51 protein-coding genes and 1 pseudogene (1 of these 52 running past the window's edge) are annotated in these 57,671 nt (G+C 37.3%); 32 read left to right on the forward strand and 20 right to left on the reverse strand.

Features of this window, described 5'->3' with window-relative positions; all coding sequences use genetic code 11:
* Positions 1-52: 52 nt before the first annotated feature.
* Positions 53-1,186 (reverse strand): branched-chain amino acid ABC transporter permease, encoded by a 1,134-nt coding sequence (locus VB713_RS20510; RefSeq protein WP_323313355.1) that lies wholly within the window; start codon positions 1,184-1,186, stop codon positions 53-55.
* Positions 1,187-1,341: 155 nt separating this feature from the next.
* Between VB713_RS20510 and VB713_RS20515 the strand changes: the two genes are divergently transcribed.
* Positions 1,342-1,539, forward strand: coding sequence for a hypothetical protein (locus VB713_RS20515; protein WP_323313356.1), 198 nt, complete (start codon positions 1,342-1,344; stop codon positions 1,537-1,539).
* Positions 1,540-1,680: 141 nt separating this feature from the next.
* Complete coding sequence (locus VB713_RS20520; RefSeq protein WP_323313357.1) at positions 1,681-1,941, forward strand: cytotoxic translational repressor of toxin-antitoxin stability system; 261 nt, start codon at positions 1,681-1,683, stop codon at positions 1,939-1,941.
* A 333-nt stretch (positions 1,942-2,274) separates the two neighbouring features.
* Here VB713_RS20520 and VB713_RS20525 read toward each other — a convergent pair whose 3' ends face one another.
* The gene (locus tag VB713_RS20525) at positions 2,275-4,503 is read right to left on the reverse strand and encodes a PAS domain-containing protein (RefSeq protein ID WP_323313358.1); all 2,229 of its coding nucleotides are present in this window, start codon (positions 4,501-4,503) and stop codon (positions 2,275-2,277) included.
* 222 nt (positions 4,504-4,725) lie between these two features.
* Here VB713_RS20525 and VB713_RS20530 point away from each other — a divergent pair, with 222 nt between their 5' ends.
* Positions 4,726-6,312 (forward strand): glucose-6-phosphate isomerase, encoded by a 1,587-nt coding sequence (locus VB713_RS20530; protein ID WP_323313359.1) that lies wholly within the window; start codon positions 4,726-4,728, stop codon positions 6,310-6,312.
* A gap of 270 nt (positions 6,313-6,582) precedes the next feature.
* Here the strand turns inward: VB713_RS20530 and VB713_RS20535 are convergent, their stop codons facing one another.
* Entirely contained in the window at positions 6,583-7,299 is a 717-nt protein-coding gene (locus tag VB713_RS20535; protein ID WP_323313407.1) for a cyclase family protein, read from the reverse strand.
* 215 nt (positions 7,300-7,514) lie between these two features.
* A complete protein-coding gene (locus VB713_RS20540) occupies positions 7,515-8,492 on the reverse strand; it encodes a Rieske 2Fe-2S domain-containing protein (RefSeq protein ID WP_323313360.1) in 978 nt (325 codons plus the stop codon).
* A gap of 292 nt (positions 8,493-8,784) precedes the next feature.
* Here VB713_RS20540 and VB713_RS20545 point away from each other — a divergent pair, with 292 nt between their 5' ends.
* From VB713_RS20545 to VB713_RS20565, 5 genes are all read left to right on the forward strand, one after another.
* Entirely contained in the window at positions 8,785-9,456 is a 672-nt protein-coding gene (locus tag VB713_RS20545; RefSeq protein WP_323313361.1) for a TetR/AcrR family transcriptional regulator, read from the forward strand.
* A gap of 599 nt (positions 9,457-10,055) precedes the next feature.
* Positions 10,056-12,614 carry a dynamin family protein gene (locus tag VB713_RS20550; protein ID WP_323313362.1) on the forward strand — a complete coding sequence of 853 codons (2,559 nt, stop codon included), beginning with the start codon at positions 10,056-10,058 and terminating at the stop codon, positions 12,612-12,614.
* Entirely contained in the window at positions 12,601-12,870 is a 270-nt protein-coding gene (locus VB713_RS20555) for a hypothetical protein (protein WP_323313363.1), read from the forward strand. Before VB713_RS20550 ends, VB713_RS20555 begins: the two co-directional genes overlap by 14 nt.
* A gap of 6 nt (positions 12,871-12,876) precedes the next feature.
* A complete protein-coding gene (locus tag VB713_RS20560; RefSeq protein ID WP_323313364.1) occupies positions 12,877-16,278 on the forward strand; it encodes a molecular chaperone in 3,402 nt (1,133 codons plus the stop codon).
* A 97-nt stretch (positions 16,279-16,375) separates the two neighbouring features.
* Positions 16,376-17,464 (forward strand): hypothetical protein, encoded by a 1,089-nt coding sequence (locus VB713_RS20565; RefSeq protein ID WP_323313408.1) that lies wholly within the window; start codon positions 16,376-16,378, stop codon positions 17,462-17,464.
* An 80-nt stretch (positions 17,465-17,544) separates the two neighbouring features.
* Here the strand turns inward: VB713_RS20565 and VB713_RS20570 are convergent, their stop codons facing one another.
* On the reverse strand, positions 17,545-18,255 hold the full coding sequence (locus VB713_RS20570) for a cytochrome b/b6 domain-containing protein (RefSeq protein WP_323313365.1): 711 nt from the start codon (positions 18,253-18,255) through the stop codon (positions 17,545-17,547).
* A 164-nt stretch (positions 18,256-18,419) separates the two neighbouring features.
* Here VB713_RS20570 and VB713_RS20575 point away from each other — a divergent pair, with 164 nt between their 5' ends.
* The 5 genes from VB713_RS20575 to dacB all read left to right on the forward strand — a co-directional run bounded on the left by VB713_RS20575 (position 18,420) and on the right by dacB (position 25,488).
* The gene (locus VB713_RS20575) at positions 18,420-19,241 is read left to right on the forward strand and encodes a DNA adenine methylase (RefSeq protein ID WP_323313366.1); all 822 of its coding nucleotides are present in this window, start codon (positions 18,420-18,422) and stop codon (positions 19,239-19,241) included.
* Between the two features lie 365 nt (positions 19,242-19,606).
* Positions 19,607-20,284 carry a hypothetical protein gene (locus VB713_RS20580; protein WP_323313367.1) on the forward strand — a complete coding sequence of 226 codons (678 nt, stop codon included), beginning with the start codon at positions 19,607-19,609 and terminating at the stop codon, positions 20,282-20,284.
* 23 nt (positions 20,285-20,307) lie between these two features.
* Positions 20,308-22,158: a hypothetical protein gene (locus VB713_RS20585; protein WP_323313368.1), complete on the forward strand. Its 1,851-nt coding sequence runs from the start codon at positions 20,308-20,310 to the stop codon at positions 22,156-22,158.
* Between the two features lies 1 nt (position 22,159).
* Positions 22,160-23,635, forward strand: coding sequence for a DUF1802 family protein (locus VB713_RS20590; RefSeq protein WP_323313369.1), 1,476 nt, complete (start codon positions 22,160-22,162; stop codon positions 23,633-23,635).
* Between the two features lie 272 nt (positions 23,636-23,907).
* Positions 23,908-25,488, forward strand: a complete 1,581-nt coding sequence (dacB, locus tag VB713_RS20595) for a D-alanyl-D-alanine carboxypeptidase/D-alanyl-D-alanine-endopeptidase (protein WP_323313370.1) — start codon at positions 23,908-23,910, stop codon at positions 25,486-25,488.
* A gap of 121 nt (positions 25,489-25,609) precedes the next feature.
* On the opposite strand, the gene VB713_RS20600 is transcribed toward dacB, so the two are convergent.
* From VB713_RS20600 to VB713_RS20635, 8 genes are read right to left on the reverse strand one after another with little or no spacing between them, the layout of a single operon-like run.
* On the reverse strand, positions 25,610-26,272 hold the full coding sequence (locus VB713_RS20600; RefSeq protein ID WP_323313371.1) for a Na(+)/H(+) antiporter subunit B: 663 nt from the start codon (positions 26,270-26,272) through the stop codon (positions 25,610-25,612).
* Positions 26,269-26,835 (reverse strand): DUF4040 domain-containing protein, encoded by a 567-nt coding sequence (locus tag VB713_RS20605; protein WP_323313372.1) that lies wholly within the window; start codon positions 26,833-26,835, stop codon positions 26,269-26,271. The genes VB713_RS20600 and VB713_RS20605 overlap by 4 nt, the downstream gene beginning before the upstream one ends.
* Positions 26,828-27,106 (reverse strand): monovalent cation/H(+) antiporter subunit G, encoded by a 279-nt coding sequence (locus VB713_RS20610; RefSeq protein WP_323313373.1) that lies wholly within the window; start codon positions 27,104-27,106, stop codon positions 26,828-26,830. The genes VB713_RS20605 and VB713_RS20610 overlap by 8 nt, the downstream gene beginning before the upstream one ends.
* The gene (locus tag VB713_RS20615) at positions 27,103-27,360 is read right to left on the reverse strand and encodes a hypothetical protein (RefSeq protein ID WP_323313374.1); all 258 of its coding nucleotides are present in this window, start codon (positions 27,358-27,360) and stop codon (positions 27,103-27,105) included. The genes VB713_RS20610 and VB713_RS20615 overlap by 4 nt, the downstream gene beginning before the upstream one ends.
* A 2-nt stretch (positions 27,361-27,362) precedes the next feature.
* Positions 27,363-27,743: a cation:proton antiporter gene (locus VB713_RS20620; RefSeq protein ID WP_323313375.1), complete on the reverse strand. Its 381-nt coding sequence runs from the start codon at positions 27,741-27,743 to the stop codon at positions 27,363-27,365.
* Positions 27,740-29,173, reverse strand: a complete 1,434-nt coding sequence (locus VB713_RS20625; RefSeq protein ID WP_323313376.1) for a cation:proton antiporter — start codon at positions 29,171-29,173, stop codon at positions 27,740-27,742. Before VB713_RS20625 ends, VB713_RS20620 begins: the two co-directional genes overlap by 4 nt.
* Complete coding sequence (locus VB713_RS20630) at positions 29,170-29,505, reverse strand: cation:proton antiporter subunit C (RefSeq protein WP_323313377.1); 336 nt, start codon at positions 29,503-29,505, stop codon at positions 29,170-29,172. The genes VB713_RS20625 and VB713_RS20630 overlap by 4 nt, the downstream gene beginning before the upstream one ends.
* A gap of 13 nt (positions 29,506-29,518) precedes the next feature.
* On the reverse strand, positions 29,519-29,647 hold the full coding sequence (locus VB713_RS20635; protein WP_323313378.1) for a hypothetical protein: 129 nt from the start codon (positions 29,645-29,647) through the stop codon (positions 29,519-29,521).
* Between the two features lie 49 nt (positions 29,648-29,696).
* Between VB713_RS20635 and VB713_RS20640 the strand changes: the two genes are divergently transcribed.
* From VB713_RS20640 to VB713_RS20650, 3 genes are read left to right on the forward strand one after another with little or no spacing between them, the layout of a single operon-like run.
* Positions 29,697-30,824 (forward strand): ATP-binding protein, encoded by a 1,128-nt coding sequence (locus VB713_RS20640; protein WP_323313379.1) that lies wholly within the window; start codon positions 29,697-29,699, stop codon positions 30,822-30,824.
* Positions 30,825-30,833: 9 nt separating this feature from the next.
* Positions 30,834-32,333, forward strand: coding sequence for an ABC transporter permease subunit (locus VB713_RS20645; RefSeq protein ID WP_323313380.1), 1,500 nt, complete (start codon positions 30,834-30,836; stop codon positions 32,331-32,333).
* A gap of 37 nt (positions 32,334-32,370) precedes the next feature.
* Positions 32,371-33,312, forward strand: a complete 942-nt coding sequence (locus VB713_RS20650) for a GNAT family N-acetyltransferase (protein ID WP_323313381.1) — start codon at positions 32,371-32,373, stop codon at positions 33,310-33,312.
* Between the two features lie 100 nt (positions 33,313-33,412).
* On the opposite strand, the gene VB713_RS20655 is transcribed toward VB713_RS20650, so the two are convergent.
* A complete protein-coding gene (locus VB713_RS20655; protein ID WP_323313382.1) occupies positions 33,413-33,808 on the reverse strand; it encodes a 6-carboxytetrahydropterin synthase in 396 nt (131 codons plus the stop codon).
* 455 nt (positions 33,809-34,263) lie between these two features.
* Here VB713_RS20655 and VB713_RS20660 point away from each other — a divergent pair, with 455 nt between their 5' ends.
* The 4 genes from VB713_RS20660 (at position 34,264) to VB713_RS20675 (ending at position 39,556) form a co-directional block, all read left to right on the forward strand.
* Complete coding sequence (locus VB713_RS20660) at positions 34,264-34,779, forward strand: fatty acid hydroxylase (RefSeq protein WP_323313383.1); 516 nt, start codon at positions 34,264-34,266, stop codon at positions 34,777-34,779.
* Positions 34,780-35,729: 950 nt separating this feature from the next.
* Positions 35,730-38,411: an EAL domain-containing protein gene (locus VB713_RS20665; RefSeq protein ID WP_323313384.1), complete on the forward strand. Its 2,682-nt coding sequence runs from the start codon at positions 35,730-35,732 to the stop codon at positions 38,409-38,411.
* 125 nt (positions 38,412-38,536) lie between these two features.
* On the forward strand, positions 38,537-38,719 hold the full coding sequence (locus tag VB713_RS20670; protein ID WP_323313385.1) for a hypothetical protein: 183 nt from the start codon (positions 38,537-38,539) through the stop codon (positions 38,717-38,719).
* Positions 38,720-39,133: 414 nt separating this feature from the next.
* The gene (locus tag VB713_RS20675; RefSeq protein ID WP_323313386.1) at positions 39,134-39,556 is read left to right on the forward strand and encodes a hypothetical protein; all 423 of its coding nucleotides are present in this window, start codon (positions 39,134-39,136) and stop codon (positions 39,554-39,556) included.
* 242 nt (positions 39,557-39,798) lie between these two features.
* Here VB713_RS20675 and VB713_RS20680 read toward each other — a convergent pair whose 3' ends face one another.
* The gene (locus tag VB713_RS20680; RefSeq protein WP_323313387.1) at positions 39,799-40,722 is read right to left on the reverse strand and encodes a 1-aminocyclopropane-1-carboxylate deaminase/D-cysteine desulfhydrase; all 924 of its coding nucleotides are present in this window, start codon (positions 40,720-40,722) and stop codon (positions 39,799-39,801) included.
* An 80-nt stretch (positions 40,723-40,802) separates the two neighbouring features.
* Between VB713_RS20680 and VB713_RS20685 the strand changes: the two genes are divergently transcribed.
* Entirely contained in the window at positions 40,803-41,366 is a 564-nt protein-coding gene (locus VB713_RS20685) for a pyridoxamine 5'-phosphate oxidase family protein (protein ID WP_323313388.1), read from the forward strand.
* A 20-nt stretch (positions 41,367-41,386) separates the two neighbouring features.
* Here the strand turns inward: VB713_RS20685 and VB713_RS20690 are convergent.
* Positions 41,387-41,521: pseudogene (locus VB713_RS20690) on the reverse strand (DUF1499 domain-containing protein); the annotation flags it as partial.
* 321 nt (positions 41,522-41,842) lie between these two features.
* Here VB713_RS20690 and VB713_RS20695 point away from each other — a divergent pair.
* From VB713_RS20695 to rnhA, 6 genes are all read left to right on the forward strand, one after another.
* Positions 41,843-42,268: a GNAT family N-acetyltransferase gene (locus tag VB713_RS20695; protein WP_323313409.1), complete on the forward strand. Its 426-nt coding sequence runs from the start codon at positions 41,843-41,845 to the stop codon at positions 42,266-42,268.
* A gap of 4 nt (positions 42,269-42,272) precedes the next feature.
* Positions 42,273-42,737 (forward strand): cupin domain-containing protein, encoded by a 465-nt coding sequence (locus VB713_RS20700; RefSeq protein WP_323313389.1) that lies wholly within the window; start codon positions 42,273-42,275, stop codon positions 42,735-42,737.
* 38 nt (positions 42,738-42,775) lie between these two features.
* A complete protein-coding gene (locus VB713_RS20705) occupies positions 42,776-43,768 on the forward strand; it encodes an alpha/beta hydrolase (RefSeq protein WP_323313390.1) in 993 nt (330 codons plus the stop codon).
* Between the two features lie 74 nt (positions 43,769-43,842).
* Positions 43,843-44,073, forward strand: a complete 231-nt coding sequence (locus VB713_RS20710) for a hypothetical protein (protein ID WP_323313391.1) — start codon at positions 43,843-43,845, stop codon at positions 44,071-44,073.
* Positions 44,055-44,345 carry a hypothetical protein gene (locus VB713_RS20715; protein ID WP_323313392.1) on the forward strand — a complete coding sequence of 97 codons (291 nt, stop codon included), beginning with the start codon at positions 44,055-44,057 and terminating at the stop codon, positions 44,343-44,345. Before VB713_RS20710 ends, VB713_RS20715 begins: the two co-directional genes overlap by 19 nt.
* Before the next feature lie 185 nt (positions 44,346-44,530).
* Positions 44,531-45,439, forward strand: a complete 909-nt coding sequence (gene rnhA, locus VB713_RS20720) for a ribonuclease HI (protein WP_323313393.1) — start codon at positions 44,531-44,533, stop codon at positions 45,437-45,439.
* A gap of 259 nt (positions 45,440-45,698) precedes the next feature.
* On the opposite strand, the gene VB713_RS20725 is transcribed toward rnhA, so the two are convergent.
* The 4 genes from VB713_RS20725 to cruF all read right to left on the reverse strand — a co-directional run bounded on the left by VB713_RS20725 (position 45,699) and on the right by cruF (position 53,148).
* Positions 45,699-47,528, reverse strand: coding sequence for an EAL domain-containing protein (locus tag VB713_RS20725; protein ID WP_323313394.1), 1,830 nt, complete (start codon positions 47,526-47,528; stop codon positions 45,699-45,701).
* 1 nt (position 47,529) lies between these two features.
* Positions 47,530-50,526, reverse strand: coding sequence for a PAS domain S-box protein (locus VB713_RS20730; RefSeq protein ID WP_323313395.1), 2,997 nt, complete (start codon positions 50,524-50,526; stop codon positions 47,530-47,532).
* A gap of 283 nt (positions 50,527-50,809) precedes the next feature.
* Entirely contained in the window at positions 50,810-51,976 is a 1,167-nt protein-coding gene (gene cruG, locus VB713_RS20735) for a 2'-O-glycosyltransferase CruG (RefSeq protein ID WP_323313410.1), read from the reverse strand.
* A gap of 269 nt (positions 51,977-52,245) precedes the next feature.
* Positions 52,246-53,148 carry a gamma-carotene 1'-hydroxylase CruF gene (gene cruF / locus VB713_RS20740; protein ID WP_323313396.1) on the reverse strand — a complete coding sequence of 301 codons (903 nt, stop codon included), beginning with the start codon at positions 53,146-53,148 and terminating at the stop codon, positions 52,246-52,248.
* A 324-nt stretch (positions 53,149-53,472) separates the two neighbouring features.
* Here cruF and VB713_RS20745 point away from each other — a divergent pair, with 324 nt between their 5' ends.
* The 5 genes from VB713_RS20745 to rlmB all read left to right on the forward strand — a co-directional run.
* Positions 53,473-53,904, forward strand: coding sequence for a hypothetical protein (locus VB713_RS20745; RefSeq protein WP_323313397.1), 432 nt, complete (start codon positions 53,473-53,475; stop codon positions 53,902-53,904).
* A gap of 144 nt (positions 53,905-54,048) precedes the next feature.
* Positions 54,049-55,206 carry a glutamine-hydrolyzing carbamoyl-phosphate synthase small subunit gene (gene carA, locus VB713_RS20750; protein ID WP_323313398.1) on the forward strand — a complete coding sequence of 386 codons (1,158 nt, stop codon included), beginning with the start codon at positions 54,049-54,051 and terminating at the stop codon, positions 55,204-55,206.
* Positions 55,207-55,371: 165 nt separating this feature from the next.
* On the forward strand, positions 55,372-55,740 hold the full coding sequence (locus tag VB713_RS20755; protein WP_323313411.1) for an STAS domain-containing protein: 369 nt from the start codon (positions 55,372-55,374) through the stop codon (positions 55,738-55,740).
* 596 nt (positions 55,741-56,336) lie between these two features.
* On the forward strand, positions 56,337-56,819 hold the full coding sequence (locus VB713_RS20760) for a Mini-ribonuclease 3 (protein WP_323313399.1): 483 nt from the start codon (positions 56,337-56,339) through the stop codon (positions 56,817-56,819).
* A 92-nt stretch (positions 56,820-56,911) separates the two neighbouring features.
* Positions 56,912-57,671, forward strand: partial view of a 23S rRNA (guanosine(2251)-2'-O)-methyltransferase RlmB gene (rlmB, locus tag VB713_RS20765; protein WP_323313400.1) — the 5' portion only. It continues 230 nt past the right edge of the window; only the first 760 of its 990 coding nucleotides appear in the window; it begins with the start codon at positions 56,912-56,914; the stop codon falls past the right edge of the window.

The raw sequence follows: 57,671 nt of genomic DNA on the forward strand, positions 1-57,671 counted from the left end.
CAATTACCAATTACCAATTACCAATTACCAATTACCAATTACCAATTACCAATTATTTACCAAGAGTCAGTTCTTCCTTTTTTCCTAAGATACCTTGAGGCCGCCAAATCATTAGTACCATCAGAATTAGACCAATGAACATAACCCGAAAAGCGCCAATACGTTCTACATCTAAAGGGACGATTTTGGGTAAAAATTCCCGCGTCAGGGCATCATAAGCAAAATAAATCACTGCACCTAAGATTGTGCCGATATTATTTCCAGAACCGCCTAAAATCACCATAATCCAAGCATCAAAGGTGAGTTGGGGTTGGAAGTTATCAGGATAAATGGCGCTAAGTTGCCAAGCGAAGAAAGCACCGGCTACACCTGCGATCGCACCACCGAGCATTAAAGATTGGAGTTTATACCAAAAAACGTTTTTACCAAGTGCTTTGGGAATCTCCTCATCTTCACGGATAGCTTTGAGAATTCTACCCCAAGGCGATCGCACTAAAAACTCTAACCGCCAAAATACAAACGCCAATACCGACAACGCTAACAACATCAAACCCGCTTTGGGGTTGTAGTCATATAGTCCAATTACACCAGAAATGTAAATCGCTAATGTCAACACTCCTAATATCGTACCCACTCCCAAACGCGAAGCAAATTCTTGTTTACTGCTATTATTTTTAGCCACATTACCAGTCCGCGATATTCTGGCAGATTTTACCCAACGCCACAACGAAAAGAAAGTCACAATTGCCAAAAAAGTCAGCACACCAATCATCAGTAATCGCAAAAATAAATTTGGTGTTGCATCCAATGGTATAGTATAAGTCTGCACACCAAAAGCCCCAGATACCCAGGCATCACCTACCGGTAACTCCTGGTTATTTACCACCAAACGAATCAACTCCCCCGTGCCAATAGTGACAATAGACAAATAATCAGCCCGTAACCGCAAAGTTGCAAAACCAATTACCAAACCCAACAAAGCGGCAACAATCGCCCCCACTATAGCTGAAAATAGTAGAGGGACACCCTTTAAACTTAGCAAAACGGTGGTGTATGCTCCCAAGGTCATAAAAGCGATATGACCAAAGTTAATTAACCCCGTAAAGCCCCACTGCAAATTCAGTCCTAGTGCGAACAGTGCAAAGGTAGCCGTAGAAATAGCCAGAAAAATCAGATATTCAATCATAATTTAGTCATTGGTCATTGGTTGTTGGTCGTTATTTTGCCCCACCTCCCATTCCTTGATGCAGGTGGAATAGATTGTAGTGTACCTTGGGTATTGTCAAGATTAACTGGAAATATTGCTGTTTTTCGTTAGGGTGTATTTGAGCAATTAACATTATGAACTTACTACGAATTAGAACGCATCATCTCATTGAGCAATTAGCAGATGAAGATCTGCAAAATGCTTGGGAATTTCTCCAAGCCTTGCATTTTGATTGTTATATGCTTAAATCTATAGAACAGGTTAAGCCATCACAGCATCCGTGGGACATACTAACCCATGAAGAGGCCATACGACTATTGATGTTCCTCTAAGTCAAATTTGATGAAAGAGTCAATACAATCTGCCGGTTACATAAAATTTCTTTTGTAGCTTGCTTCCCTGAAAGGGTATTCTGACTCCTGACTCCTGTATTCTGTTTGATAAAAGTTAGCAAACAAAAATTTGGTGAGCAAGTGAATCTGGAAGTGCGCTATGCTAGGTCTTTTTTAGTAGACCTCAAAAGTTTAGAACCTGTAGCCTATGTACGGGTGTATGATTTTGTCTTTGTTGAGTGTGCTACTCAAAAATGGCAATTGCATGGACTCCCAGAATTGAGAAAGCTTGATGATAATGGAGTTTTTTATCGCTTCACTATAGATAGTTATCTTATAGGCATAGAAATTAGGGGTGAAATAGTCAAATTTTTGCGTGTCATCCCTATGCCAGATGTGTAGGGAAGAATTCAGGAGTCAGGAGTTCAGGAGTTCAGGAGTTCAGGAGTTCAGGAGTTCAGGAGTAAAACCCTTTTATAGCGAAATTTTTATCATTTTATTAATTAAACATTAACCAGCTATCCAAAATTATACGAATTACGAATTATTTTAATGTCCTGAGTAACTTAAGTAGGGCTTGCTGTTCACGGAGCATATAAACCAAAAACCTATCACTTGACTAGATTCAAGACTATCTTCTTCTTCCTTCTTCCTCCTGACTCCTGACTCCTGACTCCTGACTCCTGCCTCCTGACTCCTGACTCCTGATTCCTAGCCCTAAGTATGTTTGAAAATTTATCTGATTTTAGTTGGAATTTGAATTATAAACTGAGTCCCCTTTCCTTCAGCAGAAAAGCATTCTAGCAAGCCCTTGTGTTTTTCTGTGATGATTTTATAGCTAATTGAAAGTCCTAATCCAGTTCCTTTACCCACAGATTTAGTTGTGTAAAAAGGATCAAATACACGGTGTCTAACCGATTCGGGTATTCCCATTCCATTATCGGCAATGATAATTTTGATTCGATTTTGACTAGTCATTTTTGTAGAAATTGTAATGCAACTGGGTTCGTTTGCAACTTGTTGATTATGGCAATTACTATTTTTTTGTTCTATAGCATCAATAGCATTACTAATGATATTCATAAACACCTGATTCAATTGCCCAGCATAGCATTCTACCAAAGGTAAATTGCCATAATTTTTAATCAATTGAATTTTTGGACGTTCGGCTGTTGCTTTCATGCGGTTGTGTAGAATAGTAATGCTACTATCAATTCCTTCATGCAGATTTACATTCTTAACTTCGGATTCATCTAAGCGTGAGAAGTTGCGTAGAGAAAGAACAATTTCCCGAATCCGTTTAGTACCTATTAGCATAGATTGCAGAACTTTTGTAATATCTTCAGTCAAAAATTCTAGATCAATTGCTTCGATTTCTGTCTGAATTTCTAGTGATGGTTCGGGATAGTTTTGTTGATATAGATTTAGCAGACGTAATAAATCTTGGGTATATTCCTCAAGATGACTTAGATTACCGTGAATAAAGTTAACGGGATTGTTAATTTCGTGAGCTACACCTGCTACCATTTGCCCCAAACTAGACATTTTTTCGCTCTGAATCATTTGCAGTTGGGATTGTTGCAGTTCTATTAAAGCTTGCTCTAGTTGATTTGTCTTCTGTTTTAATGCTGCATCTGCTTGTTTGCGTTCAGTGATATCCCGCGAGATGCCTACAGTTTGAGTTACAGATCCTTCGGTATCAAAAATTGCGTTTTTAATGGTGCTAAAAGTATGAACTACTCCATCATAGCGAGTAATTTTCTCTTCTATAATGAGGGTTTCGCCTGTATTGAAAACATAAGCATCATCTTGAATATATTGCTGTGTATAATCGGGATTATTAAATGGAGCATCTATAATTACCTGGAGTTGTTCTAAGGTCATGCCGTAGTAATCACGAAAGGCTTTGTTAGCATAGACAATGTGTGATTCTGCACCTTTACAAAGCACAAAATCTGGCATAGAATCGAGGATTTGTTGATAGAGATTTTTTGTTTCTAGTAATTCTTTCTCTGCGTGTTTACGGGCTGTTATTTCCAGGCTAGTGCCAATAATCCGATAAATTTCACCTTGGGCATTTTTCAAAGGAGATAGTGTTGTCAAAAACCATTGTATTTCTTGTCCAAAGTGGACAGATTCTTCGTAGGAGATGGAAGTTTTTGCTTTGATACACTGTCGATAGTTCTGTTCAAAATCGATATTGCTGAATTCTCCAAATGCTTCAGCTAGAGTTTTTCCCTGGATTTGTTCAGTGGTTAAGCCGGTAATTTGTTCGATTAATGGATTGAAACTAAAGAGGCGAAATTCACCTGTTTCTGTAACATCTACGACAAAAATACCCACTTTTGTTTGTGTATAAATGCTTTGCAAAAAGTCTTCTCGTTGACGCAACTGTTCTTCTACCTGTTTGCGTTCTGTGACGTTCCGGCAAACAATGACACCCCCTTTAATTTCACCATTGTCATCTTTGATGGGTCTGCCACTAATATTTGTCCAGATTCCCTCCGGTGCTTGCTGATGTCGGCTAAACACTTCAACATTGTCAAAAATTTCGCCTTTTAAGCTGCGTACTAGGGGAATTTCTGCTGTTGGAAATGGGGTAATCTGATCTGGAAGAAAGAGTCCATAATGCTGTGACCATTCCTCTGGTTGGGTATCTGTAGCACCGCTACCATACATTTGTGCAGCCGCTGAGTTAAAGATGAGAAATTTTCCGTTTGTATCGGTGACGATAACTCCATCGCTCATGCTGTTGAGAATTAATTCTAGTAGATTGGTTGTGTCTGGGAGTTCTGTTTCAATAAGTTGATTTTCGCTGGCTGGGTTTTGATTTGACTCAGACTTTCGTAAATGTGCTAATTCCTGTTCTAATTGAGCGACTCGTTGCTGTAAGGTGGTTATTTCTTGTTTTAAAGCATTTACTTCATCTTTGGGCATTTCAGGAGTTTGAGAAAACTGAGTCATATCAAATCCAATAGCGTTTGCATGATTGAACAATCACTTTAGACACTGAGACCAATAATAAAAATTATAAGTCAGACATAAATAATGACGGTAAAATTCCCGTGATGCTGAAAAACTCAGTCTTTCCCTTGCCGACTGTAAACTGTATAAGACAAAGCAGGGATCGCCAGAACCATACATTAAACTGGAGTTTGACAACAATATAGTTGAGATTTCCCTCTTATGGATGCTAAGGCACTTTGGCAACGATACCAAGATTGGTTATATTACCACGAGGGATTAGGACTGTATCTAGATATTAGCCGGATGCGGTTCGATGATGCCTTTGTGAAATCGTTGCAGCCGAAGTTTGATAAAGCTTTTGCTGATATGGTAGAACTGGAAAAAGGTGCGATCGCAAATCCAGATGAAAACCGCATGGTAGGACATTACTGGTTGCGGAATCCAGATTTAGCACCGACACCAGAACTGACACAAGAAATAGTCCAAACCTTAGAACAAATCGAAGCTTTTGCAGACCAGATACACACTGGCGCGATTCATCCCCCCAACGAACGCAGTTTCACAGATATTATTTCCATCGGTATTGGTGGTTCAGCCTTGGGTCCCCAATTTGTCGCTGAAGCCCTTTCCCCTGATTCTCCCCCACTAAATATTCACTTTATCGACAATTCCGATCCTGCCGGAATCGATCGCACACTCACCCAACTAAAAGATCACCTTTCCAGCACTCTGGTATTGGTAATTTCCAAATCTGGGGGAACTCCTGAACCCCGCAACGGCATGATAGAGGTGAAAAAAGCCTATACTGCCCAAAATTTAGATTTTTCTAAATATGCGATCGCTGTTACCGGCATAGATAGCAACCTAGATAAAGTCGCAAAATCAGAAAATTGGTTAGCTCGATTCACCATGTATGATTGGGTGGGTGGACGTACCTCAGAAATGTCCGCTGTAGGGCTAGTACCTGCCGCATTACAGGGCATTGATGTCCGTGCCATGCTAGATGGGGCAAAAGAAATGGATGATGCCACCCGCGTCGCCGATCTCAAGAATAACCCAGCCGCTTTATTAGCGATCGCTTGGTATTTCTCAGGAAATGGCAAAGGTGAAAAAGATATGGTTGTCCTCCCTTACAAAGACAGCTTGTTGCTATTTAGCCGCTATTTGCAACAACTGGTAATGGAATCCTTGGGTAAAGAAAAAGACTTAGATGGCAAAACTGTACACCAAGGTATCGCCGTTTATGGTAACAAAGGTTCAACCGACCAACACGCCTATGTACAGCAATTGCGTGAAGGTGTACCCAATTTCTTTGCAACCTTTATTGAAGTTTTAGAAGATCGTCAAGGAAAATCCACAGAAGTTGATCCTGGTGTAACATCTGGTGATTATCTCTCTGGTTTCTTATTAGGAACACGTCAAGCACTGTATGAGAATCACCGCGATTCCATTACAGTCAGCATTCCTCAAGTTAATGCTCGCACAGTTGGCGCGTTAATTGCATTGTATGAACGGGCTGTAGGTTTATATGCCAGTTTAGTAAATATCAATGCTTATCACCAACCAGGTGTAGAAGCTGGTAAAAAAGCCGCCGCTGTCATTCTCGATTTACAAAAACGAGTTTTGGAAGTTTTGGCAAAAGAGAAGAAAGCACTTTCTATTACTGAAGTCGCTGATAAAGCCGGCGTTGGTGATGAAGTTGAAGCAATTTACAAAATTCTCCGTCATTTACACGCTAATAATCGCGGTGTAGTGTTAACTGGTGATTTAGCTAAACCAGGAAGTTTAACTGTTTCTCTCGGTTAATAATATTCCCTAATATTCCCTGCGTTCATTAGATCCTCGATTTCTTTAGGAAGTCGAGGATCTTGTTTTTTATATATACTAAAAACGGGTTAAAAGTGTCATTCTGAACGAAGTGAAGAATCTCCGAGATACTTCGCTGCACTACGTTACGCTCAGTATGACATAAGTCCAGATTTCACCAGTTGGTAGTATAATTTGGATGAACATATCTGGTGTAATCACCGCAGGTAAATTGAATAATGCGATCGCTTTTGTTTACAAAGATGCTTTTCAAAATAACGCCATTACCGCAGCGGGTGAACCGGAACCACCCCGCAGTCTGAGAATACCAATTATCAAAGTAGTACCTTGGGGTGGCAGTTGATCTAAATTCGTGAGATTTTCTAAAACAATCCGTGATTTTGCTAAGACCAGACGATTAATAGTAAAATTAGTATCCTGCCCTGAATCTACGCCGTGTGTATCAATTCCCACACCAGCAATTTGCCTTTCAGTGATTAAAAACTCCGTTGCATCACTCCCAAACCCTGGAAAGTGCATATTTCCTGAGGCATCTTGATTCAAAAATGCGTTTTTATTCAGCCATTTAGCTTGCCAGCCTGTATACAGTAGCACGATATTATCCGCACCAATAGTTCCAAATTCTGCTTCCCAAGTCAGGATATCTGCAATAGTTAGGAGATAGTCAGGATTAATTGTGGCTTGTTTACAAATATCTATCACCACCGCAGGTGCTACTAACGACTGGGCAGAATATTGGTCAACGCCAATACCATTTCCGTGAAAACTACTAGGGGCATTGATATGAGTAGCACTATGTTCCCCTAAGGAAAAACGCCGTAAATAATAGCCATCATCTTGCAATTCTGCAACAGTAGTAAATGTCACAACCGGATCACCAGGCCATTGCGGTATACCTGTGTCAATCAAATGACTCAGGTGGATAACACGGGAATAGGAGATACAGCTTGGCTTCTGGGGGTGTATGGTAGCATTCCTCTATATATTGCAGCTAAATTTTAGCATAAAGAATCCCCCAATTCCTGTACATTCAAGGTCAGTTGGGGGTTTCCAATGTTGCAGCAAAGAGTGATATTAATACAAGTGAACAGCTAAAAAGTTAATTTTTGATAAACAAGAGATTAAGCCCAGGTAAAAAAGCATTATTGAAAAACAAATCTTACTCTCTGCGAGAGAACAATTCAGACATCTTCAATCATGGAGAAATTTTCAAAATTCCTTTTTACCCAATCCATACCGATTTCGTTATCTAATTTTATATGTTGAGGAATATTTGGATATAGTTTACCCAAAATATCAACATCTTGCTCAACTATTACTTCTGCTAATCGGACAAAGTTATTTTTAATTAAATTAGCAATGGGATGTTTAGCCTGACTATAAACTAAAACATAGGTGCGTGTCTGTGTTTCTGATTCGGGAATGAAAAAATGAATTTGTTTAACACTAGCCACAGGACTTTCGCCATGTACGACTAGAAAACAAGGAAAGAAATTTTCTAAATGGGCATTAATTATGTTAGGAATAGCTATCAATGCGGGATTTTTGATTAAGTCATTAAATTTAGTCTGTTTTCTAATTAAATCAAAGTAAGCATGGGAGTGATATTCATTGTCAATAAATTCTTTAAATTCTACTTTGTCGATTTCAAATAATGGTCGATGTGTACCATTTTGATGATCGTAGTCGTGCATATTTAGCAGCATTGTCAATAAATCAGTTTTGACGCTGAAGTTTTTTGTATGCCCAATAAATTCATATTCTTCAGCAAAGTCTTTTAAAATTGTGGGGATAGAAATTTTTGGTTCATATCCACCATAAGTCCAAATAAAATCACCTTGAATAATTAACTCTAATGGTTGAAGTAAGGATTTTGTTTGTTTATTACTATTTGGTAAAACTGTACAACCATTGCTGTCAAATTCTAAAGCATGAAACGGACAAACTACTGTGCTACTACCATCTGCTTTTGTTACGCACCAACCTTCGGAAAGCATTGCACCTAAATGGGGACAGGCGTTAGGTAAGCAATTAATTTTACTTGCTTTATCTTGCCAAAGTACGTAATCTTTTCCATAAAGAGAGATTTTAAATGGCTGATTTGGTTTCAGCATGGAGCGATGAGCTAATAACCAAGGTGCGCCTTGTAACATGGTCATAAAAGCCTCTTATTTAATTAACTAATTTTTTAATTAGTTTAATGTATGCGTAAGATTGCTGTCAACCATGATTTATGTTGTTATGTATTTAATACCAATTTTATGTGAGGTTGCACATAATTCTGAAATCCATTGATTGATCTGTCTTTATCCGCGTTTATCTGCGTACATCCGCGTTAAATTATTCTATGCAGCTTCATATTAATCTGCTATAAGGTGCGTCAGATGTCGAAAATCTGTTGATTATTGCTGAATTATCGAGTCTGACGCACCCTACACAACTATTGTTACTATGTACAAGCAAAGTACGGATTGTAATAGTGTGGTTAAGTTGGTGAGGAATCAGGGAGGTGCTAAATCGGTGCGGGATGCGGAGGTGACACAACAGCAAATTCTGGATGCAGCGGAGATAGAGTTTGCTAGGGATGGGTTAAAGGGGGCGCGGTTGAGTGCGATCGCACATCGTGCGAAAATTACAACAGCAATGATTCATTATTACTTTGAGAATAAAGAAGGTTTGTATAAGGCTGTTTTACAGCGTCCGATTAATGAGTTAGAGTCAATGGTCGGTCAAATAAACCTTGACCATTTACATCCAGAAGCAGCACTAGAACAAATTATCCGCAGTGCGATCGCTTACGAAGCCGCTTATCCCCATCGGCAAATGCTGTGGTTTCAAGAAGCGAGTCAAAATCAAGGTTTGTATTTTAAGCAAGTTAACCCTGGGAGTTTGTACACACCACTACTGCAAGTTTTAGAACAGGGAATCAAGGAAGAGTGTTTCCGTCCTGTAGATCCATTTTTAACCTTGACGCACATTATTAGCGTCTGTATTTTCTATTTTACTGTCCAGGAAAACTGGAAACATTTAACACCAGAGATAGATCGTCTGAGTCCAGAAATGATAGAAAAACACACAGAAAGTGCGATCGCTTTAATTTTAGGTGGTTTAGTGGTTAAGTAGGGGACTGTCAGAATCAGGATGTCCAGGATTAAAGGATGAACAGGATGAAAACTGGGATTTTATCAATGGAAAATTGATAGATAGAGGAAGGAAATTTTTAAGAAATTATAAGTAAGGTTGAAAATCCAGGTCAGATAAGTTACACTAACAGAAGTGGTAAAAGTTTTTCGACACCACTCGCCTGAACCTTCAAAACTGCATGATTTCGTTGACTGGTGTCGATTGCTTACGGGATAAGCGTTTTCAGTTCCACAATACCTTACTTATTGATAATTTTTTGGCAATTATTGAGAATAAAAAAAGTGATGTCGAAATGTGGGTCTAATGACTCCTAGCCCTAACGGAAAGACTTTTATGTCTAACGGCACGCTACGCGAACAGCAAGCCCTATATAAAATCCCTGTTTTCATCCTGTAAATCCTGAAATCCTGGACATCCTGATTCAGACAGTTTCCCTAACTAGCAACTTACCTCCTACCCCTGCTGTCTCTCTCTGTCAACTGTCAACTGTCACCTGTTACTCGTTGCATCAAAAGTGGAGTTTTACCTTTTTTGTGCTATAACCCACACAGAAAATGAACTCAGGCAGAAACGACTCTATGGAACCAGATAAACTGGCCAGGTTTAAAGAGTACGGTGAATTTATCCTTCGTAAAATCGACTCTGTACCCCAACGTCCTTCCCAACAAGAAGATTGGATTCCTACTAGCCTCGATGATTGTCTCATGGGTCTGCGAGAGGCTGCACAGAAGACTGTAGAACTGGCTGCTTCACCCGTAAAAATCGGCATAATGGGTGAATTCAGTAGCGGTAAAAGTTTGCTGCTGGGTAGTTTAATCGGTTATGCAGACGCTTTACCAGTCAGCGAAAACCCGACAACTGGAAACGTCACCGCTATTCATATTAAACCCCAAGATGGTTTTAACACAACTCAAGTTAGTGAATATACTGTAGAATATTTATCTAATGAAGGGGTGAATGAATGCCTACACTTCATGTTAAGCGAGGCAAATCGACGCGCTACAGCAGCCGGACTCCCACCGTTACAAGTTTCTAAAATCAAGACAGGGAAAGATATTTCTGGTTGGTGCGAAGAAGCTTGGAAGAGTTCAACTAATTTAGAATTACGCTATCTGTTGAGGGAATTAGTATTATTTTTGCGGGCTTATCAAGCCTATGGTGAGGCATTATGTGGTAGCCATTATCACATTGATGCAGTTACAGCCCATGAAGGGTTACAACTCACAGAAATGCCAATGGCTATCCAAACTCTCAAATTTGAGGATATACCATCAGCACACGTTCGCTTACCCAGTGCGCCCCAACGGTTACAAACGCAATTATTACAAAATAGCTTTCCCTTAATTCGGCGTGTTGATATTGAAGTAAAAATATCACGGGAAATTTGGGATGTCAGTGGGGCTGAAGAGTTTGTACTATTAGATTTTCCCGGTTTGGGTGCAGCTAACTCCGGTGCTAGGGACACCTTTTTATCTCTGCGAGAACTGGCACAGGTGCAGACAATCCTAGTATTGCTCAATGGTAAATCACCGGGGAGCGATCGCGCCAACAAAATTTTTACCATGATGCAGCAGCAACGACCAGGACAAGATTTAAAAGACTTAATTCTCGTCGGTGTCGGTCGCTTTGACCAATTACCTTTAGACAGTGAAGGTGGCGAAAGAATACTCGATTTTTTAATCGAAGATCACCCCAATTCACAACCTTTACACACAGATATAGTATTCCAAAAACTGAAAGTTTTACAAACCATTATTGATGGTGCAGATGCATTTACCACCCAAAAAGACCGCATCATTTTATTATCACCACTATTAGGTTTAGCTGAATTAGCAAAACGTTCAACCACAGTTAAAGCAGGTTCAGACGAATTTCTCGCTAATTTAGATTATCCAGACTACTTAGATCGTTCTAAACGACTACAACAAAAATGGGGTAAATTAAGCGAACGGTTATTAACAACAGAACCTCGTAATCCACTAGGTAGACAGTTAAGTTATTTCGCCCAAGATGGAGGTATTAGTAAACTGCGAGAATTGATTCAAAATCATGTTACTACTCATGGTTTAAAGCAATTATATGAAGATACTCGCAGGGCTGCTGATCTTGTCCGCCAACAACAAGAACAACTCAAAGATATCATCGCCGAAATTCACGAACAAGGCATACCCACAGAAGATAGTCCAGCTTTAGTTGAATTGCGTTTAGGAATTGAAAGCTTAGATAAAACCTACAGAAGCTTTCACAAAGATTTAGGAAAAGAACCACTCAAAGATCGGCGAGGAATTGTTGTTAGCGATGTCATCAAAGACGAACTAACTTTTAGAATCTTGAATTGGAGTCAATGGACTTTATTATTTAATAAAGCTCATCATGGCACAATTGCCTTAGCAGAATCAAAAGGTGCAGCCGGAAAATTATTTGACAGAGGAAATAGAGTTAATAATTCCTTACCTACCAAGAGTGATGACTTTTATCCAGAATTTGAAAAAACAGTTAAAGAACTAGAAAACTTTGCCCGCGAAAGAATCCGTCAAGCAGTAGTAGACCTGTTGAATAAATTAGCTCATCAATTAGTCCTAGAAAGAGAAAAATTACAATCAATTATCAACCCAGAAATGGAACAAATAATTGAAGAAAAATTTGGATTAGAAGCAGCCGATTTATTTTACAAACTCCTCTTAGGATGTGATCCCAATCAATGGAAAGAAGCTATTATCGTAGAAATCAGCAATCAAGATAAAGCCATATCTCCAGAAACTATCTTTCCCCTAGCGCGACAGGATGAAAAACACAACATTGGGCAAATATTTGATTGGTCCCCAGAGAAAAACCAAAACCCATCTCGTTCTGCTAATCATCAACTTTTTGTCCTGCGTCTGCGAGATGAAATTACCGCTAGTGCCAGTCTTCATCTTGTACAGTATGTCAGCGAAGTGAATCAACAAGTTAATTCAGAATTAGAAGGCATCTTAGACCAAATTATTCCTAGTTTACAAAACCTATCTAAAAAAGAAGAACTCCTCAGATATATAGCCGCCGGAGACTCACCCCCAGAATTAGCAATTCCCACCTGGTTACAGATTCTCGCTGATATTGCCACAATTAATGAAAATGTAGCCTATGAATATCTGTAAAACTTTATGGCATGGGATTAATTACCAATTACCTATCTTCTTCTCCTTCTTCTTCTCCTTCTTCCTTCTTCCCTTCGCGTCCTATACCTACGGTACACTTCGTGAACGCGGTTCATTTAACCCGTATTTTTCGGCAGCAAAGGAGTACCAATCACCAATCACCAATTACCAATCACCAATTACCAATTACCAATTACCAATTACCAATCACCAATTACCAATTACCAATCACCAATTACCAATTACCAATCACTAATTAATTATGCCTGTGGAAATTAGCCTTCCACCTCGTTTTCAACTACGAATCAAAGAAAATCAAAAATTGGATTTACCTGCCATTCAAATTATCGCTACCAACAGCAATATTCCTCATATTTCTAGCATTACCTGTACCGTTAGAGGAAGTCCCACAGAATTAGCAGAACAAATCCAAAAAACCTACAAACACTTTGATTCTGCCACACCACAAAAAATCTCTAACTTATGTCAACTAGGTCAATATTCTTATGTGTTAGAGAAACCTCTAACCCAAACAGTAAACTGTACCTTACAGGTTATTGTTGAATATTTTGATTCTGATACTACAGGAAACCCTATATTATCCATACGCAAAAATATAAGTGCTTCCTGTAACCTTTGGTTTTCTCCAGATTTTGAAACAACAGTAACAGATAAACCCATGAACCCTCTTGAATTAGACACATATTTAAATAAATTGAGTCAACAATTAAGTGAAAAACTCAATGAGAAATCACAAAAAAGATTTCCCGGCTGGTTCGCTTTAGACTTTGGTACTTCTAACTCCACAGTTACACTGTTTGACCCTATTGAAGTACCAATTGCAGAAATTTTACCCAGAGAACAAGAATTAAGATTACGCCAACGTTTAACAGAGTGGTTAAATTCTCCCGCTGCTTCTGCTTTACCTGATATCGGTGCGAGTGAATGGGAAAAATTTATTTCTAATATTAGTAAAAACTTGGAAATTGAACCAGAACAATTAAGCGAAATTTTTGAAGGTGATAATAAGGAACTCTTTTTAGAAGCCATTCGCCAAATTGAATTATGTTTAGGAAATAGTGATAGATTCCGCCGTGCTGTTAGCAAAAAACTTTATCAGATATATCATGAAGTTTTCCGCGTCCCAACATTAGAATCACAAAATTTGATTCCTGTAGTCTTAGATATAGACAGAAGAGATACAGAAATTCCCAGCGAAATGGAAATATCGCAAATAGAACCCTTAAAATTGCAAATGGGTAGGGAAGCAAGAGACAATAGAAAAAAAGCCATAGCCCAAGGTACAATTAGTTCCGTTAAAGACATTATCAGTAGATTTCACCACTCACCTAAACGCTACTTTGGTCAAAATCGAACTTTCCCAGTTATCTTAAATGGTGAAGAACAAAATATCCAAGTTAACCAATTAATTCAAGCAGCTTGGGCGCATTTAATTGACTTAACTGAAGATTATCGTCAACGGGCTAAAAGGAGATTTTCTGAAGGAGATTTATTAACAGCAGTTGTCACCTATCCCACAGTAGCACCCCCAGTAGTGCGGAAAGAAGTTAAAGCATTAGTTCATGAACTAGGAATTGATGATGTCCAAACTGCTTATGATGAAGCGGTATCTGTAGCTATATTCTTTTTATGGCGAGAATTTGGCGGAAATCTCAATTTAGGAATTGAATCTTTTAAAACTCGTTGTCGCCAAGACAGAAATAAATGGTCACAAAATGTTTTAGTTTTAGATATTGGTGGCGGAACCACCGACTTAGCTTTAATTGAACTGACATTAGAAGATAAAACACCATTCTTTGCTGATAATGAAGATAGAGGTTTAGGTGGACGTTACTATAAACTTACTCCTAAGTTATTAGGTTCTTCTGGTCATTTACAACTAGGCGGTGAGTTAATTACACTCAGAATATTCCGGTTATTAAAAGTAGCAATTGCTGATTTTCTACTGACAGCTATAACCATAGGTGACATTGAAAGTGATAAATTAGAAGATTTAATTAACTCAGAATTAAATGAACGTTTTCTAGAAGATGGTAAATTTAAAAGTGGCAGTTTATTGAAATGTCTAGATAAAGCAAACCCCGAAGGTGATGTTGCTTTCAAAGATGCTTTAGATACAGCAGAAAAAGTATTACCTACTCGTTGGCAACAAGCACCCCAACGCCTCCAAACATTTTATACTCTTTGGGATCATGCAGAAACAGCTAAATTGAAATTGGGGCAAAAATCACCAGGAGATGATTCTTTATTAACCTTCACTCTTTCCGAACAACAAATTAGTGAATTACTAGCCCAAAGTGCAGTTAAATTCCAAATCATCATTCCTGATGCGATTTCTCTCACCCTAGACAGTCAGCAGTTTGACCGCGCTGCAATTTCGGCAATTAAGGAAGCCATTGGTATTGCTAAAGGACTGATGGAAAGTCGCTTAAATACTCAAACTAATCAAAAAGTAGATTGGTTAATTCTCTCTGGTAAAACTTGCAATCTCGACTTAGTACAACAACAAATTTATCAAGAATTTAGTAAATCTCCTTATTTTGTCTGGAATCCAGAAAGAATTACTTTCGTTTTAGAATTTACCAAACTTGCCACCTCTGCTGGTGCTTGTTATGCTGAAAAACTGCGCCGATTAAGATTTGATCCTGAAGAATCTAAAAGTCTGCTAAGAAAAGGTGCAAACCAGCTGGAAATAGATGTTAAAAACCTATTTTATTATCTACCTTGCAACTTCAGACGCAAAACCCAAAGTAACGAACTATTACCCATATTCAATGCTGGACAAGAACTTTATCAACTTTCAGCTTGGGAAAGTATCGCCAAAGTTCGTACCCATTGGCAAGGTATACAATTAACAAATATCATCTATCGACAAGACTATGAAGATGGAGATTTACGCCTGTGGGGTAGCTTTGATGGTAAGACTTTAATGGAGAAATTGGGAATGGTAGAACCAGATTTTCTCAAAAAAATTAAAGTCCAATTTGAAATAGACCAAACCCTGCAATTTAGTGTTTTACTCTGTCAAGGAAGTCCCCATTATTTAATAGATGTTAATGGTATTGACATCAAGTCAGCAATATCAGATGATGCTGAATCATCAGACCTATTTACTGATGGTAAATTGAAATGGAATATCGCCATTGAACATCCCTATAAAGATTTAAGTGATGGTGACATTGCCATCAATGTTTTAGAATCAGCAACAGTTGATCAACCAGATGCCTATCATTTAGTATTTGCAGTTGATGGCAATGAAAGTAAATCTCTGCAAACATTTCACTATGTACAAGATGGTGTAAATGAACTAGGAAGTGGCGTAATTAGTAATCCTTTACCTCCCTTCCCTCAAAGTGGACAACACACCTTCTATATTTATCAAACAGATAGTGAAACCAACAGCAAAAAATGGATACGCATTGGTTCACTTAGCAAACCAGATATCACCACAGACTACCCCTGTCAATATCATGTGACACTTGATAATCAAGGCATATTAAGAATGCACGCAGGCGTTGTACCTTATTGGACATCACACAATCAAGAATGTCTCCAACAAGCAGGATGTGTTTATAGTGCAGAACTAGAATTACAACCCAACGAAGTTGATAAAGAACGCGATCCTTTTTGCGGAATACATTAAATAATCTCACGCAGAGGCGCAAAGAAGAAATTACTCTGTGTTCCTCTGCGCTAACCTCAGCGTACCTCTGCGTTTTACCCTCCCTCTTAATGCCATCATGCAGCATTTACAGCAACTATTAGCAACAGAAAACTCACAATTAGCCCAAGTATTAAGGTTTAGTTTATACGGACTAGAAGCAGCCTTAAATAAAGCGCAGATAGAATACCCAGAAGACCCAGGAAATCAGGTATGTGAACAAGTATTGCAAGAAATTCACGACCTTTTAGAACCGACACCTGTTACGGAGATTCAGGTTAGTGGTGAATTCAAATTAATTTACTTACGTGAGGTTTTCAACTCTGACTTAGAACTTAATTTTTATCTAGGAAATTCTCCTTTACAAAGTCAAAATGATGCTGATTTATGGAATGAAGTTCACCGCTATTTATTGCGAGTTCCAGAAGATTTAGCTACTAATTGGCGACATCGGGCTTTAGAAATAGCTCAAAAATTAGGTGCTTCAGAAGATTATGTAAATCTTTATCATTTGCCATTTATCCGTGATGAAATCATCTATCCAGGGTTAAATGGTGCTGTTAAAGCTAGAGGTTTATGTTTGTCAAAAAAAGTATTTTTAAAGTCAGAAATTGCCCAGATATATAATTCTGAAGATTTGCATTTACCAGCAGGGTTTGTACTTCTATATATGAAGTTGATTGAGATAGAACCTGACTTACATCATGCCTTAAAGAGTGTGTTTAGTTTTGATGTTGTTTCTTTACATGACAAGCCAGAACATCACCATTTATATATTGAGGCATTGAGCGATCGCTTGCAACGTATCCAAAAAACCAGTGAAAATACTGACTCAATTTTAAATTTACGTGCTTGGATTGACATAGATGAAGCTATACATTCCTTAGTATTTGTCCCCCCAGCCGAGCGTTATTCATGGTGGGGAAAGCTACAACAAGAATCACGGCGCATCCTCAAAAAAGTAGCCAATAAAGCCATCAAAGCAGGACATGACGTGCGAATTAAGCAATTATCAGGACTGTATGCTGATGTTTGTGCTTATACTAAAGATGATCTACAACTAGACTGTGGCGGTACACCAGGAGAAGTTTTAACTTGTCTGCGATTATACACACGAATTAATCAAGAAGAAAATCCAGGAAGAGTTATATTTCGCTCTTTACGCTAAATTGACTCCTAGCCCTAACGCAAAGACTTTTATGGCCTACGCCACGCTATCAGCAAGCCTCTTTAGAGAAATGTCTAAATTTATGATTCACCACCAGAAAAAAATAACGGTGACACAAATGCAGTTATGATGCCAATTAATACAATCGCTTCAATAATTTTCAGAGATAAATTATTTTCATTTTGAAAATTATTACGAAAATTACTCAACCAACTACGGAAACGACTATACCAGTTTTTAGGACTTTCTTCTGGGCGGAATTTCCATGACAGCATTGACAGTAATAATGGCGCACCACCGACTTTACTAGACATCAAAACATGAATTGCTAAACAGCAAACCATAATCACCCAAGCTATGAGGTGAAAAGAATACCAAATATGATCAAGTTCACCTATTGGTAGCCATTCTTCTTTCATCATTCTGCCAGATGTCACCGCTAAAACTGAAGCGATAAGCATTAGAGTATTTGCTAAACGTTGCAGACTTACCCACCAAATTGGTTTGCCCACTTGAGTGAGTTTTTGGATAGAGTCTGCTTGTAGTAGGCGCTTTTTTCCAGCATGAAAACTATAAAGTGCAAAAGCTGGTAATAAAATTAAAAAAAATAAACCTACAGTTCCATGAATATCTTGAATTGGATCAATTTTGGGAATGGGAATTTTACCAAATCGTTTGTCAAAGGAGTTGTAAACTAAGAATCCGCTAATTATGGCAGCAATTACTAAAATTCCACTGACACCATGCAGAAGTCGCAATAATAAAGGTTGATAAGGTGCTGAACGAGTCATAAGCTGATTTGGTAAATTTTTTAATAGGCTAATTCTACAGTAGATATGCCATTCAAAATATATAATATTTTAGGCGCTACCTAAAAAGATTTTACATTAACTGTTGAAATCATACATTTTACAGAATTGATAAAAACCTAAAAATTATATAATATCATTTCGTTATGATTAAAAGTCCTCTCCGTTATCCTGGTGGAAAATCAAGAGCAATTAAGCAAATATCGGAATATTTGCCAGAAAGCTTTTCAGAATTTAGAGAACCTTTTGTTGGTGGTGGTTCTGTTTTTATTTACTTAAAACAAAAATATCCTCAATTAAAGATTGAGATTAACGATTTAAACCGAGAATTATTTCTTTTTTGGTATTTAGCTCAATCTGATTTATCTAAATTAGTTGCAGAGATTCGTTATGTCAAAGAAAAATATCAAGATGGAAAATTATTGTTTTCAGATTTAACTACTGTAGATGTTGATAGTTTATCAGATTTAGAAAGAGCAGTACGCTTTTTTGTTCTTAATAGAATTACTTTTTCAGGAACTGTAGAATCAGGTGGTTTTTCTATGGAAGCTTTTCATAGCAGGTTTACTGATTCATCTATAGATAGATTGGAGAAATTAGCAGATATTTTAACAGCAGATATAAAAGTTACTAATTTAGATTACAGTCAAATATTAAATGCAGAAGACAAAGATGTTTTCATATTTTTAGATCCTCCATATTTCAAAGCTGAAAAATCTAAATTATATGGAAAAAAAGGAAATTTACATACTGGATTTAATCATGAAAAATTTGCTGATGATTTAAAATCATGTCCTCACAAATGGTTAATTACTTATGACGATTCACCACAAATTATAGATAATTTTCAATGGGCAAATATTTACGAATGGGAATTACAGTATGGGATGAATAATTATAAACAAAGTGGTGCTGCTAAAGGTAAAGAACTATTCATTAGTAATTATGAAGTTAAACGCGATTTATAAACAACTTAAAAAATAAAAATATGATAGCTATACAAAATATATATGTGTTTTTATCATTTATATTGAGCCATTATTTTCATAATGAATTGAGTTTAGATTTTTGTCTTTATAAGAGGATATTTTAAAAGTTATGGCTGAAGGTTAACCTTTAAAAACATCTTTCTTATTAAATAACTAATATCACACTTTTTTTTGTATTATGTGATGGGTTAATTTATTAATTACGTAAATTCTCGGTTGCTTTTTAGGTTGATAAATTAAGTTATTTGTCAGCAATATCTAGAAAATAAACAATATTTTGGCTTTGACGCAATGAATAATACAATCATTATTATAATAATCTTAGTTATTTAACACACATCATCATGAGTCCAAAGACAAAGGATTTACAGGCGAGTTACGCTCAAACACGCTTGCTGCTTGCGTTGTGGGATTTGGGAGCAAATCAGCAGAAAGTGGCTAGGGGTAAATTAAGCAAGCGGATAGTGTCTAAGGGTCAGAAAATGACCGACTATCAGGGTATTTTAGAGGATTTGGAAACACAGAGTGCGATCGCAATTTCCAAAAAAGGCAATACAGTCAGTTATACTCTCACGTCACCAATAGGTTTAGAAGTATTGGGTGCGGGCTTGCGTAGTGGTGATTTTAAGTTTGAGGGGAATATTGTTGGGACTTGGGCTGCTAATGCGTTGTTACGGTGGATAGCTCAAATTGATGTAGTTGCTGCACCGGTTGCTTCAGGCAATGGGGTTAAAGATGAGTTAATTGGTTCTTATGAGGAGTTTAAGTCCGAGATTCTTGATTTATTTGACAAGTTAGACAAAAGCTATAGCCATGCTGGGTTAGTTCCTATTTGGCAGATACGTAAAGAGGTAGGAAATCGGTTGCAACGCGATCAATTTAATACTTGGATAATGGATATGCAAGCAGAGCAATTGTTATATCTTCAAAGTGGAGAAGCACGAGGATCAACGGAAGATCAAAAACAAGACTCTATCAACAGTGAAATTAGAGGTCTTCTGTTCTTCGCTAGTAAACCTTGATAAAAGTAAAGTAGAGAAAAATCATGTCAAATACAGATATATATGCCTTATTTGAACAAGCACGTCAAAAATCTGTAAATCCTTTTAGTTTGATTCCAGTAATTACAGATAACGAGGTTTGGGGCGAAGTTATCACTAATTTACCTGGACTTAATCAACATATTGATGAAAGAATTTTTGATGCCATTACTGAAGTACGCCAAAAGTATTCTCCCAAAATTGGAATTGCAATTAAAGGTGATAGAGGTACTGGTAAAAGTCATATTATCCATAGGTTATGGAAAAAAATAACACAAGAAGGAGGTTCTGTTTTTGCCTATATAGGTCCTTGTGCTAATCCTAAACGAATTAATTCTCATGTACGATTTTACTTGGCTGATAGTTTTACTCATCAAGATAGTAAAGGAATTACCCAATGGCAAAAATTAGCAGCAGCAGCGATTAATACTTTAAAAGGAACAGAATTTGAGGATAAATACATAAGCTATATTAATAAATGTTATTCACCTGATGAATTACGAAAATATATTGTAGCAAGTCAAAATAAAGCTACTTTATCAGAATTTTTTGATGAATTAGTTGAAGCGATATTAGAAAATCAAACTGGAATTGATTTCAATTTTATTAGAGCAATATTATTTTTGCTTTTAAAAAATGTCAAAGTTGCTCAAATTGCTTTAGCTTGGATTAAAGGTGAGGATCATTCAGAAACTAAAAAATTAGGATTACCTGAATTTTCAGTTGATTTACAAGAAGATAAATCTATCTGGATGATGCAACAAATTTGCAAATTAGCTGAAATAGCATCATTGCCAGTTTTAATTTGTTTTGATCAACTCGATAGTGCTGGTACTGATAGTGATTCTGGAGATAGTCCTGCTCAAACTGTTGCTAAATGTATCGATCAAATTTACCTTAAATGTAGTAATGTAATTCTTATTTGCTGCGTTATTAGTGACACATGGCGAGAAATTGAACAAATGGGAAGTGGTATCCCAGATCGAGTTGGTCAAAGATCGGTTAGAGCCAAACCACCTACTATTGAACAGACTATAGAATTGGTTAAGCTCAGACTAGATTGGTTTTACAAAAATAATAGTCTTAACTCTGAAAATTATCCTCATTTATATCCTTTTGACGAAAGCAAAATTAAACATATTGCTAGTGAATCTGCTGGTGCGCGTTCTCTAATGAAATGGTGTGCTGATGAATTTGAAAAAGTCATAATTCAAAGACCAGATTTACCTAAAATAATTCCTCCATTTATACCAGCAGAAAATGAAGATGAGAAGAAAAAGAAAACTTTTTTGGAGAAGCACGAGGAGTTGCTTAAACGAATTCGTATACCCATGAAGGATGATGATCAGTTAGCAGCAATTATAACTTGTGCCATGAATATGATTCCTAATGGTGGTACAGCAAATGTAGTAATTCAAGAAGTGAAAAAAATTTCTGATGCAACACATGATTTACATTTTATTATCTCTGGTTATGACTGTTTGCATAAGTGTCAGGTCAAAATCGGTGTAAGAATATGTGAAACTACAAATGGTAAAACCTTTAATGCAGTAATGACGAGGTTAGTAAACTACCATAAATACGGACTTACTCGTGGTTGTTTAATCCGTTCTACTGATGTTCCGAGAAGTTGGAAAATTGGATATGCGCTGAAAGAAAAACTGGAAAAAGAACAGGGAGGTGAGGTGGTGGTGTTGAAAAAAAATGATATTAAATCTCTAGTAGCAATTCAGAAAATTTATGAACAAGCTGAAGACTATGGATTTACTAAAGAAGAAGTAAAACAATTTGTTAAAGATTTAAATCTTGCTGCTGATAATCTATTAATTTGTGAAATTTTAAGTGCGCCGATGTGATATGAGTATTCAGATAATTAACGGAATTCAATTACCAGTTTTTGATGTGGAAATGCTGGCTTTAGGGAAATTGATTGTAGTACCTTTCAAGCAGTTTCAAAGTGAAGGTAAATCATTTTGGTTATATCCATGTCAAAAACTTCCAAATAATCTCAGCTTAGAGGAATACTATCAACCTGAATATTTAGAAAAAGCTAAAAAGTCTTTAACTAAATATTCAACATACCCTATTCATCTTAAATTTTGGGCGCGTTGTGAATATCAATGGCGTATTAATCCTGAGCAAAAGTACCTTTTACCGAAAATTGCACAATCAACAATTTGGAATTTGACTGCTTTAGAAAATATATTTAAACAGCATAAAGTTCTCAAATTATTGATATTGCGAGTTTATTATCTTTCTGAATCTTGCATAGTTAATATACCAACAGATACAGGTTCATTTTATTGGAATAAATCTGAGGATATAATAAACAATGCAAGTGAAAATGATATTCCTGTGGTTTCTGATTCTAGTTTTAGCCAACGGAAAAGTCTAATTTTATCTGAAAATATTTCTCCATATAAAAATATGGAATCTTTACAGTTTCAATGTCAAACTCTTTCAGAAACTAATCAAGACATTGAACAGCTAAATCACGAAATTAAGCAATTTTTAGGCTGGTATAGTGTTCCACCTATTCCAAAATTAGATCAAAGTCTGGATTGGATAAAAACAATCGCTGATGTTGGTAATTCTAGTGATGGTAACGAATTTGAAAAACTAGTTCGCAAAAGCTTTGTTAAATTAGGTTTTTCTTGTTCTAACACAAATTCTAAAGCTAACTTAGATCCTGATAAATTAGGCGGTGCTGGTGGTGTAGATTTTTATTGCGAGTATCCTTATCAAGTAGTAGGAGAATGTAAAGCAACTAAAACAGAAAAAGTCCCTAGTAAAACACCAGGACAATTAATACAACTAGGTAAAAATCATCTTCAAGAAAAGTATGATAATTGTCTTAAATTAATTGTTGCTGCTGGAGAACTAACCAATGATGCTTTATTAACTACAGTAAATAATGGAATTTATATGATTCGTCCAGAAACTTTGCAGAATCTAGTAGAACTACAAAACAAGTATCAAAACTCAATCAACTTGTTAGAACTTAAAGAGTGTTTACAACAAGCAGCCTATGGTTTAGCTGACGAGAAAATTAATGAATATATTGATAAAGTTGAAAAAGAGATTAAATTGCGATCTCATATTATCCAACTGGTGAAAAACTATCTACAAAATTCAGGAATAGAATCTGCTGGAGTTGACACTTTACATGGTGCATATTTTGGTTCAAATCCACCACAACCATTAAAACCAGGAGAAATGTATGAAATTTTAATAGAACTATCATCACCCCTCACGGGATATTTAGGAAGAATTAAATCAAGTGATCGGAAAACCGATAAATTTTACTACTTACGTGACTTACCAATTAATTAAAAAATAACTCTCTTCTTTGCGTCTTTCATGATTTTGAAAAGAACAAACTTTCAATTCCTTGATTGCCCTAATCTAAAGTTTTTAATACATCAGTCACCACTTTTAAAACATCTTCTTAGATATATTTATAGAATGGAAGAGTGCCTATGTAGACTTCCAAAAAGGTCAACAACGCACCCAAATAGATAACCATAATGGGTAATTGGTAAACTTCAAGCTTGCATAACTCAATTCAAATTTACTCAACTGTGCTTAAATTTAGTGGACATAACATGATATATAAGAACATTTTGACGTTGCATGATTATGTTTCGCGCAGAGACGCGAAGGAGCAGAGGCGCAAAGTTTTAAATTTTGATAGCTTGCGTGGCGTAGCCATATTTTGTAATTTCAGCAAGTCTAAAATTTCTATTAGTTTGATATTTCTATTTCTTGGTATTCAAGTTGGTGTTAATCAGCAAGTAGTTCAAGCACAAACTACACCAGTTACTAATACAAAGTTAACCTGCTCTAATCAACTTAAGTCATCTATAGATGCCGTTGTTAATCGTCCTTTATTTAATAGAATGCGCTGGGGAATTTTAGTCAAACCTCTCGTATCTACAAAAACTATTTATAGTCTAGATAGCAATAAATACTTTATTCCCGCTTCTAATGCCAAGTTATTTACTACCGCTGCTGCATTGCAAAAATTAGGGAAAGATTTTCGCATTCGTACTTCTATTTATCAAGATGGTGATGGTGTTTTACGTGTTGTTGGTAGAGGAGATCCTAGTTTAAAGAATACTCAATTAACAATATTAGCAAAACAACTATATCAAAAAGGTATTCGTGAAGTTAAGCAGTTAATTGCTGATGATAGTTATTTTCAAGGTGAAATTGTTCATCCTAGTTGGCAATGGGAAGATGTACAGGCTTATTATGGCGCACCAGTTAACAGTTTGATTGTGAATGAGAATGCTTCTGTATTAACATTATCACCTCAAAATATCGGGCAACCTCTAAAAATTAATTGGGCTGAACCTATAGAATCATATTGGTGGAAAGTTGAAAATAATTCTGTAACTACTCAAGAAGATGAACTAGGTTATGTGGAAGTTACCCGTGATTTAAAGGGGCAAATATTACGTATTAAAGGACAGTTAGCTGTCAATTCTAAACCTGATATCACAGCTTTGGCTGTTTTTAATCCCATTGAAAATTTTTTAAGACATTTCCATCTAAGTTTAGCAACACAGGGAATTACTGTTAAACAAACCTCTTTTAGCAGAAATTCTAGTAAAAATGAACAAGAGATAGCAGCTATTGAATCTCCACTTTTGTCTGAGTTATTAGTGGAAACGAATATTAATAGTAATAATTTATATGCGGAAGCTTTACTCAGAACTTTAGCTAATAAACAACCATTACCAAAAAATAAAACTACTGCTGATGTAGGGTTGCAAGTTTTAAAGACTACTTTAACTGAATTAGGAGTTGATCCAGAAAGCTATATTATTGTAGATGGTTCTGGGTTATCTCGCAAAAACTTAATCAGTCCAGCAGCTTTGGTACAACTTTTACAAAGTATGAATCAATCTTCCCAAGCTAAAGTTTTTCGTGATTCTTTACCTGTTGCAGGTATGAGTGGAACTTTAAAAAATCGCTTTCAGAACACATCTGCTGAGGGAATCGTTCAAGCAAAAACAGGCACTATGACTGGTGTAGTTTCCCTTTCAGGATATGTAAATGCGCCTAATTATGAGCCTTTGGTTTTTAGTATGATAGTAAATCAATCTGAACAACCTGCAAGTGTAGTTAGAAAAGCTATGGATGAAATTGTGATTTTATTAACGCAGTTAAAGCGATGTTAAGATTATGCTAGATGTTTTATCGGTAACGGTACTAACTTTTCTAGTTGATTAGCAACATCTACCTGATGACATCTATGCCATGCACCATTATATTAATATTGTCCATATAAATCCAATTCAATCACAACAAACCCCGATAACGAATAAAAATCAAAACTACCGCCCAAGAACCCAAGGCTACCTTAACAGCCACAAGGATATTTAATATTGGCAAAATTCCACCACTAAAAAGCGTTCCTAACTCCCCATGAGGTAACTCTATTCCCGATAAAGTTATCACTGCTAATACAATAAAAACCAAAACCGAAACCTTCTCCCAAGTAGCAGCGTGCCAACGTTGATAAATCTCCTGCATCCATTGATATGATGAAGTAATTGCTATTAATCCTATCGCTGTTCCACCCGCCACGCCAGCAGCAAAACCACCACCCGGACTTAAATGTCCTCTAATTGCTAATTCAATGCCTACTAATGCCGCAATTGTTGCTCCCAAACGAGCTAAAATGATGGATGGTTTATCTTTGAATTGATAGATTGTACAGGATGGAGTTTCATTAGCAAGTAAAAAATTAGCTCCGAGAATGGCAATACTAAATACAACCACTTCAAAAATAGTATCATATAGCCGATTTCGGAAAATAATACCTGATACTGCATTCGGAACACCACTTTCTTTAACTACTGTTTCCACAATGGAAATATCTGATAAGTTAGGTGCTGAATCAGGCATGAGCAAAATTTTTACAAACAAAGCTATTCCCGCTAAAATATAAACCCATTTCATGAATGCTTATCTCCTGAATCTAAAACATTGATATAAGTTAAAGTTGTGTTTGGTGAAGAAAGTTCACTTTCTATAATGTTATAGATGCGTTGTACTCGAATTGCAGTTTGATAGGTTTCTTGTGCTTGATCAGTTTGTGCTAATGACGCACAGGTAGCATGAACTTCTTTTTCCGTTAACGCCTTTTGCAAACATTTGCTACTGTTATAAGGTACGATTTCCAAACGCATATAATGTTTACTAAAAATGCTGCGGAAGTCGTTGATAAGTTCCTGAAAATTGCTCTCTTGATTTTTTTCTATTAATTGATCTTCAATCACACCAAGACGCAAAACTAAAGAAGAACGTACAGCTATAGCATAAAGGGCAATAGATAAAACCGTACCCATTAATGCTTCTGTTAAAGCCACATCCCCTGCACCTAAAACAGCATCTACCAGTGCTGCTACTGCACCTAATACCCCACGAATTACTAAAGCATGATAGGGGTTAACTTGAGTTACTAACATCCCCGCAGTTAAGGGTAACAAAGCAATAATTATATAGAGATAAGAATCATTCATTTTTTGCCTCTTCAGTTGAACAATATGCTACTACATAACCAAGCATGGTATTCCAAATTGCTAAGGAAATAATGCCTAAAATTAGTAATGGCCATTCGCTGGGTATTTTTAGTAATAGTCCGACAATAATAAGCATGGAACCAAGAGTATCAGCAACCGAAAGACCATGTAATTTGAATAGGACTGATTTGTTACTAACTAAATGAGCAGTTCCCCAAAACCAAAAAAAGATGCCGATACCTATCAAGGTATAACTGATAATATTAATCATGCTTCATTTAACCTTCTCAAAATATGTGCTAATAACATGAATCCGGCATTTCCTACACTTAAAATAATCACTGCTACCACGCCAATCATCCAGTCATCACGCATCACGGATATGAGCAGAATAATGATTGATACCTTGCTGGAAATACTACCAAATGCTAACATTAATTGCCAAGTATTATCAGTTTTCCATACTTCATAAATGGGGATGAGCAAAGCTGCAATCATGGCTAGTACAACAATTTCAAAATTCATAATTATTTACCTTTTCTAGTAATTCTATGAACTTCGTAGAATCCTTTTTTATTGTGATTTACAACTATGGTTTTCGGTGTAAATGTAATCAAAAATATATCCATAAAAACCAACAGTGAAGAATGTTTATGTTTAACTTCTTCTTGGATGATTTCTTCCTGATTATGGGGATATAAAATAATTTCAAATGCTTCCTTAAAAGCTACAAGAGTTGCAACCAATACTTGAAATAAAACTTTTAACCATTCTGTTAATTTTGCTCGAGATGTGTAACCACGTGGTAAAATAAACGCAATGATTACTCCAATAATAATATTGGTTACACTAAAATCAGAAGTGAGCAAAAACCAAATTGTTAGTCTTAATATCACATTTTCTATCATGCTAATGCCATCCAAAATAGCAGAATTATAGTTAAACTCATCACACCAATCAAATGATCAAATTCTTCAAATACACGGGGTAGATATATTGCTAACCGTTTGAAAATCAAATGATATGCCAACCAACCAACGCCGATAATTGCAATCGCTTTAATTATATCGGCAATATTATAGGCTTTCAGGTAGACAACATTTGCCACAACTAAACTAGTAATCAAAAATATTACTACTTGCCAAAAAGCCGGTTTTGCTTTCTGTTCCTCTTCTTTTGTATGAGGGAGAAAGATGAATTTAGAAAAAGCTATGGCTGTGCCAACTGCTGCCACATTCATGGCTATAAACTGCCAAGATGCTAAATTTTTCATGCTTAACACCTTAGCTTCAAAACCTGACAACAAAGGAAACCCAGAAATTGATAAACTAGCGATAACTAAGACCATCCAAATCTTAGTATTAATAGGTTTATTTTCCAGTTCTTTAAAATTGCGACTGGGTAAAGAACCAGCAGTCAAAAATAAAGATGATTTTGCCAGTCCATGAGTTAGGGCATAAAAACCACCTACTGCTGGTGCAGCGAGTATCCAACCTAACTGGGAAATAGTGCTAAATGCTAACAGACGCTTGGTATCTTTTTCAAAGATGGTATAGGATACACCCATAAAAGCCGTTCCTATTCCAAAAATTCTGACTATAAAATCAATTTCTTCGGAAATGGCAGCGCAACGCAACAAGGGTAAAACACTGGCTTTAACGACGATTCCTGAAAGTAAGGCGGAAACTGGTGTTTCTGATTCTGAATGTGTTAAAGGTAGCCATAAACCAGATACAAATATCCCCGCTTTAATTAATAGTCCGAGAAAAATTAACGCTAAGGCTTCTGGTGGTGATCCCTTTAAACCTGCAAAACTAAAGGAATGATGTGTTTGATAAACCAGCACTGCACCAACCAGATAAAATAACATGGCTGTGTTGCTAACAAATAAATAGCGTAAACCTACCCAAATTGAGCGATCGCTCCGGGGATATGCAATCAACAAAAAAGCACCAATACCGCTGACCTCTAAAGCCACATATAAACTGATGAAATCTGCACAGATAAAGGCCGCATTCAGGCTACCATGCACAATAATCATCTGGGCATAGAAAAAAGCAGTTTTATCACTACCCCAACAGTAGAGGACTACAGCAGCCGTTACCAGAGCATTAGTTAAGATAAAATAGGCGCTTAACTGATCAGCTACTAAAGTGATCCCAAAACTATCCAGTAAATTCAGATTTAGAGGTGATGGTTCTAGAAATAGTTGCACTGCATAAGCCGCAGATGCGATCGCACCCCACAGCGTCAAATGTCGGTTAAGTTTGGGAACTAGAAAAATAATGAACCCTAAAAAAAATGGGATTGCCACCCAAGCAATAGTAATGGTATTCATGGCGTATTATTGTTCTCAATCTCGTTACTTTCCAACGTCGGATTATCCCGTGCCAACTTCATGACACCAACCAGCATCAAAGCCTGAATCGAAAAACCGATGACGATCGCTGTTAAAATCACTGCTTGGGGAACAGGATCAGCATAAGCAGCTTTTTTTACCTCAGAAATAATGGGAGTAAATAATCCCGCTTGTGATGCAATTAGCACATAAAAGGCAATCACCCCCGTACTCATCACATCCATTGAAACAATCTTCATCACCAGGTTTTTTTTGAGGATGATGCCGAAAAACCCGCACAGTATTGTTGCCAGTACGCACGCTTGTAACACAAAAATTACCTATTTAATAATTTAATAAGGGATAGGGGATGTATCCCCGACTTACTTGAGTGGGGACTTGGATATTACGTTGTTTTTTAGTTGTATAAAGTGTTAAATTACTAATAGCACGAATTTGTAGTGCTAATTTCATCAAAGCACGAAATTATTTAAATGATAACCATAGTTACATCTAATGATTTATGCTCTCCCTCAAAGCGCCAACCACAATTAGAAACGAGAAACCCGTGAACTTGGATTTATCTACTTCTTTGCAATTAATTGGGCGTTCCCTAGAATTTCAGCGCATTGTAGAAATACTGATCCAGGATGGTGACTTGCTGATTACCGGAGTACCTGGAAGTGGAAGACGAACTCTAGTCAGGATCGCGGCCCAGGAAGTGAGCGCCGTTGTTTTGGATATAGATTGTATCCGCGCTACAGATGGGGAAAGATTTCTGCACTTACTAGCAGAAGCGATCAACCAAAACTGGGAAGCCAAAAAAATCGAAAAATGGGTTAACCAGAATGCAAGTGAGTTCTTTATTTTTAATCCTGAAAGTAAACTTAAATTATTACATTCCCTAAATCAAAAACAGCTATGGCAAGCATTTATCATCTTGCTTGAACTATTGCAAACTATGGCTAATGATTTAGAGCAAAGAGTAGTTTTAATTTTGCAAAGTTTCCCGCATATTCGCTCTTGGGATCGTCACAGTTTATGGGAATCAACATTTAGACAAGAAGTTAAAGCCCATCCTCATGTTAGTTACGTTTTATTGGCGACAATTGGCGAGACAAGCAATCATACAGATGAAAATAGATATTCAATAGAAACAATCCAATTAGCACCCTTAGCTAAAGATGTTTTAGCATTGTGGGCAAGAGAGATTTTACATACAGAAAATCTTAAATTTGATCCTCACTCCAAAGCATTACAAATCTTCTTAGATGCAGTCCAGGGAAACACTGGCGATGCCATGGCATTAATTCGCAGATTGTTAACTTTACAGCATCATCAAGGATTAATTACTGAACAAGAAATACAGCAAGTCATTGAAGGAATGCTCAAAGATTTATCTATAACTTATGAATCTTTATTAATGTTACTGCCTGCAAGTCAGATACATCTTTTAGAATGTTTAGCGATTGATCCTACAGACAAACCGCAAAGTAAAGAATATATCCAAAAACATGGACTTTCTAGAGGTGGTAGTCTCCAAGGTGCTTTAACTGGGTTACAAAATAAAGGTTTAATTTATAATGCTGAACAAGGTTATCGGTTAGCTTTGCCTTTATTGGCTTTATGGTTAAGACAAAAATTGAATTAATCAATAAAAATGGTGAAATGTACTTTTGAGCGTTGTTTGCATTGGTGTTTAGTACTTGGGTTCAGTTGTTGGTTATTAACTGGCTGTAGTGTCAATTCTGTTGATGGGAAAACTTTGCGAGTAGCGACTGAACCAGCATTTCCTCCTTTTGAATTGCAGGGTAAAGGTGGTGAATTAGAAGGTTTTTCAATTGATTTGATGAAGGCAGTTGCAATTGCTGCTAATTTTCAGGTAGATTTTCAAAGTTTACCGTTTGATGGCATCATCCCCGCACTGCAAGCAAAAACCATAGATGCGGCGATTAGTTCAATTACCATCACCCCAGAGAGGGCAAAGACTGTAGCTTTTTCTCGTCCTTATTTTAAAGCTGGATTAGCGATAGCTACTCGCACAGATAATCAAGATATCACTAGTTTTGATAGTCTCCAAAATAAAAAAATAGCCGTCCAAATTGGAACAACAGGCGCAGAAAAGGCTAAAAGTGTCATTGGGGCGCAAGTTAGAAGTTTTGATTCTGCACCTCTAGCACTGCAAGAACTACTCAATGGCAATGTCGATGCGGTTATTAATGATGCACCCGTAACGTTATATGCCATTAATACAAATAATCTGCAAGGAATCAAAATCATACAACAATTGCTTACAGAGGAATTTTACGGAATTGCTACCGCTCAAAATTCCCCTTATTTATCTTTGATTAATCAAGGTTTAACAAAGATATTAGAAAACGGAACTTATCAACAAATTTACCAAAAATGGTTTAAATCCACACCTCCAATATTACCAGAAAAATCACTAGTTGCAAATCAAAATACAGATAGATTAAATTCTTTTAGCTTAATATGGCAATCTTTACCCACTTTATTACTTGGCGTGTTAGTAACATTGCAATTAGCATTAATATCAATCATATTTGGTTTAATTTGCGGTTCATTAATTGGTATTTTTCGCCTTTCTGCAATTAAACCTGTAAGTTTGTTAGCGAGGGCTTATGTAGATTTTTTTCGAGGCACTCCTTTACTCGTGCAGATATTTATGATTTACTTTGGTTTACCCGCATTTTTTCAAGAACTGGGTTTTACATTTTCATTAAATCGCCTTTTAGCTGGAGTAATTGCTTTAAGTCTAAATAGTTCCGCATACATTGCTGAAATTGTCCGAGCGGGGATTCAATCAATCGAACTTGGACAAGCAGAAGCAGCCAGTTCACTGGGTTTAAATCCTTTACAAACAATGCGCCATGTTATTTTTCCCCAAGCTTTTCGGCGGATGATTCCACCTTTAGGTAATGAATTTATTAGTTTATTAAAAGACACTAGTTTAGTTGCAGTAATTGGTTTTGAAGAATTGTTCCGTAAAGGACAGCTAATAGTGGCAGGAAATTATCGTGCCTTTGAAATTTATGCTGCCGTAGCTGTAATTTATTTATGTTTAACACTGATTTTTTCTCAAGCCATTAGTCAGTTAGAAAAATGGATGAATCCGGTTAATTCAAAATTAAAAAATTAAATCTCTTCGGTTATTAGCAATTTAAAGATTCAAAAACATGAACATTTCTATTCGATTATTAGAAGAACATGAATTACCTATAGCTGATCATATATTTAGGTTAGCTTTTGGTACTTTTTTAAGGCTACCTAAACCTACAGATTTTGCTGAGGATAAAACTTACATACTTCATCGTTGGAAAACTAATCCCCAAGGAGCTTTTGCGGCTGAAGTTGATGGTAAATTAATCGGTACTAACTTGGTGACTAATTGGGGAAGTTTTGCATCTTTTGGTCCATTAAGTGTTCATCCTGATTTTTGGAACCAAGGAATAGCACAACGTCTCATTGAACCAGCAATTTCCTGTTTTACTCAATGGAATACTCAATTAGCAGGAATACATACCTTTGCACAAAGTCCTAAACATCATTCATTGTATCAAAAATTTGGTTTTCGGTTACGCTTTCTGACAACAATTCTAGGTAAGTCAGTACAAACAGCTTTACCGTTACCGCAAAATAGCAGATACTCCCAAATGAGTGAAACTGAACGCGCTGAAAGCCTGAAAGCTAGTTATCAACTCACTGATTCTATCTATTCTGGCTTAGATTTATCCCAGCAAATTCAAACAGTCCAGACTCAAAATATTGGTGATACAGTTTTTTTATGGGATGATTCAGGCTTGGCAGGATTTGCAGTTTGTCACATTGGTACTGATACAGAAGCTGGTAATGATAATTGCTTTGTTAAATTTGGTGCTGTGCGTTTAGGAAATGATGCAGAAAAACGTTTTAATCAGTTATTAGACTTATGTGAAAGTTTAACTTTAGCGGTAGGAATGTCTCGCTTAGTTGCAGGGGTAAATACCAGTCGAGAAGCTGCTTATTTGCAAATGCTATCTCGTGGTTTTCATAGTGAAATCATTGGCGTTGCTATGCACAGACCAAATGACGCAGGATACAACCGTGCGGATGTTTTTGTTTTAGATGATTGGCGTTAGTAAAAGCTGCGGAAATTCAAATTTATTCACTCAATAGAATATTTGATGTAGCAGGGAACAGAAGAGAAAAATATTATTCTTCCTCCTGACTCCTGAATTCTTACCAATCATCATCCTCGTACTCTGCCCAAGAATTAGGTGTTTCTGATACTGCTACCTTGAGTTTTACATCCGCTGGTAATCGCTTTTTAGTTTCATCATAAATATATTTAGCAATCATTTCAGCAGTTGTTTCATATTCAGGAGGTAAAACTTCATTGAGAATACAATGATCTAGTCCTCCTTGGGTTACATCTTTTTTAGCCCAACGTAAGCTTCTAAAATCGGCAACCATGACTGGGTGAGGACAGTATTCTGAAGAATGTAACTGTGATGATTTGGCTTCAATTTTCACTTTATAAGTATGACCATGCATTCTTCCGCAAGGACCTTTATAGTCTTTGATGTAGTGGGCGCTATCAAATGTGAATTCTGTTAATAATTTCCATTTAGGCATCTTAATATCACCTTTAGTAGTCGTGTAAGTTGAAGAAGGAGTCAGTAGCCTGATTCCTGTATTCTGTTTGATAAATTGTCTAGTTAGGAAAGGGAAGTCTTAATAGGGAACAGTTAATAATAGGGTGCAGCGATTTAATAATAGTTGAGAACGAAAAATAGAGGGAAAGCTTAACCTAAATTTGTACCGATTTTAACTCAATCTTTGCTCATGCTGTATGCCTTAGTAAGAAGATTGTGAGCAGCAAAGAACAAAACCCAGTATATCTATTGATTTGTAGATGTATAGTTTACTTTACCTCCTTAGCAGCAACCCAAAGGTAACTGCGATTAAGAAATGTAAAGCAGCTTAGGTATTGTAATTAATCAGCGCTTAATTATGACATGACCTAGTCTTGCATAAGTTTTGATTTTTTTTGCTCTATGCAGTTTTTCTATCAAACTTAAGGAGTTCAAATGCTTGAGGCTATCGCTGTTGCTTGGTTGTTACTGTTTTTCGGCGATTTCCTTTCAACTTTTTTCTACCACATACCTGAGCATATTTTTGGTAGCCTCCACTTGACTACACACCACTCCTGGAAAAAGAATTTCCGACACTATGCTATTTTAACATTCAATTTTCAGGTGCTTTTAGATGGTGTATTAGGAGCTTTTCCGTATCTACTTGTAGCAGTATTTCTGTGGTCTTTATCTCCAGTTGGGGTTATTTGTGGTCTACTGTTTGGTCAGTTTCATGTATGGTGGAGACATATTACCGCTTTAGGTTGGCAAACTCCTCAACCTGTGACTTTCTTATGTCAGTTGTTATTTATCACTACTCCTGAACAGCATTGGTTACACCATCAAAAAACTAATTTGGGTTTCGGTGATATTTTCACATTTTTTGACCAACCTGCTAAGATTTGGATGCGCTGGTTGCGTTTACTGAGACTTCATCTGCGTGGTTATTTAGATACTCGTGTTTCTAGTTGATTTGTATGAGTGTTACTGCTTGATGATGTTTGCTAAAAAGAAATAAATTTATTAGACGCGTATTTTGGCAATAAGTTGGCGAAGTACGCGTTTAAACTGGAAATCAAACTTATTAATTTTAATCAAGAAAGACGGGAAAGGCTGTTTTACTGGGAAAAATTGCTTTCTGAGTAGGTTCTCCTCTGAGTCTTCTTCTAGGTTATGCGATCGCAGTTTCAATCAAAATACTACGTATCATATATTATTGCTATTTTCAAAAAAACTTGGTATTTATACTTAATATAAACAGCACTAATTCGTATATTATATTATGACAATCTCATAAATATGTTACGTTAAACAACAAGTGATATTTTATACTTTTTTTGTTGTTGCGGCGGGAATAGCTTAGGGAGAGAAAATTGTTACCTTCATACCTTAGGTGTGAGCAATTGGGATTAGTGCAGAAGATAACAACGATCTTCAGCTAGTCTGAAATGGGAAATTTAGTGTAATATGTTCTGAATTAAATGTAATATCTTGCGAATCACATAAAAGAAATTTGGTAAGCATTCAGCTATCAACAGTCAGCGTTCAGCTTTTTAACGGTTACAGAAAAGATCACTATTCGATCAACTACCGAATTATCAAACATTCTGACTCCTGACTCCTGAATTATTACGAAATTTGCAAAAATTCAGATTATATTTTTATTAGCAAGATAGTTTTCGCGGTGTATAATTTACCACCAAATTAGTCATGAGAGGTAAATAACCAAAAATACATCTGAACCGGTTCATTTTTATAAAATCAGGTCATGATGAGCATGGTTATTAATTTCATTTCCCAAACTTATAACAGCATGATCATTTTTTCTTGGAGTTAGTTTTTGTTGCCAGTATTTAGTCCAGAAACTAAAAAAATAATTTTTACATGACAAATCAACAAATATGAGAATTTAAGGAATAGCTATGGCAGAAAATGAACGGGAGAAAATTCGGCACTTACTGGTTGTGAGTGATCCAGAAGGACAGCGAACTATCCCCCTGCTAGAGACTACTTACTCTCTAGGTCGGGATATCAGAAACGCCATTGTTCTGAGATCTAGATCTGTATCGAGACAACACGCAATTCTATTGCGTGTCACTATTCCTAACACAGACAAATATGGATTTCGGATTATTGATGGTAACTTCAATGGCAAAAGAAGTACTAACGGCTTAATTATTAATGGCATTAAATATTTTTCTCATAACCTCCAACATGGAGACACGATTGCCTTTGGTAATCCTCAAGCGCAAGCTCAATATTATGCTATTTCTAACCTATCAGAGGAAGAATTTAAACAATCTTGTAAAGCGGCTGACTTATCTGGATTTTTAGCAGGACAAGGAGATCCTGTTAATCCTTTTGATACCCTAATTGTTTATGAAGACAACGGTGAAGAATCTAGTGATTCTCTGTTAACTCGACTGGCTTCCTTTCCAGAACTCATCCCTAATCCAATTATCGAAATGGATTTAGAGGGAAACGTCACATATCTTAATCCAGCCGCAGCGCTTAAGTTTCCCAGACTGAGGGAAATTGCCAAGAAACACCCTATTTTGGCAGGACTGGTGAGTGCAGTTGAAAATCAAGAAGGTAAAAATAACTCTTTTGTTAGAGAGGTAGAAGTCAACGAAGAAATTTTTGAACAATCCGTGCATTACTTACCAGAAAGTGATTTAATTAGAACTTTTATTATTAGAGAAATTACTGAGCAGAAGAAAGCTGAAGCAGAATTGCAACAACGCGATCGCTTACTTCAAGCAGTTGCTGAAGCTGCTAATTATTTATTGGCAGAAATGAACTATGAAATAGCAATAGAAAAAGCACTTGCTACATTTGGGGCAGCGGCCAATGGCGATCGCATTTACCTCTTCCAAAACCATCCCCATCTCACCACAGGGGAAATGGCAATGAGCCTACAGTTTAAATGGACAAAAGCTGGCGTAGCACCATCCCAACACCATTGGCAAAATCAATCTTATCAAACTTCCGGACTAGGACGCTGGTACAGTACTCTCTCTCTAGGAAAGCCCATTAGTGGACTCACCCAAGGGTTTCCCGTTTCAGAACAAGAAATCCTGCGCCGAGATAAAATTAAATCCCTCTTGCTTGTACCATTGCGATTAGAAGAAGATTTTTGGGGCTATCTTGGGCTAGTAGACTGCACCTTAGAGCGGATTTGGTCAACCCATGAAAAATCTAGCTTATTGACTATGGCTGCAATTATCAGCGGCGCTCGTCAGCGACAGCAAGTAGAAGCTAAAATTCGCTATCAAGCCCTACATGACCTACTCACCGGATTGCCCAATCGTTTGCAGTTTAACGATATACTAGCTCAAACTATAGATAAAGCAGACGAAGAGCAAAAAAGTCTAGCTGTAATGTTCCTCGATCTAGATCGCTTCAAAATGATTAATGATACTTTGGGACACACACTAGGGGACGAACTATTACAAAACGTAGCTCAAAGACTTACACACTCTCTGAGACCAGGAGACACTATTGCCCGCTGGGGAGGTGACGAATTCACTATCCTGCTGCCCCAAATTAGTGATAATCAACAAATAACCCAAGTAGCTGCCAAAATTTTACAAGCCATAGAAGAACCTTTTTATCTGCATGGACACGAACTGTATATAAGTTCTAGCCTTGGCATTTCACTCTTAAATAAACATAGTCCTGATGCTGAAACCTTAATCCAGCACGCAGATGTCGCCTTATATTATGCCAAAGACGAAGGCAGAAATAACTACCAATTCTACAGAGAATCCCTGAGTGCAAGAACTCCCGAACTCTTAAGTTTAGAAAAAAGCCTGCGCCATGCCCTAGAACGGGAAGAATTCATTGTTTACTACCAACCTAAGGTAAACATCATCACCAGAGAAATTACTGGTATGGAGGCTTTATTGCGTTGGAATCACCCTGACATGGGAATAGTCGCCCCTAATATCTTCATTCCCCTAGCTGAAGCAAGCGGATTAATTATCCCCATTGGGGAATGGGTATTAAGGAAAGCTTGTACTCAAAATAAAGCTTGGCAAGATGCTGGCTTCTTACCCATGACTATTGCAGTTAATCTTTCTCCCAAGCAGTTCCGTCAACCCAATCTAGTGGAAACAGTAGCTGCAATTTTAGAAGCAACAGGACTGGAATCGCAATTTTTAGAATTAGAAATCACAGAGACAACGGCGATTGAGGATCTCAACTTCACGCAAATTGTGTTAGGAAAATTACAGCAAATGGGCGTACTCCTTTCCATTGATGACTTTGGTACAGGTTATTCTTCCCTTTCCCGCTTACAGGTTTTACCACTCCACAATTTAAAAATTGATAGATCATTCATCAAAGAATTGACACAAGATAATACAAATAACAAAGTAGCCCATATCATCAAAGCGATCGTTGCCTTAGGACGTAGTTTAGGCTTAAGACTGATTGCAGAAGGAGTAGAAAAGTCTGAAGAACTAGATTTTTTGAAGTCAATTAAATGTGATGATGTGCAAGGATTTTTGTTTTATCGACCTCTTTCTGTTCAACAAGCAACAGAATTGATTACCAGTAAATCTAATATCTCTCAGCAGTCCCCACCCCCATCTGAGTCCTGAACCCGCTACTCAACACAAGTACTCTGTAAGCACAGCTAAGTAAGCCGTGGGGCTTTACAGCACTATTCTAGTAAATTGGTTGAGTAAGCATTTACACTAAATAAAATCCATTCAGAGGAATACTAATGAACCGTTCCCAAATAGTTGCCATCATTACAGGTGCGATTTCGCTACTACTAGCGATCGCTTATTTAATCATTGTCCAAATCCTTGACTACCGAGACATGAAACCTGCTCCTATTAGCCAATTGAACCCACCAGCAATCATTGCAACAAGCAATTTCTCTAATTTGTATTCAGAAATCTAGTGATTTTAATATCAGTGAAGTACAGTTTTTGATATTTAAACCTGTAGGGGCTGGGTTTCCCTGCCCTCTCGATTTTATTACATCCTATCAAACAAATTCGTAATCCAATACTTGTCGGTTAAGCTAAAAACATTAAATTAGGTAGGTTGGGTTGAGGAACGAAACCCAACATTTACGGACTTTTATTGGGTTGGGCTGTCGCTACAAAAATTCTTAACCGAGCAGTATTGATTCGTAATCCATATTCAGATTGTCAGTTGCACTACAAAATTCTCAAAAACAGTGCGTTAGGCTGGATTTGATGCACTTTAATAAACTGCATTAAACATAGTTTATAGGTTGTATTGTTTCCAATGAACAAAATAACCTCACTATGAGAGTTCGCAACCTAAAATCCTAAATTGGTGTAAGCCTGTGTCTGATTTAGCACTATACAAATATCTCCCCCGCCTTCCTGAAGCAGCACTACAAGAATTTACAGAATGGTGTGTTTTAGAGCAATCAAAAGCCGCAGGATTAGAATTTAAACCTGATGCAACTAAGTTAAAAAACTTAGCCCCAGCAGATTATTTAAAACAACTAATTGACCAATTCATGAAAGTGAAACCAGACCCCATTAGAGCCGGTCTAGTAGCAGTAATTGCTGGCAAAGAATCTGATAAACATAACTTGTCAGGTTTAGCAGCCATAGTTGATTTCGTTTCACTTTACGTTAAATATTTAATTCCTAAAGATGGTACTGATCCAGAGGACGCAGAAGGGATATTAGCTAAAGCATCACAACATCAGTATGAGCAACTTACGGAAATTGCTAAAAAACATGATGTAGTTTTATAAATCAATACCTTGTCCAAATTGGAAAAAGCCTTGATTTGTAGATTGGGTTGTGGAACGTGAATGTTCACGGAGTGTGGCGTAAGCCATAACCCAACCTACAGAAAATGGACAAGGTATTACAAATTACAAATTATTTTAAGGATTCAGGATATTTGATATAGCAAGGAACAGAGACAAGAAGAGAAAAATATTCTTCCTTCTTCCTTCTTCCTCCTGACTCCTGACTCCTGACTCCTGAATTCTTACGAATTTAATAGTTGTTTAATCCCCATATTTCCTTGTACGCCACCCGTATGTATTAACAAGATACGTCCTGGTTTAAAATATCCCTGCTGGAGTAAATTCATCACTCCATAAAACATTTTTCCTGTATATATATAATCTAAAAGTATGCCGTGTTCTTTATTGAAATTTTGGCAAAATTTTATTAATTCCTGATTTACTTTTGCATAACCTCCAAAATGATAATCACACACCAGTTCCCAAGATGCAGAAAAATCAACTGGTATAGGTAAACCAGAATCGAGATAAATTTTGAATAAACTGTTGATTTCTTCTCTCAGAAATTCCCCACCTTTTAATACCGGAAAGCCAATAATTCTTTGTCCTAAATGTAATGATAGGGCAATACCCGCTAGTGTTGTGGCTGTACCACAGGCTAGACAAATTGTATCAAATGCTGCTGTTGTTTGTAGTATTTCCGTACAGCCGCGCACACCATTGAGATTACAACCACCTTCGGGAATAATAAATACTTCACCAAAGCGTTGTTTTAAGTCTTCCTGTAGTTTTGTTGTGTGGCGTTGACGATATGTTGTGCGATCGCAGTAAACTAGTTCCATCCCCTGTTCTACTGCAAAACTCAGTGTAGGATTAAGCGGTAAAGTTTCCTCTCCACGAATCACCCCAATAGTACGGAAACCAAAAATCTTACCTGCGGCTGCGGTGGCAAAAATATGGTTAGAATAAGCACCTCCAAATGTCAGCAAGGTTGAGAAATTTTTTTCCTTAGCTTCCATAAGGTTATATTTCAGCTTAAACCACTTATTACCGTTAACCTGTGGGTGCATCAGATCAAGACGTAATACGTATAACTCTACACTAGCATTATCAGCAATTTGACTATTAATTTGCTGTATAGGTGGAGAAAGAAAAATTGAAGACATTCAGAATATTCAGCCTTGCTAAATTACCAATTAAGAAATAAGCTGGATATGGGAAATTGCCACACTTAATTAAACAGTATATGGCTAAAGTTTTTGACTATATCACTGAAGAACTGCAAAAATTTATTGCAGCCCAACACCTATTTTTTGTAGGTTCTGCACCTCTGAGTTCTACAGGTCATGTTAACCTTTCTCCCAAAGGTTTAGAAAGCTTTTGTATCCTTTCCCCCAACCGAGTAGGTTACTTGGATGTAACAGGCAGTGGGAACGAAACCTCAGCCCATTTGCTAGAAAATGGCAGAATTACATTTATGTTTTGCGCTTTTCAAGAACCACCTTGTATTTTGCGTCTTTATGGACAGGGAAAAACGATTTTACCAGATTCCCCAGCATGGAATTCCTTATATTCCCTATTTTCTCCCATCCCTGGAACTCGACAAATAATTATTGCAGATATTGAACGTGTACAAACCTCCTGTGGTTTTGCAGTTCCTCTTTATGAATATCAAGGACAAAGAGACACTTTAGTGAATTGGGCTAGTAAAAAAGGTGAACAGGGAATTAAAGAATATCACCAACAGAAAAATTTTGTTAGCATTGATGGTTTATTAACTCCTTTGTTTCAAATTCACAATCAAAAATGAGTTGATTAATCAATTATTATTCAACTTTTAAAAACCTTTAAATCACGCAAAGCTAGACGAATTTGTTCCATACGTCTACGATTGACATAAAGATCCGACTCTCCCACACGAGATGCTGAACGGATATGAATTACTAACTCATCATCTGGTAAATATAGCGTTTCCTAGTATAGTGAAGTACAAAATCATCTGCGTTTATCTGCGTCCATCTGCGTTTAATGATTACAGCTTTTACCTCACTTGAATAGTAATTGCTATAAAACTCCACATCATCAATAAATTTTAAGATGCGGCTTTGGTTGCATTTACTCTCAAGTAAAAATCGAGGTTATGGTGATATTGATGTTCAAATTAGAGAAATGTAAATTGCTAAAACTCAAATTTGGATATCACCTCCACTTCACTTTTTGCTGCTGTAATCCATTCTTGGATTGCAGGTAATGATTTCTGGAAATCAAATTACTCAACAATCAACCATGAATTACCAAATTGTTAACCAATTAAATGAAAAGCAAATTTACGAACTTGTGGAATTATATAAAAATGAATTTTGGAGCAAAAATAGAACATTCCAGCGTGTTGCTAAGATGCTAGAATTATCAGATATTATTATTGCTATGGTAGGTGATGATGAAGAATTGATTGGGTTTTGTCGCGTTCTGACAGATTTTGTTTATCGAGGAACTCTTTATGACGTAATTATTAAACCTAATTATAGAAATATGGGTTTTGGTGCTAAATTATTAGATGCAGTAATTAATCATCCACAGTTACGAGAAGTAGAACATATTGCTCTTTTTTGTTTACCAGAAATGATGCCTTTTTATGAAAAATGGGATTTCAAAAAAGCTATTAATGGAATTGAATTAATGTTTCGTGATTACCAATTATCTGAGGAATAACATCATGATTATTAATCCAGATAACGTACCTCATCGAACAACTTCTGCATATCCAGATGTATTTAAATCTCGAATCGCAGGACGAATTAAACAAGCTTTAGGAAATGCAGCCGGATTGAAAAATTTTGGTGTGAACTTAGTCACTCTAGCACCAGGAAGTTGTTCAGCATTAAGACATTGGCATACTCAACAAGATGAGTTTATCTATATCATTCAAGGTGAAATAACTTTAGTGACTAATGCAGGTGAGCAAATCCTCACACCGGGAATGATGGTAGGTTTCCCCGCAGGAGAAATGGATGGTCATCAACTTGTAAATAAATCTCCAGAAATAGGAATTTATTTGGAAGTTGGAGATAGAACTCCTGGTGATGAAGCGCACTATCCAGATGATGATTTAATTGCTAAATCTAGTGATGATGGAAAATGGATTTTCACACACAAAGATGGTACTTTGTACGATACTTAAAATAAAACATCATTCAATAATTCAGGAAAATTGAAATTTTGCTATCAAATTTATTTAACTGGCAATCATTGATTTTATTAGGAATCACTACATATCATCTAATTGCCAGTATCCAAGAAAAATCAAAAATACCACCCATAGGAAAATTGATTGATGTCGGTGGACATAAATTACATCTTTATTCTGCTGGAGAAGGTAAAATAACAATAATTTTAGATCATAGTCTGGGAGGAATAGATGGTTATTTTTTAGTAGAAGAATTAGCAAAAATTTCCCGCGTTTGTATTTATGACCGAGCCGGATATGGTTCGAGTCAATCTAGTAATAAACCTCGGACAAGTGAAGAGATAGTTAAAGAATTACATATACTTTTAAAAAAGGCAGAAATTGAACCACCTTATATCTTAGTTGGTGATTCTTTTGGTAGTTACAATATGCGTCTTTATGCTCATCATTTCCCAGAAGAAGTAGTAGGTATGGTTTTAACAGATGGTTTGCATGAAAAACAGATGTTAGCAATGCCATTGAGTCTAAAATTATTAAAATCATTTTTTACAGTTTCTTTTTTAATTGCTTCATTGGGTGCAGCATTAGGCATTGTCAGGTTTTTAGGGATAATAGGCGCTTTTGAAGTTCTCAAAAAAGAACTGCGTCAGTTTTCATCAACCACATTAAAAATCGTCAAAAGGTCTTTTTATTCGTCACGACATTGGTTGACTATGTTTCGAGAAATGTGGAGTTTAAATAAAAGTGGTTATCAATTGCGAAAAGCCGATTATTTTGGGAATATGCCAATTGTTAATATCAAAGCTGCTAATTTTCTTAAGCCTAGTTTGGGAAGGTTTTATTTTTCCATTCCACCTGCTGATAAACTGCGAGATAAAATACAATCTGATTTACTTTTACTTTCGACTGATTGTGAACAATTATTAGCTACAAAAAGTAGTCATTTTGTTTGGATAGATGAGCCGGAAGTTATTTTGACAGCAGTGAGAAGAGTTTTAGAGAAAGTTGAAAAGACAAAGTATTAATTAACGTAAATAAATACAGCATTTTCACGCTATTTGCTAAAATAACAACTTAAAGCGTTACGAGTTAACAGCAGATGCTCAAGCGGTTTTGGCATCGCCAAGTAGAAGCAGATTTAGCTAATCTTAGTCCTGGATTAACTTTGCTGCAAAATCTTAATAGCACTATTCAAGGAATCATTGACTTAGAGGATGTTTTAAAAGTTTTCGGCGATTATAAATCGCTACTACACAAGCAAAGTCCACCTCCGTGGACTAACACAAAATTAAGGTTTTCAAACCCACGCAGGTGGGTTTTGTCTGTGTAGCCGCGACTTCTAGTCGCCATGCGAGTAATAATTTAGACTTTTCAAACAACCTCTTAGAACAAACGAAAAGCGATCGCACTCTCAATACTACCATTGCGATCGCAGGTATCGGACTTGCAACCAGCCAAATCGCTTCCTCTGTCCTGGTTTCTCAATTCCCACCATCAGCAAAAACCCCATTTATCATCACCCCATCTTTCTACATTAGCGTTGTCACTGGAGTGATTGTCAGTATAATAGCCTGGATATTATTGACCAAAATTCGGCGCTAATTCGTTCTTTTATCTTCTCTGCGATTCCATACTATAACCAATACTGCTCGGTTAAGGCTTAAAAGTCATTATATGGTAGGTTGGGTTGAGGCACGAAACCCAACATTATCAAGGATTTTGTTGGGTTTCGCTGTCGCTCAACCCAACCTACATTTCCTTAACCGACAAGTATTGATACTATAACCATGTCTACCGAACGCATAATTGAAAGCATATATACAGATGGTGCTTGTACTGGCAACCCTGGCCCTGGTGGTTGGGGTGTAGTTGTTTACTTCCAAGATGGCTCAATTCACGAAATGGGAGACGCATCACGCCATACCACCAATAATAAAATGGAAATGCAAGCTGCGATCGCAGCTCTACAATTTCTAGAAACATCTGGACAAACTCAATCCATTATCCTCTACACCGATAGCGAATATCTGATCAACTCTGTTACCAAATGGATGTCAGGCTGGAAAAAGAAAGGTTGGAAAAAGTCAGACGGAAAACCTGTCCAAAATCAAGACCTCTTAGAAACCCTCGACCAACTCAACAGCCGACTCGTAAAATGGCAACACGTGCGCGGACATTCTGGTAACATAGGTAACGAACGTTGTGATGTGATTGCTCGCTCCTTTGCCAGCGGCAAAATCCCATCTCTTCAACAATTATCCTCTGGAAATTCTCACCAAACTTTACCTAGTAAGCAGGAAATAAATGTCATAAAAGTATCTGACTCCGCAATAAACTCTACAACCATTAACAAAAATATTCTGGAAAGCAGTACTTTTCCATCAGACACAATCACTATGGAACCATCTACAGCATCAGCTGCGACGACAACCGATGAAAAACCTTCTGAGATGAGAGTTTTACAACTTCGCAACTTGGTTGAAACTCTGCGGATTGCTGACGAAATTTCTGAAAAAGGCTACTTAATCACCAGTTCAGAACTAGCAGACCTGATGGATGTCCACGCCAGTGCTGTAACCAGTCGAGGAGATCAATGGCGTTGGCGCAACTGGATAGTTTCACGGGTACGACGTGAAGGTAATCAAATTCTTTGGGAATTAGAACGAGGTGATCAAATAGAAAGTGAAGCTGACTGAAGATATAGCAAAATTCAAGAGTCAGCCCTATAGCTTGCGTGACGACGTAGAAATCATCAGCTTGGCGTTAGTATCGGCTCGTCTTCGACACACTACGTGAACGCTCAGGGCAAGGAATCAGGAGTAAAACTGGCTTTGAATTTAGATTCTGTACCGTATGGCTATGCCACGCAAGCTATTGGCTAACTTCTACTGAGCTTTGGCATTAGCCATATTACGCTCATTGAAACCTCATTTATCTGCAATCTGCTGTAATTCATCACCACTTTGGTGCAGAAGCAAGTAAATCCACAACTGATTTAGCCACTAAAGGTTCAGAAAATAGATAACCCTGACCAAAATCGCACCCCAAATTTCGCAGTTGAGCTAATTGCTCTATGGTTTCTATACCTTCAGCAGTTGCCTTCATTTCACTTGTATGAGCCAGGCTAATGATAGTTGAAATTAAGCCGATATTCCGGGAATTTTGCTCTAAACCATAGACAAAAGATTTATCAATCTTAAGTATATTGACCGGAAATCTATGTAGGTAGCTTAAAGAAGAATATCCTGTGCCAAAATCATCAATACATAACTTAATTTGACATTCTCTCAATTGCTGTAAAATTACCGCAGCTGCTTCACTATTTTCCATAATGGCACTTTCAGTAATTTCCAGCTTTAAATTTTGTGGATTCAGCCCAATTCTTTGCCAAGCTTGATTAATTATTTCCAGTAAATTGGGTTGAGAAAATAATTTAACTGAAATATTAACACTAATAGAAATATCTTCATTAACTACTTTTTGTTTTTGCCAATTGCGTAACTGACAACAAGCTGTTTGTAATACCCAAGTATCTATATCCGCAATTAAACCCGTTTCTTCTGCTATAGGAATAAACGCCGACGGATAAACCATCCCCCTAGTTGGATGCTGCCAGCGGACAAGCGCTTCAAATGCGCTAATTTTGCCTGTACTTAGAGAAATTATCGGCTGATAATAAACAATAAATTCTTGTCTTTCAATCGCTCTTTTTAAATCATTTTCTAACTGTAAAAGCTTACTTGCTTGCTGATACATATCAATAGTAAAAATGCAATATCTAGACCTGCCTTGGGATTTAGCATGATACATGGCAGTATCAGCATCTCGCAACAATTCTTGAGGTTTCTCATAGCTACTATTGCTGACAACAATACCTATACTTGCAGTAATAAAAACTTCAGCTCTAGATAATTGAAAAGGAACTGAAAGCTTTTGTGAAATTTGAATAGCAACTAGTTTTACATATTCAATATCTGGAATCTTCTCTAAAAAAACAGCAAATTCATCACCGCCTAATCTAGCTAAAATATCAGTATCTCTCATTAAAGTTTGTAGCCTAATACCAATAGCAATTAATAATTCATCTCCTACCAAATGTCCAAGAGAATCATTGATAACCTTAAAGCGATCGCAGTCTAAAAATAGCACTGCAAACTGATAATTAGATGCTATCTTAGAAAGATTCAGTGCATCATCTAAGCGTTCCATTAATAAAGTTCGATTAGACAAATTAGTCAGCGGATCATGTAAAGCTCGGTACAATAGTTGCTGTTCTAACTGCTGTCTTTCCCATAATTCTCGTTTGAGGTCTTGATTAGCTAGTTCTAACTGTAAAGTCCGTTCTTGGACTTTTTTTTCTAATTCTATATTTAAGTTTAAAATTTTTTGTTCTGCTGCTTTTAATGACAATTGATTTTTCACACGAATAAAAACTTCTTCTGCATGAAATGGCTTAGTAATATAGTCAATACCACCAACTTGAAAAGCTTTAACTTTATCTAAAATATCATCTATGGCGCTTAAAAAAATTACTGGAATTTTGCTAGTTCTTTCATTAGCCTTGAGTTGTTGACAAACTGTATATCCATCCATTTCTGGCATCATAATATCTAGTAAAATCAAATCTGGCAACAGATTTTGGCAAGCTATAATCGCCATTTGCCCATCTAATGCTTTGCGAACAGAATAACCTTTTTCAATAAGAATTTTGGATAAAAACCGTAAATTATCCGGCGTATCATCAACTATGAGAATATCTTTTTGAATAGCGCTAAGTGTAGACATTTTACTCATTGTTAGCCTGGGTTAATTGCATAATTTTTTTAAATTGAAAATTTAGTGCCAATTCCCTCAGAGTAGTAGCTAAAATCTGATTTTCTGGAGTTATTTGGGCAATTAATTCTAAAACACTTTCATCACTACATTGAGAAGCCGCAAGATTTAAATGCTGCCGCCATTCACTCGACATTTTTAATAAGAGTAAAACTACTTGTGCTTCTGAAAGTTTTTCCTGATGATGAGATTCCATAACATCATCATTTTCATATATGTATTGCACTCCTATGTGTTGGCTAATTTTCTCTAATAAAATTTCTTCTCGGAAAGGTTTAGCAACAAAATCATCACAACCAGAAGCTAAAATAATTTGGCGATTTTCTTCAAAAGCACTGGCAGTTAAAGCCACAATTTTAGTAGCTTGACCTTGTGGTGTGGCTTTAATTTGTTGTGTAGCTAAAAACCCATCCATTACAGGCATCCGCATATCCATAAAAATTAAATGTGGTTGCCAATTCTGCCAATAATCAACTGCCTCTTGTCCATTTTCAGCTTCACGAATACTAAAACCAACTCTTTTTAACAATTTAGTTAATAATAAACGGCTATCTTTCATATCATCCGCAATTAAAATTCGATATTCTGGTTGATTCGGTGCTAAAAAAATAGGTTTACAATTTAGTTTTTGGATAGAAATTTCGTTAGCACTAGCTGCATAAATTGGGATTTCAAACAGAAATAAACTGCCTAAACCGGGATAACTGCTAACTTGAATATCTCCTCCCATTAGCTGTACATATTTGCGGCTAATAGTTAAACCTAATCCCGTACCTTGTTGATATTGGATACTTTTTACTGTTTGTTTAAAAGGTTCAAATATTAAATTAATTTCTTCAGTTGCAATACCATCACCAGTATCTTCTATTTCAAAGCTAATTTTGTAACAGTTAGTGAATGGTTCGCTTTTCAGATTTTCGTTTTGCTCAAAACAAACAGCTTTGACTCTCAATTCAATACTACCCTTAGCTGTAAATTTAATAGCATTTCCTAATAAATTGAGCAAAATTTGCCGCAATTTACCTTCATCAGCACGTACATAGAGAGGTAGAGATTGATCATAATTAAAAATGAGTTGCAACCCTTTAGATTCTGCTTTTAATTGCAACATTTTTTGTAAATTTTTTAGAAATACTACTAAATCAAAGCTGTTTTCGTTGAGTATGCTTCTACCTGCTTCAATTTTAGACATTTCGAGAATGTCATTAATTAGTATCAACAAATGTTCGCCAGCCCGATTAATAATTCCTATTTCCTCTTGATGTTCTATAGATAAAGAATTGTCATGGCTCAAGATATTTGTAAAACCAAGAATAGCATTAAGAGGAGTTCTCAATTCATGGCTCATATTCGCCAAAAATTCTGACTTAGCACGGTTAGCAGCATCAGCGTCTAATAAAGCTTGTTGCAGTGCTATTGATTGTTTTTGAGTCCGTTCTAGTAATTCAACTTGTTGCAGTGCAACTCCTAATTGATTACCAATTTGCACGACTATATTGACTTCGGCTTCCTGCCATTGTCGGGGAACAGAATTTTGATAAATTGCCAATAAACCCCAAAGTTTATTGCTAGAGAAAATAGGCACAATAATATAAGCTCTAGCTTGAAATTGCTCTAAAAGTTGAATATAACAATCGTCAAATCCTGCTTGATAAATATCTTCTACAATTCGGTAACTCGTCCCTTGGCTATAAAGACCACCTTGAGTTTGTTGGAGATAAGTATCTTTTACTAAAATTGAATTTTTATGAGCATCATCATCTTCATTCTTGCTATTAAAATCTCTGACTACACATCTTTCATTCGATAGTAAATTTTTCTGTAGTTGGGGATTATTATTTTGTTCTTCCCATAAAGAAATCCAGCCTACACCTACAGATTCGGCAACGAATTCTCCACTCCAGTCAGAATTGAAACCATAAACAACAACGCGATCGCAATGGATAACTTGCCGTAATTCTGAGGTGGTAGCGGCAAAGATGGTTTTGATATCTAATGTTTGTCGCATTCTCCGAATTGCTATTGCTAATGCTTTCTCTCGTTCTGCACTTTTTTGCAATGCTACTTCTGTTTGTTTTCGTTCAGTAATATCTGTATGGGAACCACTGAGGCGATAAGGTAGTCCTGATTCATTTCTTAGTGCTGCACCCCGTACTGAAACCCAACGATAAGAACCATCTTTATGTCGGGTACGAAACTCCACTTCATAGGCAGGAATTTTATTTTCTAGATAGTCATTTAAAATGGACATTACTTGTTGACTATCATCTGGATGAATGCATTCTTGCCATGTTTCCATAGTATTAGGCAATTCTTGATTTGCATATCCCAAAATATTTTTCCAACTAGGCGATAGATAGACTTTTCCTGTTAGTAAATTCCAATCCCAAATACCAACAGCAGTTCCTTCTACAGCTAAAGTGAACCGTGCTTCACTCTCTCGCAATGCTTCTTGAGCTTGTTTTTCTGGAGTGATATTGCTAAATGTGCAAACAAAACGCTCTAATTTTTTATGTTCAGATATTTGTGGATCAATATTTAATAATAACCAGAGTATATTGGTGGCAGAATTGTGAGATAAACCAATTACGTAATTACGTACAGGCTGCTGTTGGATCAGTGCTTCTCTGATAGGTAATGTTTTAGAGGTTAATGGTTTACCATCTTCGTCTAGCATTTGCCAATTGAGTGCAAAAATACTTTTATTTTGTAAATCTGTCTCTGTTAGTAACAGCAGTTCTCTAGCAACGTGGTTGCTCAAAATTATTTTACCCTCTGCATCCAAAAGCAATACACCTACGGGCATTTCCCGAATTAGTGAGCGAAAAAGTTTTTCACTTTCTTGTAATGGTTCTTGTCGGATTAATTGGTCTTTATATTGCCGATATAATATTAAGGTAACTAAAATTCCAAGTAGTATAAATAAGGTAGCAATAGTTCCAAAAAGCATAGATATTTATCCCATGCTGCTAAATGAATGACTATAGATTGAGTGTAAGGAGGCAGGAGGCAGGAGGCAGGAGTCAGGAGTCAGAAGTTAAGGAGTTAAGGAGGCAGGAGGCAGGAGGCAGGAGGCAGGAGTTAAGGAGGCAGGAGTCAGGAGGCAGGAGTTAAGGAAGAAGGAAGAAAAAGAAGTAATGAAAGAGGAAGAAGAATATTTTTCTCTTCTGTTCCCTGTTCTCTGCTATATCAAATATTCTATGTCCTGAATCCTTACGATTGAGTGACGTTATCTAATATTTCCTTCCTCGCCACTCTTGGGGAACGCGGAACGCAGACAAAAAGATTCGTAACACCGCCAGAGGATCGGCTAAGGGGGAAAACCAGAATAACCAGCCTCCTTTGGCATTTTGAAGATCATAGGAAGGTGCGATCGCTAATAATAAAGCAAAACGAATTATTAATAAAAATATATTCAGTCCCAATACTAAGGAAATGGGAAGATAGGGCGATAGAGCAATAGGCAGATAAGCCAGAACTATTAAAAGCGGTAAACCCTGTACTGAAGATAATAGCCATAAATCACCCCAAATCTGAGCGCGGGAAGCAGCATCTTTTAAATCAAGGCTGCGCCCCCATTCCTTCCAAGTTTCCATTGCCCCTTCATACATCCTTACTTTTAGCACTTTTGCCCCATCCAAAAACCCTACTTTAAAGCCTTGTGCCGCAATATGCCGCGCCAAAGTCACATCATCACAAAAAGAACTCCTAGCACTGCTATAACCATTTACAGATGCTAGAACTGAGCGACGACACAAAAAACATTGTCCATTTGCCATCACTCTTTCTGGTTGTTGAGTGTGAATACCAGCAGGATCAAATCTATACAATAAGGTCATCAGTAAAGCCGGTTGTAACCAACACTCTCCTGGAGATTTGAGAATAAACTGAGGGGAAAGAGAAACTAAATCATAGCCCTCAGCTTGGGCTGTTTTCACTAAACTTGCCACCAAACCAGGATCAGGCTGGGTATCGGCATCCATTCCTAAAAACCACTCACTGGCCTCTGAACTAAACAAAAAGCCATTATGTAACGCCCAAGGACGGCCTACCCAACCAGGGGGTAAAGGATCATCTGTGATAAGGCGAAACCGGGGATCTTGTTGCTGTTTAGTTTTTACCAAGTCGGGAGTACCATCTTGGGAATTGCTATCGACGACAATTATTTCTCGGACTTCGTAGCTTTGCTGACTTAATCCAGTTAATAACGGACTAATTCGCAGTGCCTCGTTTAATGTAGGGACAACAACGCTCACACTCCCCAATAAATCTAGTGTTGGCTGTTCTGGTTGGAGGGGGGGATGTCGTCTTGGGCCTTTCAACAGGCGTGAAAGTAAAATCGCCGTTGCTGGTACTTGAATAAGTAGTAATAAGAGGGAAATAACGCTTTCTATGATCAAGATAATTAGTAGTTGCAATTTATAACTTTGACAATACCCGACCTAAAGGTGCAAGGTTTTTTGGTTCAATGAGTCCAGAATAGATGAAGTTGGACTTTCTTTTAATTACGAATTACGAATTAGTAATTATTTAGCAGTGCTGAGTAGAGTATATATTTAGGTTACTCAGCACTAGTGCAGCATGGCGACAATAACTATCCAGAGAAAAAGGTTAAAAAGCTTATTAAACAAGCTTTCCTCCCTCCTTCTGCCTCCTTGCACTGGTTGGCTTACTTGAAAGCAACTTTAACGCTGGCGACAGAAACTTCTTTTGTTGCTGGTTCAATAGCTACGGATGCATCGGGACCTCTCAACCAAAGTGCTACAGCTGGTGCTACACCCAGTATCAAGCCTAGCAATACGGGGATGGAGAAGCCAGCAGCCAAGCTCATAACGGTGGCAAAACCAAAGTTACCCAAATAAACTAGTAAAGGGATATTGAGTTGCGATCGCTCTAATTTGATGGGGTTGTTTCTCCACAATAGCGCCGCTACTGTCATAAACAGGGAACCTGTACCCATCCAACCAGCAAAGTTTTGGTAAGGCATTCCAAAGAAAGCCCCTGGTTGTTGCCAATACCAGAAGGGAAGCGCAGTTTGACTCATGGCCGGATCTAGGACAAAATCCCAAGATGTCAGCAATAACGCGCCCAATGCGATCGCACTTATATGACGCAATAAGCTGGGTTTTTTGTCTACTTCTAAACCTACCCGCGCCAATAGGTAAGAAACGCATCCTACATAAAACCAAGACAAAGGAATTGTGAACGGCACTAAACCCGCAATTTTATAACCCAAGCCACTTAGATAGCTGTAGTGTCCAAAAGGAAACCCTGTACTAGTTCCCAATAATTCACTAGTCAAAGAAATTAATATTGAAGGCACTAGAAAGCCTAAAGTGCGACCTAAACCCAAAGTCCGGTTAGCATACAAGAACACACCGACTGCACCGAAAATCATATAAGCCACACCACCACCAGCCATGCTCCACTGCATGACAGTTTGCCCAACCTCAGATAAGCTCAAAATTACTTCGGCATTAGGAATAACTAGTAATATCCCTACTAGTCCAAAGACCATAGACACGATATGACCAATCAGGCATACGCGCTCAACGATAACAAGTTTTTTCATGAACCAGTCCTTAACCTTAATAAAATGTGATATGCGGCCATTCGACTGCTAACAGTTTACAAATGTTTAAGATCATAATTTAACTAATTTTTACAAAATAATCCGGGAAAATTGATACTGTACTAGTGATTTTCGTTGGACACAGTATAAATGTTTATTAATTGAGTACATATTTATTAAAATGGAGCAGGGTATGATAATTATCTGTATATAGCGGGGATCTGCCTTTTTCGATAAAGTTAAAAGTCTTGAGATCAGATAAATTCTTTGTATCGCCTAAATTTGTGAAATAATATCCGCACCTGCTACTGGGAATACCAATCTATGTCAGTCTTCAAAAAAATTCCTTGGTTTTCCCTAGCACTAGTACTACTGAGTTATAGTACTTTGGGCTGGGTGATATCTGAAACAAAAGCTCCTTGGTTCGTGTGGTTAATTGTGATTGTTGCTATCTTGTTGTTGCTAATTAGCTTGACGACTCCTTGGTCAAAACTAGCAGAATGTTACAGCATTTTTTTTAGATCCAATGTCAGGACTTTTGGTATTACCGTTTTAGCAGCTTTTCTATTTTTTATGATGCTGGCTTGGTTTCGAGTATTCCTTGATACTTTACTTATGCTCTCAGCAACTATTTTAGTCAAAATAGACTTCCAGGCATCTGGGTTCAAAGAAGGACTATCTTTCTGGTTCACGTCTATTTTTTCACTAGTAGGTTTAGCAGCAGGCGCTCTATTGTACCAAATTAAATTAATTTAATAATTGCTCTCAGAGTCCAAAGAACGTTAACTCATGGGATAATAAGCAGTCGCAGTATGGAACTGGGGAGATGGGGAGGTTAATAACCCTAGCAATTACCCATTACTAAATATCCAATTACGAATTACCAATTACGAATTATTTATGTCTTTATCTGACGCAATACCAGCTTTACTTGTCTTGGCAGATGGCACCACTTATCGCGGTTGGTCTTTTGGTGCTATGGGAACCGCAATTGGCGAAGTGGTGTTCAACACTGGCATGACTGGATATCAAGAAGTGTTAACTGACCCTAGTTACAGAGGTCAAATTGTCATTTTTACCTATCCCGAATTAGGGAACACTGGGGTTAATTCTGAAGATGAGGAATCAGCCAAACCTCAAGTCCGGGGTGCGATCGCTCGCAACATCTGTCACAAACCCAGTAACTGGCGCTCTACACAATCCTTACCAGACTACCTCAAACAACACCAAGTCCCCGGCATCTTTGGCATTGATACCCGCGCCCTCACCCGCAAAATTCGGATGTTTGGAGCGATGAATGGTGGTATTTCTACATCAATTACTGATGAGTTAGAATTATTAGAACTGGTGCAAGCTGCGCCCAACATGGCAGGATTAAACCTGGTCAGAGAAGTCACTACCCCAGTTATTTATGAATGGTCCCAAGCCACCACCGCAGCTTGGGAATTCAACCCAGAAAATGTGGCAAAAATTGGCGAAACCTTCACCGTTGTTGCCCTTGATTTTGGTGTCAAACGTAATATCCTGCGTCGCTTGGCTAGTTATGGTTGTCGGGTGATAGTTGTTCCCGCCGATACACAACCAGAAGAAATTCTTAAATACAATCCAGATGGAATTTTTCTCTCCAATGGACCCGGTGATCCAGCCGCAGTCACAGAGGGTATTACTACCGCCAAAGCACTGCTAGAAAGCCAAAAACCCATGTTTGGTATTTGCATGGGACACCAAATTTTAGGTCATGCCTTAGGCGCAGAAACCTTTAAACTTAAATTTGGGCATCGTGGTTTAAATCAGCCGGCGGGTTTACATCAAAGGGTAGAAATTACTAGCCAAAACCACAGTTTTGCTATTGATCCGGATTCGTTACCATCAGCAGTGGTAGAGGTTAGTCATCTGAACTTAAACGATCGCACCGTTGCTGGGGTACGTCACAAATCTCTACCTGTATTTTCTGTACAGTACCACCCAGAGGCTAGTCCCGGACCCCACGATGCAGATTACTTGTTTGAGCAATTTGTATTAGAAATGCAAACAGCACGACAAGCTGCGATCGCTTAAATGAAGTAAAAATAGAAAAATGGCAAGATTGGTAATGGGTAATGGGTAATGGGTAATGGGTAAGAGTCTTTACCAATCACCAATCCCCAATCCCCAACCTAGACAACTTGCTCAAAAACCATCTATACTTGAGCGTTTACTTTCAGTTAAAAGGACGAGGAGGGAATTATTGCTGAACCACTAAATCTAACCGTAAGCCTGAGAGGCACTCGCGAAGTCCGGGATAACTGTCAGCTATTCCGCCTCACAGGTTTGTTAGACGCTTTTTCTGAGCCGACATTTCGCAAGGTATTAGGCAGTAAGATTGACGAAGGCCCAAAGCACATAATTCTAGATCTCTCGCAAATTGACTTTGTGGATAGTTCCGGTTTGGGTGCGCTGGTACAATTAGCCAAACAAGCAAACGCCACTGGCACTTTGCAAATTGTCACTAATGCCCGTGTAACTCAAACGGTCAAGCTTGTTCGCTTGGAGAAATTTCTTTCCTTGCAAACAAATGTCGAAGCAGCTTTAGAAAACATCAAGCCATCTTGATTGCTTGACCAGAAAAAATCAATTTGGCTATCCAAATACACAATATTGGATAGCTTAATTTTTACAAATTCTGCAAAAAACCTCTCTCCTTGTGGGAGAGGCTTTTAAGAAAAAGTACCGAGTGCTGAGTATTGAGTGCTGAGTGCTGAGTATTGAGTACTGGGTTGAGAAAGGGAGATTAATTATTTGCTCTACATTTAGCGTCGAAATTAATCTTCTTTCTGTTTGCATACCAGCCAGTGTCTCGAAGAGTTATTGATTAAGTAATCGAAAATTTTAGCCTCAATTAAATTACAAAAATTAAATAGGGCTGTAGTCACTAATTTTAGAACAGTATTCATTCCTGAAAGCCTTGAATAAACTAGGTTTATATTCATGAATCAGAACTCAGAACTCTGCACTCAGGACTCAGCACTCTGCACTCAGGACTCAGCACTCTGCACTCAGCACTCAGCACTCATAACTCAGCTATAGCTTCAGTAATTTTTGTTAGTGTTGAATATTATCAGTATGTTATAATGGCATACTGCACAAAAAATAAACGTTCGTGAAGACAATCGCCCGTTATGTTTAGTAGGTCAAGGAATTATTAACTTGTGAAGCCCCAGGAGGAAGAAGCTAAAAATGAAGGAGATGAAACTGCTCTGCAAGATTCATCTGCAATCCCCGCATTGTTGGTAAACACGACCCAATTACCTCAAACAATCATATCTCATGCACAAGTGCGACAACTTTCTCCTTCTGCCTTGGCTTACTTGGGGGATTCAATTTACGAACTTTATGTTAGAATGTTCTTTCTGTTGCCACAGCAACGGCCAGAAATTTACCATCGTTTGGTAGTGGCGCAGGTCAGAGCGGAAACACAAGCGCTACATTTGCGATCGCTGACTCCTGAATTAAGGAGTAACGAGTTAGAAATTGTCCGCCGAGGTCGCAATGCTGCCACAAGCCGCCCTAAGCGACTTAATCCTGAAATTTATCAACAGGCAACTAGTCTAGAAACTTTAGTTGGCTATTTATATCTCACCGATTACTCACGTTTAATGGAACTTTTACAAAAACTCCATCTAGAGAAATAGTGAATAGCTCAATCTCCTGATGGAAAAATTAATTGCCAAGGTTAATTAAATTGAGCCGGGATGCCCACCTATCTGCTACAACCAATACTCCCATGTCTAATCAACCAAGAAAAATCAATACTACTAGCGAATCAAAACGTATGCAACCCATTAAAATCAAAGGCAAACGAGTTATAGCTAATCCTACTCGTCATCAAGGCAAAGCAGAAGGAAAATCCTTCTCAGGTAGACAACGTCCATCTCACCGAATTTCTCTACCAGCCCCAACCATCAAATCAATAGAAGATAGCAACTCAACAGAAGATAATGACCTAATTTATGGTCGTCATCCAGTTTTAAGCGCATTGGAAAGTCATCGCAATCTCAACCGTCTCTGGATTACAACCCGTCTCCGTTACGATCATCGCTTTCATCATTTGATTCTCCAAGCTAAGGAAAATGGCACAGTCATTGATGAAGTTGATCCCAAACGTTTAGACCAAATCACCGACGGTGCTAATCACCAAGGTATAGCAGCACAAATTGCTCCTTACGCCTATACAGAAATAGAAGATTTAATTACAGAAGCAAAATCTGTCACAGATCCTGTAATTGTCGTTGCTGATGGCATCACAGATCCTCACAACTTAGGGGCAATTATTCGCACCGCAGAAGCAATAGGCGCTCAAGGATTAGTTATTCCTCAAAGACGGGCTTCGGGGATCACTTCAACTGTGGTAAAAGTAGCAGCAGGTGCTTTAGAAAACTTTTCTGTAGCTAGAGTCGTTAACCTTAGCCGTGCTTTAGAACAACTCAAAGAAGCTGGTTTTTGGATTTACGGAACTGCCGCCACAGGTAGCGAACCTCTACATA

Source organism: Anabaena cylindrica UHCC 0172, from assembly GCF_034931625.1.
In the GTDB taxonomy this organism is placed as follows: Bacteria; Cyanobacteriota; Cyanobacteriia; order Cyanobacteriales; family Nostocaceae; genus Anabaena; species Anabaena cylindrica_A.

Coding starts and splice junctions, on each gene's coding strand:
- VB713_RS20685 (WP_323313388.1), top strand. CDS start 40,803: ATGGCTAAAGTTTTTGACTATATCACTGAAGAACTGCAAAAATTTATT.
- VB713_RS20730 (WP_323313395.1), bottom strand. CDS start 50,526: ATGCTTTTTGGAACTATTGCTACCTTATTTATACTACTTGGAATTTTA.
- VB713_RS20680 (WP_323313387.1), bottom strand. CDS start 40,722: ATGTCTTCAATTTTTCTTTCTCCACCTATACAGCAAATTAATAGTCAA.
- VB713_RS20635 (WP_323313378.1), bottom strand. CDS start 29,647: ATGAAATTAGCACTACAAATTCGTGCTATTAGTAATTTAACACTTTAT.
- VB713_RS20670 (WP_323313385.1), top strand. CDS start 38,537: ATGAACCGTTCCCAAATAGTTGCCATCATTACAGGTGCGATTTCGCTA.
- VB713_RS20570 (WP_323313365.1), bottom strand. CDS start 18,255: ATGACTCGTTCAGCACCTTATCAACCTTTATTATTGCGACTTCTGCAT.
- carA (WP_323313398.1), top strand. CDS start 54,049: ATGTCTTTATCTGACGCAATACCAGCTTTACTTGTCTTGGCAGATGGC.
- VB713_RS20700 (WP_323313389.1), top strand. CDS start 42,273: ATGATTATTAATCCAGATAACGTACCTCATCGAACAACTTCTGCATAT.
- VB713_RS20555 (WP_323313363.1), top strand. CDS start 12,601: ATGAATATCTGTAAAACTTTATGGCATGGGATTAATTACCAATTACCT.
- VB713_RS20585 (WP_323313368.1), top strand. CDS start 20,308: ATGTCAAATACAGATATATATGCCTTATTTGAACAAGCACGTCAAAAA.
- VB713_RS20695 (WP_323313409.1), top strand. CDS start 41,843: ATGAATTACCAAATTGTTAACCAATTAAATGAAAAGCAAATTTACGAA.
- VB713_RS20540 (WP_323313360.1), bottom strand. CDS start 8,492: ATGACCATGTTACAAGGCGCACCTTGGTTATTAGCTCATCGCTCCATG.
- VB713_RS20575 (WP_323313366.1), top strand. CDS start 18,420: ATGATTAAAAGTCCTCTCCGTTATCCTGGTGGAAAATCAAGAGCAATT.
- VB713_RS20605 (WP_323313372.1), bottom strand. CDS start 26,835: ATGAATGATTCTTATCTCTATATAATTATTGCTTTGTTACCCTTAACT.
- VB713_RS20725 (WP_323313394.1), bottom strand. CDS start 47,528: ATGTCTACACTTAGCGCTATTCAAAAAGATATTCTCATAGTTGATGAT.
- VB713_RS20580 (WP_323313367.1), top strand. CDS start 19,607: ATGAGTCCAAAGACAAAGGATTTACAGGCGAGTTACGCTCAAACACGC.
- VB713_RS20560 (WP_323313364.1), top strand. CDS start 12,877: ATGCCTGTGGAAATTAGCCTTCCACCTCGTTTTCAACTACGAATCAAA.
- VB713_RS20510 (WP_323313355.1), bottom strand. CDS start 1,186: ATGATTGAATATCTGATTTTTCTGGCTATTTCTACGGCTACCTTTGCA.
- VB713_RS20645 (WP_323313380.1), top strand. CDS start 30,834: ATGGTGAAATGTACTTTTGAGCGTTGTTTGCATTGGTGTTTAGTACTT.
- VB713_RS20515 (WP_323313356.1), top strand. CDS start 1,342: ATGAACTTACTACGAATTAGAACGCATCATCTCATTGAGCAATTAGCA.
- VB713_RS20565 (WP_323313408.1), top strand. CDS start 16,376: ATGCAGCATTTACAGCAACTATTAGCAACAGAAAACTCACAATTAGCC.
- cruF (WP_323313396.1), bottom strand. CDS start 53,148: ATGAAAAAACTTGTTATCGTTGAGCGCGTATGCCTGATTGGTCATATC.
- VB713_RS20665 (WP_323313384.1), top strand. CDS start 35,730: ATGGCAGAAAATGAACGGGAGAAAATTCGGCACTTACTGGTTGTGAGT.
- VB713_RS20600 (WP_323313371.1), bottom strand. CDS start 26,272: ATGAAATGGGTTTATATTTTAGCGGGAATAGCTTTGTTTGTAAAAATT.
- VB713_RS20710 (WP_323313391.1), top strand. CDS start 43,843: ATGCTCAAGCGGTTTTGGCATCGCCAAGTAGAAGCAGATTTAGCTAAT.
- VB713_RS20615 (WP_323313374.1), bottom strand. CDS start 27,360: ATGAATTTTGAAATTGTTGTACTAGCCATGATTGCAGCTTTGCTCATC.
- VB713_RS20655 (WP_323313382.1), bottom strand. CDS start 33,808: ATGCCTAAATGGAAATTATTAACAGAATTCACATTTGATAGCGCCCAC.
- VB713_RS20550 (WP_323313362.1), top strand. CDS start 10,056: ATGGAACCAGATAAACTGGCCAGGTTTAAAGAGTACGGTGAATTTATC.
- VB713_RS20650 (WP_323313381.1), top strand. CDS start 32,371: ATGAACATTTCTATTCGATTATTAGAAGAACATGAATTACCTATAGCT.
- VB713_RS20640 (WP_323313379.1), top strand. CDS start 29,697: ATGCTCTCCCTCAAAGCGCCAACCACAATTAGAAACGAGAAACCCGTG.
- VB713_RS20590 (WP_323313369.1), top strand. CDS start 22,160: ATGAGTATTCAGATAATTAACGGAATTCAATTACCAGTTTTTGATGTG.
- dacB (WP_323313370.1), top strand. CDS start 23,908: ATGATATATAAGAACATTTTGACGTTGCATGATTATGTTTCGCGCAGA.
- VB713_RS20660 (WP_323313383.1), top strand. CDS start 34,264: ATGCTTGAGGCTATCGCTGTTGCTTGGTTGTTACTGTTTTTCGGCGAT.
- VB713_RS20530 (WP_323313359.1), top strand. CDS start 4,726: ATGGATGCTAAGGCACTTTGGCAACGATACCAAGATTGGTTATATTAC.
- VB713_RS20745 (WP_323313397.1), top strand. CDS start 53,473: ATGTCAGTCTTCAAAAAAATTCCTTGGTTTTCCCTAGCACTAGTACTA.
- VB713_RS20625 (WP_323313376.1), bottom strand. CDS start 29,173: ATGAATACCATTACTATTGCTTGGGTGGCAATCCCATTTTTTTTAGGG.
- VB713_RS20620 (WP_323313375.1), bottom strand. CDS start 27,743: ATGATAGAAAATGTGATATTAAGACTAACAATTTGGTTTTTGCTCACT.
- VB713_RS20525 (WP_323313358.1), bottom strand. CDS start 4,503: ATGACTCAGTTTTCTCAAACTCCTGAAATGCCCAAAGATGAAGTAAAT.
- VB713_RS20545 (WP_323313361.1), top strand. CDS start 8,785: ATGTACAAGCAAAGTACGGATTGTAATAGTGTGGTTAAGTTGGTGAGG.
- rnhA (WP_323313393.1), top strand. CDS start 44,531: ATGTCTACCGAACGCATAATTGAAAGCATATATACAGATGGTGCTTGT.
- VB713_RS20610 (WP_323313373.1), bottom strand. CDS start 27,106: ATGATTAATATTATCAGTTATACCTTGATAGGTATCGGCATCTTTTTT.